At 67.6% G+C, this 57,671-nt stretch carries 41 protein-coding genes (2 of these 41 running past the window's edge); 24 read left to right on the forward strand and 17 right to left on the reverse strand.

From position 1 onward, the window contains the following. The 4 genes from secD to ACKN61_RS08455 form a co-directional block, all read left to right on the forward strand. Nucleotides 1–965: the 3' portion of a protein translocase subunit SecD gene (gene secD, locus ACKN61_RS08440; protein ID WP_408953102.1), read on the forward strand. The gene continues 898 nt to the left of window position 1, outside the view; the window shows 965 of its 1,863 coding nt (coding positions 899–1,863); the start codon falls outside the window, past its left edge; its stop codon occupies nt 963–965. A gap of 15 nt (nt 966–980) precedes the next feature. Further along, the gene (gene secF / locus ACKN61_RS08445) at nt 981–1,946 is read left to right on the forward strand and encodes a protein translocase subunit SecF (protein ID WP_031372945.1); all 966 of its coding nucleotides are present in this window, start codon (nt 981–983) and stop codon (nt 1,944–1,946) included. Between the two features lie 402 nt (nt 1,947–2,348). Beyond that, nucleotides 2,349–2,765 (forward strand): hypothetical protein, encoded by a 417-nt coding sequence (locus ACKN61_RS08450; protein ID WP_408953103.1) that lies wholly within the window; start codon nt 2,349–2,351, stop codon nt 2,763–2,765. Between the two features lie 238 nt (nt 2,766–3,003). Next, entirely contained in the window at nt 3,004–3,858 is an 855-nt protein-coding gene (locus ACKN61_RS08455) for a class I SAM-dependent methyltransferase (protein ID WP_408953104.1), read from the forward strand. A gap of 835 nt (nt 3,859–4,693) precedes the next feature. Here ACKN61_RS08455 and ACKN61_RS08460 read toward each other — a convergent pair. Next, a complete protein-coding gene (locus ACKN61_RS08460; protein WP_408953105.1) occupies nt 4,694–5,512 on the reverse strand; it encodes an inositol monophosphatase family protein in 819 nt (272 codons plus the stop codon). Nucleotides 5,513–5,607: 95 nt separating this feature from the next. Here ACKN61_RS08460 and ACKN61_RS08465 point away from each other — a divergent pair, with 95 nt between their 5' ends. The 3 genes from ACKN61_RS08465 (at nt 5,608) to ACKN61_RS08475 (ending at nt 9,736) form a co-directional block, all read left to right on the forward strand. Beyond that, nucleotides 5,608–6,486 (forward strand): RNA methyltransferase, encoded by an 879-nt coding sequence (locus ACKN61_RS08465; protein ID WP_408953106.1) that lies wholly within the window; start codon nt 5,608–5,610, stop codon nt 6,484–6,486. Nucleotides 6,487–6,716: 230 nt separating this feature from the next. Then, nucleotides 6,717–7,604, forward strand: a complete 888-nt coding sequence (locus ACKN61_RS08470) for a phosphate/phosphite/phosphonate ABC transporter substrate-binding protein (protein WP_408953779.1) — start codon at nt 6,717–6,719, stop codon at nt 7,602–7,604. Beyond that, nucleotides 7,601–9,736: a putative bifunctional diguanylate cyclase/phosphodiesterase gene (locus tag ACKN61_RS08475; RefSeq protein ID WP_408953107.1), complete on the forward strand. Its 2,136-nt coding sequence runs from the start codon at nt 7,601–7,603 to the stop codon at nt 9,734–9,736. The genes ACKN61_RS08470 and ACKN61_RS08475 overlap by 4 nt, the downstream gene beginning before the upstream one ends. A 160-nt stretch (nt 9,737–9,896) precedes the next feature. On the opposite strand, the gene ACKN61_RS08480 is transcribed toward ACKN61_RS08475, so the two are convergent. Together ACKN61_RS08480 and ACKN61_RS08485 are read right to left on the reverse strand one after the other, a co-directional pair. Further along, on the reverse strand, nt 9,897–10,592 hold the full coding sequence (locus ACKN61_RS08480) for an exopolysaccharide biosynthesis protein (RefSeq protein ID WP_408953108.1): 696 nt from the start codon (nt 10,590–10,592) through the stop codon (nt 9,897–9,899). After that, nucleotides 10,576–11,916, reverse strand: a complete 1,341-nt coding sequence (locus ACKN61_RS08485; protein WP_408953109.1) for a hemolysin family protein — start codon at nt 11,914–11,916, stop codon at nt 10,576–10,578. The genes ACKN61_RS08480 and ACKN61_RS08485 overlap by 17 nt, the downstream gene beginning before the upstream one ends. A gap of 348 nt (nt 11,917–12,264) precedes the next feature. Here ACKN61_RS08485 and ACKN61_RS08490 point away from each other — a divergent pair, with 348 nt between their 5' ends. Together ACKN61_RS08490 and ACKN61_RS08495 are read left to right on the forward strand one after the other, a co-directional pair. Then, a complete protein-coding gene (locus tag ACKN61_RS08490; RefSeq protein ID WP_408953110.1) occupies nt 12,265–12,891 on the forward strand; it encodes a DUF47 domain-containing protein in 627 nt (208 codons plus the stop codon). A 10-nt stretch (nt 12,892–12,901) separates the two neighbouring features. After that, nucleotides 12,902–14,029, forward strand: a complete 1,128-nt coding sequence (locus tag ACKN61_RS08495; RefSeq protein ID WP_408953111.1) for an anion permease — start codon at nt 12,902–12,904, stop codon at nt 14,027–14,029. Nucleotides 14,030–14,299: 270 nt separating this feature from the next. On the opposite strand, the gene ACKN61_RS08500 is transcribed toward ACKN61_RS08495, so the two are convergent. After that, nucleotides 14,300–14,707: a hypothetical protein gene (locus ACKN61_RS08500; RefSeq protein WP_031372955.1), complete on the reverse strand. Its 408-nt coding sequence runs from the start codon at nt 14,705–14,707 to the stop codon at nt 14,300–14,302. Between the two features lie 38 nt (nt 14,708–14,745). Between ACKN61_RS08500 and ACKN61_RS08505 the strand changes: the two genes are divergently transcribed. Further along, nucleotides 14,746–15,081, forward strand: a complete 336-nt coding sequence (locus ACKN61_RS08505; protein WP_223619300.1) for an MGMT family protein — start codon at nt 14,746–14,748, stop codon at nt 15,079–15,081. A gap of 92 nt (nt 15,082–15,173) precedes the next feature. Beyond that, complete coding sequence (locus tag ACKN61_RS08510; RefSeq protein ID WP_408953112.1) at nt 15,174–15,887, forward strand: rhomboid family intramembrane serine protease; 714 nt, start codon at nt 15,174–15,176, stop codon at nt 15,885–15,887. A gap of 17 nt (nt 15,888–15,904) precedes the next feature. Here ACKN61_RS08510 and ACKN61_RS08515 read toward each other — a convergent pair whose 3' ends face one another. The 3 genes from ACKN61_RS08515 to ACKN61_RS08525 are packed head-to-tail and all read right to left on the reverse strand — an operon-like array spanning nt 15,905 to nt 18,665. Next, on the reverse strand, nt 15,905–16,837 hold the full coding sequence (locus ACKN61_RS08515; protein ID WP_408953113.1) for a tetratricopeptide repeat protein: 933 nt from the start codon (nt 16,835–16,837) through the stop codon (nt 15,905–15,907). After that, complete coding sequence (locus tag ACKN61_RS08520) at nt 16,834–17,310, reverse strand: hypothetical protein (protein WP_408953114.1); 477 nt, start codon at nt 17,308–17,310, stop codon at nt 16,834–16,836. Before ACKN61_RS08520 ends, ACKN61_RS08515 begins: the two co-directional genes overlap by 4 nt. Continuing rightward, nucleotides 17,310–18,665 (reverse strand): AAA family ATPase, encoded by a 1,356-nt coding sequence (locus ACKN61_RS08525; RefSeq protein ID WP_408953115.1) that lies wholly within the window; start codon nt 18,663–18,665, stop codon nt 17,310–17,312. Before ACKN61_RS08525 ends, ACKN61_RS08520 begins: the two co-directional genes overlap by 1 nt. Before the next feature lie 248 nt (nt 18,666–18,913). Between ACKN61_RS08525 and ACKN61_RS08530 the strand changes: the two genes are divergently transcribed. Genes ACKN61_RS08530 through ACKN61_RS08545 form a run of 4 tightly spaced genes read left to right on the forward strand, consistent with a single transcriptional unit; the run spans nt 18,914 to nt 25,034 of the window. After that, nucleotides 18,914–20,056 carry an AAA family ATPase gene (locus ACKN61_RS08530; RefSeq protein ID WP_408953116.1) on the forward strand — a complete coding sequence of 381 codons (1,143 nt, stop codon included), beginning with the start codon at nt 18,914–18,916 and terminating at the stop codon, nt 20,054–20,056. After that, nucleotides 20,053–20,469, forward strand: coding sequence for a hypothetical protein (locus ACKN61_RS08535; RefSeq protein ID WP_408953117.1), 417 nt, complete (start codon nt 20,053–20,055; stop codon nt 20,467–20,469). Before ACKN61_RS08530 ends, ACKN61_RS08535 begins: the two co-directional genes overlap by 4 nt. A gap of 4 nt (nt 20,470–20,473) precedes the next feature. Beyond that, nucleotides 20,474–22,309 carry a hypothetical protein gene (locus ACKN61_RS08540; protein WP_408953118.1) on the forward strand — a complete coding sequence of 612 codons (1,836 nt, stop codon included), beginning with the start codon at nt 20,474–20,476 and terminating at the stop codon, nt 22,307–22,309. Further along, nucleotides 22,302–25,034 (forward strand): bpX6 domain-containing protein, encoded by a 2,733-nt coding sequence (locus ACKN61_RS08545; RefSeq protein WP_408953119.1) that lies wholly within the window; start codon nt 22,302–22,304, stop codon nt 25,032–25,034. The genes ACKN61_RS08540 and ACKN61_RS08545 overlap by 8 nt, the downstream gene beginning before the upstream one ends. Nucleotides 25,035–25,124: 90 nt before the next feature. Here the strand turns inward: ACKN61_RS08545 and ACKN61_RS08550 are convergent, their stop codons facing one another. Next, nucleotides 25,125–27,140, reverse strand: a complete 2,016-nt coding sequence (locus tag ACKN61_RS08550; RefSeq protein ID WP_408953120.1) for a M13 family metallopeptidase — start codon at nt 27,138–27,140, stop codon at nt 25,125–25,127. Between the two features lie 343 nt (nt 27,141–27,483). Between ACKN61_RS08550 and ACKN61_RS08555 the strand changes: the two genes are divergently transcribed. Next, complete coding sequence (locus ACKN61_RS08555; RefSeq protein ID WP_408953121.1) at nt 27,484–27,894, forward strand: hypothetical protein; 411 nt, start codon at nt 27,484–27,486, stop codon at nt 27,892–27,894. A gap of 159 nt (nt 27,895–28,053) precedes the next feature. Here ACKN61_RS08555 and ACKN61_RS08560 read toward each other — a convergent pair whose 3' ends face one another. After that, a complete protein-coding gene (locus ACKN61_RS08560) occupies nt 28,054–30,162 on the reverse strand; it encodes a M13 family metallopeptidase (RefSeq protein ID WP_408953122.1) in 2,109 nt (702 codons plus the stop codon). Nucleotides 30,163–30,519: 357 nt separating this feature from the next. On the opposite strand from ACKN61_RS08560, the gene ACKN61_RS08565 reads away from it, so the two are divergent. Both ACKN61_RS08565 and ACKN61_RS08570 read left to right on the forward strand, forming a co-directional pair. After that, entirely contained in the window at nt 30,520–31,893 is a 1,374-nt protein-coding gene (locus ACKN61_RS08565; RefSeq protein WP_408953123.1) for an MBL fold metallo-hydrolase RNA specificity domain-containing protein, read from the forward strand. Between the two features lie 248 nt (nt 31,894–32,141). Then, complete coding sequence (locus ACKN61_RS08570; RefSeq protein ID WP_408953124.1) at nt 32,142–34,472, forward strand: GEVED domain-containing protein; 2,331 nt, start codon at nt 32,142–32,144, stop codon at nt 34,470–34,472. 251 nt (nt 34,473–34,723) lie between these two features. Here the strand turns inward: ACKN61_RS08570 and ACKN61_RS08575 are convergent, their stop codons facing one another. The 4 genes from ACKN61_RS08575 to ACKN61_RS08590 all read right to left on the reverse strand — a co-directional run bounded on the left by ACKN61_RS08575 (nt 34,724) and on the right by ACKN61_RS08590 (nt 40,984). Then, nucleotides 34,724–37,111, reverse strand: coding sequence for a GEVED domain-containing protein (locus tag ACKN61_RS08575; protein ID WP_408953125.1), 2,388 nt, complete (start codon nt 37,109–37,111; stop codon nt 34,724–34,726). Between the two features lie 1,458 nt (nt 37,112–38,569). Continuing rightward, the gene (locus tag ACKN61_RS08580; protein ID WP_408953126.1) at nt 38,570–39,778 is read right to left on the reverse strand and encodes a low temperature requirement protein A; all 1,209 of its coding nucleotides are present in this window, start codon (nt 39,776–39,778) and stop codon (nt 38,570–38,572) included. A gap of 28 nt (nt 39,779–39,806) precedes the next feature. Then, the gene (locus tag ACKN61_RS08585) at nt 39,807–40,079 is read right to left on the reverse strand and encodes a hypothetical protein (protein ID WP_408953127.1); all 273 of its coding nucleotides are present in this window, start codon (nt 40,077–40,079) and stop codon (nt 39,807–39,809) included. A 131-nt stretch (nt 40,080–40,210) separates the two neighbouring features. Beyond that, nucleotides 40,211–40,984: an SDR family oxidoreductase gene (locus ACKN61_RS08590; protein WP_408953128.1), complete on the reverse strand. Its 774-nt coding sequence runs from the start codon at nt 40,982–40,984 to the stop codon at nt 40,211–40,213. A 110-nt stretch (nt 40,985–41,094) separates the two neighbouring features. Between ACKN61_RS08590 and ACKN61_RS08595 the strand changes: the two genes are divergently transcribed. From ACKN61_RS08595 to ACKN61_RS08615, 5 genes are all read left to right on the forward strand, one after another. After that, complete coding sequence (locus ACKN61_RS08595; protein ID WP_408953129.1) at nt 41,095–42,033, forward strand: helix-turn-helix domain-containing protein; 939 nt, start codon at nt 41,095–41,097, stop codon at nt 42,031–42,033. Nucleotides 42,034–42,194: 161 nt separating this feature from the next. Beyond that, the gene (locus ACKN61_RS08600) at nt 42,195–43,091 is read left to right on the forward strand and encodes an ABC transporter ATP-binding protein (protein WP_408953130.1); all 897 of its coding nucleotides are present in this window, start codon (nt 42,195–42,197) and stop codon (nt 43,089–43,091) included. Between the two features lie 13 nt (nt 43,092–43,104). After that, on the forward strand, nt 43,105–46,674 hold the full coding sequence (locus ACKN61_RS08605) for an ABC transporter permease/M1 family aminopeptidase (protein ID WP_408953131.1): 3,570 nt from the start codon (nt 43,105–43,107) through the stop codon (nt 46,672–46,674). Nucleotides 46,675–48,022: 1,348 nt separating this feature from the next. Next, nucleotides 48,023–49,348 (forward strand): DEAD/DEAH box helicase, encoded by a 1,326-nt coding sequence (locus tag ACKN61_RS08610; RefSeq protein ID WP_408953132.1) that lies wholly within the window; start codon nt 48,023–48,025, stop codon nt 49,346–49,348. 527 nt (nt 49,349–49,875) lie between these two features. Beyond that, nucleotides 49,876–50,346, forward strand: coding sequence for an avidin/streptavidin family protein (locus ACKN61_RS08615; protein ID WP_408953133.1), 471 nt, complete (start codon nt 49,876–49,878; stop codon nt 50,344–50,346). A gap of 136 nt (nt 50,347–50,482) precedes the next feature. Here the strand turns inward: ACKN61_RS08615 and ACKN61_RS08620 are convergent, their stop codons facing one another. From ACKN61_RS08620 to ACKN61_RS08635, 4 genes are all read right to left on the reverse strand, one after another. Further along, complete coding sequence (locus ACKN61_RS08620; RefSeq protein WP_408953134.1) at nt 50,483–52,096, reverse strand: CHASE2 domain-containing protein; 1,614 nt, start codon at nt 52,094–52,096, stop codon at nt 50,483–50,485. Between the two features lie 41 nt (nt 52,097–52,137). Further along, nucleotides 52,138–53,838, reverse strand: a complete 1,701-nt coding sequence (locus tag ACKN61_RS08625) for a FecR domain-containing protein (protein WP_408953135.1) — start codon at nt 53,836–53,838, stop codon at nt 52,138–52,140. 489 nt (nt 53,839–54,327) lie between these two features. Next, entirely contained in the window at nt 54,328–56,184 is a 1,857-nt protein-coding gene (locus tag ACKN61_RS08630) for a DUF885 domain-containing protein (RefSeq protein ID WP_408953136.1), read from the reverse strand. A 133-nt stretch (nt 56,185–56,317) separates the two neighbouring features. Beyond that, nucleotides 56,318–57,223, reverse strand: coding sequence for a TolB family protein (locus ACKN61_RS08635; protein WP_408953137.1), 906 nt, complete (start codon nt 57,221–57,223; stop codon nt 56,318–56,320). Between the two features lie 146 nt (nt 57,224–57,369). On the opposite strand from ACKN61_RS08635, the gene ACKN61_RS08640 reads away from it, so the two are divergent. Then, nucleotides 57,370–57,671 carry the 5' portion of a sensor histidine kinase gene (locus tag ACKN61_RS08640; protein WP_408953138.1) on the forward strand. Its footprint extends 775 nt past the window's final position, so only the first 302 of its 1,077 coding nucleotides appear in the window; its start codon is at nt 57,370–57,372; the stop codon falls past the right edge of the window.

Genomic DNA, 57,671 nt, shown 5'->3' on the forward strand with positions numbered 1-57,671 from the left:
ACGTGCCGCCGGACGCACGCGTCTATTACAACGAAGCCAAGCAACCGCTGCTGCTGTCCAAGCGTCTGCTGGTTTCGGGCGACCAACTGGTCAACGCGATTCCGAGCAACGACCAGCAGGGCCAGCCGAGCGTCAGCATCACGCTCAACGCCATCGGCGGCCAGCGCATGCTCAACCACACCCTGGAAAACGTCGGCAAGCGTCTCGGCATCGTTTACGTCGAACAGATCCCGATCACCCAGATCGTCGACGGCAAGGAAGTGCGTACCACCCGTTCGGAAGAGCGCGTGATCAGCTCCTCGACCATCCAGGGCGTGTTCGGCAAGGACTTCCAGACCACCGGCCTGAGCCGCGAGGAAGCCAACAGCCTGGCCCGCGACCTCAAGTCCGGCGCCCTGGCCGCGCCAATGACCTTCGTCGAAGAGCGCGTGGTCGGCCCGAGCCTCGGCGCCGAGAACGTCAAGCGCGGCACCACCGCGGTGATGTTCTCCTTCATCTTCGCGCTGAGCTTCTTCCTGATCTATTACCGCATGTTCGGCCTGATCACCTGCCTGGCCCTGCTGCTGAACCTGCTGATGGTGGTCGCGGTGATGTCGCTGCCCATCGTCGGCGCGACCATGAGCCTGCCCGGTTTCGCCGGCCTGGCGCTGTCGGTCGGCATGTCGGTCGACGCCAACGTGCTCATCAACGAACGAATCCGAGAAGAGCTGCGGGCGGGCATGCCGCCGCAAACGGCGATCGCCACCGGTTACGACAAGGCCTCGGGCACGATCTTCGACTCCAACATGACCGCGTTGCTGGCGGGCCTGGCGTTGTTGATGTTCGGTACCGGCCCGCTCAAGGGCTTCGCGATCACCATGATCGTCGGCATCCTGACCTCGGTGTTCACCGCCGTGACCGTGTCGCGCGGCATCGCCACGCTGATCTACGGCAAGCGCCGCAAGCTCAAGTCCATCGCGATCTGACGGGAGAACCCAGACATGAAGATTTTCCCGCTGACCCTGCTGCCCAACGATGCCAACATCAACTTCATGAAGTTGCGTTGGGTGTCGATCGCGGTCGCCGCCCTGATCATGTTCGTCGCCATCGGCGCCATGTTCACCCGCAACTTCAACTTCGCCCTGGACTTCACCGGCGGCAACCTGGTCGAGGTGCACCTGGACAAGGCGATACCGCTGGACCAGGTGCGCGAGAAGCTGGCCGTCGACGGTTACGACAGCGCCCAGGTCCAGACCTACGGCTCGGGCACCGAGTTGCTGATCCGCCTGCAGCCGCGCGAAGGCGACGCTTCCGCATCGGCCACCGCGCACGCCGCCGCCGCGGTGATGAAGGCGGTGTCGGGCGAAGGCAACAACGCCAAGATCCTGCGCAACGAGTTCGTCGGCCCGCAGGTCGGCAAGGAACTGGCCCTCAACGGCCTGTACGCGCTGATCTTCGTGATCGTCGGCTTCCTGATCTACATCGCGTTCCGCTTCGAATGGAAGTTCGCGGTCGCCGCGATCATCACCACCCTGCACGACGTGATCGTGGTCGCCGGCTGGTTCGCCATCAGCGGCCACGAGTTCGACCTGACCGTGCTGGCCGGCATCCTGTCGGTGATGGGCTACTCGATCAACGACACCATCGTGGTGTTCGACCGCGTCCGCGAGAACTTCCGCTCGATGCGCGCCGACCCGGAGACGATCCTCAACAAGTCGATCAACCAGACTTTGTCGCGTACCGTCATCACCTCGTTCGTCGCCTTCCTGACCGTGGTGGCCCTGTACATCTACGGCGGCGGTTCGCTGCGCGGCATGGCCGAATCGCAGATGCTCGGCATCATCATCGGCACCCTGTCGTCGATCTTCGTCGCCTGCCCGCTGTTGACCCTCGGCATCCTCAAGGTCAGCAAGCAGGACTTGCTGCCGAAGGCCAAGGACGAAGCGGCGCTGGCTCGCCGGCCGTAACGGTTCGGTTGTCCGGTTGGAACAAAGAGGCCGCGCATTGCGCGGCCTCTTTGTTTTCATTGAGTTTTCGTCTGCTGTTGGCTCGGAGCTCCAAGGCGGCGATCTGCCCGGTATTGATCTGCCGATGAGTTTCGACAACGCGGATATCTTGGGCCGGCGATGATGGGTCAATTGCTTCATCTGCCCCGGCTCAGTAAATTCTTGAGCACTCGGCTCTCCGGCGATAGCGTTCGACAAAAAAGGATTTCATGAAGTTATCGGCCGTCCAGATGGATTTTGCGACCTCGATCCATCCAAAGCAGGGTGAAGCATGGGGGTGCCATCGACAGGATGTTGTAGTCGTTGCCTCGATATGTACGAAGCTCGGCTTGAAGGGGGAATGAAATGTCCGATTGCTTGAAGATGCAGGTCCTGTTGGTCGATGGCTTCGAGTACAAGGCGGGCATCAAGAAGTTTCCGCTGTTGCTTCAGTTTTCTTCCGGCCAGGCGTTGGAGATGGCTAAGGAAATCGATGTCGCCGCGGTGCTGCTTGAGTCTTTGGAAAACGAGGATATTTACTTCGGGCACCAAAAATGTGTTTTAAGGTCGCCAAGAAAGGCTTTTGTTCTGAATGCCGGCGATGTGCACGAAGTGCATGTTGATGTGCTGGAGGGTTCGGATGAAGACGAAGTCGAAGATGACGAGCTTGCGCACCTGAAAGTAGTGATTGCGGGCGCTTACAGGCTGTGGGTCGAGGCGATTGCTTATCGCAAAGTCGATGTGGAGCGTTTCGAGCCGGTCGGGCTCAAGTTCGTTGGAGAAATTGAGGTCTTGCCTTGAGTTTTCGATGAGTTCGTGCGGCTCGTGCGGGCGAACGGCATCTATGCGGTTTCGTATATCAGGTTCAGGATTCGCGAAGGCCTTGGGCTCGTTGCCGTGCATTCCTATTTCATCGATCTCGTTCAGGGCGGAAAGTCGGTCGAAGACTGGATCGAAGCGTCGAAGAGATGGCGGTATTGGCCCATGGGCGATGCCGCAGTTCGTTATGGGTGATCGGTAGGGCCTTGTCCGGATGAGCATGGAAACCAACCAACAACAAATCAGCGACTGGAACGGTCCGGTCGGCGCGCGCTGGCTGACCTATAACGACTGGCTCGACGAGCGCACCGCGGCCTATGGGCAGGCGGCGTTCGCGGCAGCGGCGCCGAAGGCCGGCGAGGCGGTGCTGGACATCGGCTGCGGGGCCGGCGCGACTTCGTTCGAGCTCGCGCGCGCGGTCGGCTCCGGCGGGCGGGTGGTCGGGGTGGACGTGTCCGAGGCTCTGCTCGGGCGGGCGCGGGAGCGCGCGCTGGCCATGGCGTTGCCGGTGGAGTTTCGTCTTGCCGATGCCAGCCGTCCCTTGTTCGCACCGCACAGTTTCGACCTGCTGTATTCGCGCTTCGGGGTGATGTTCTTCGACGATCCGGTCGCTGCGTTCGCGGAGTTGCGCAAGGCGCTCAAGCCGGGCGGCCGGCTCGCGTTCGCCTGCTGGAAGGCGCCGGCGGAAAACGATTGGTACGTGCTGCCCTTGCGGGCGATCCGCGGCATCGTCGAGCAGGAGCTCGTCGACACCAACGCGCCGGGCCCGTTCGCGTTCAGCGATCCGCAGCGGGTCGTGCGCGTGCTCGGCGAGGCCGGTTTCGAGGCAGTGGAATTGCAGCCGTTCGAGGCGCCGTTCTATTACGGCCGCGGCGACACTCGCGAGGCGATGACCGATGACGCGCTGTCGCAGGTGTTCCGGGTCGGTCCGGTCGCGCGCTTGTTGGCGGCACAGAGCGACGAGGTGCGCGAGCGCGCGACGGTGGCGATCCGCGAGGCCTTGGCCGAGATCGCGACCGGGCAGGGCATCGCGGTCGGCGGCGCAACCTGGGTGGTGACGGCACGCGCGCCGTGATTCGGCGCACACCGATGAGGACGCTGGCTCAGGCGTAAGCAGTCCTGCTTTCGGCGAACCGGATCTGCCCGAATGCGTCTCGCCGATAACTCCAGCCGCGACCGCGTGACGCGCAGAGACTGCGCCGCCGACGTCGTTGATGAAGCCGTGATCTGTCGCAGGGTAGGAGTGGCGCAAGCCGCGACCGCGCTGCTTCGGTCTCGTGGCGCATCCGGCCGTAGCCCCGCTGTAGGAGCGGCGCAAGCCGCGACCGCAACCCCTCCAGATCAGCGCGTCGTTACCGCAAAGTCGCGGTCGCGGCTTGCGCCGCTCCTACCCGAAAGCGGAGTCGTTGCGGTTGCGGTTGCGGTAGCCGTAGAGAGCTTGGCGCAGCTGGGAACTCACGATGCAACCGGAGACCCGGAGGGCGGCACACAGGACGCGCGCCGTTTTTCGATAGGACAAGGATGTCCTATCGAAAAATCCCGGCGTCAGCTGCGTACTCGCAGGGGAGCTTCGTCAAGGAAGGTCTTTTCTTTGGTTAGCTTTGACCGCAGGGAATCCAGAGGGACTTTTGGGCCAGCAAAAGAAAGTAACCCGGCCGCGTTAGCGGACGGAAGCCTTGTTCTTGATGTTGCTTCGTACGCTCTGCGGCAAGAGTCGCAACAACCGCGAACTGCGCGGTCGCGACTTGCGTCGCTCCTACAGGGGAAGGGCGTCGCCTTTTGATTCGGGCGCAGCCTTTGTAGGTTTGCGAGTTGGCCTTCGACAGGCACGCCCTCGACGAGCCCGCCTGACAACGAACAACGCCGCGATCTCTCGCGGCGTTGTTCTTGTTGCGATAAGCAGGCCAGCCTCAGTCGAACGCGGCCGCGTAGCCAGTGTTGACGATGCGGTGCTGCAGGGCATCGGCGATCTTGAGGTTGCCGGCGATGATCTGGCGCGGGGCGAGGCCGCGGTTGTCCATCGGCCCGGTCGAGCGGCCCTTGAAGTCGGAGATCTTGCCGCCGGCTTCGCGCACCATCAGCGCGCCCGCGGCGATGTCCCAGGGCTTCACGCCGGCTTCGAAATAAGCGTCGGCGCGGCCGCAGGCGACGTAGGCCAGGTCGAGCGCGGCCGAACCGGTGCGGCGCACGTCTTCGGCATCGACGAGCAGGTTGTCCAGGCACTTGAGGTGGGCGCTGGTGCGCGCGCGTTCGCGCGGCGGGAAGCCGGTGATCAGCATCGCGCCGTTGAGGTCTTTGCGCTCGGCGATGCGCACGCGCTTCTCGTTGAGCTGGGTGCCGCTGCCGCGGCTGGTGGTGAACAGGTCGTTGCGCAGCGGGTCGAAGATCACGCCGTGGATCGGTTCGCCGTTTTCGCACAGGGCGATCGACACGCAGAAATGCGGGATGCCGTGCAGGTAGTTGCTGGTGCCGTCGAGCGGGTCGATGACCCAGGTGAAGCGGGCCTGGCCGATCGGGCCGCTTTCCTCGCCGAGGATGGCGTAGTCGGGGGTGGCGCGGCGGAATTCCTTGATGATTTCCGCTTCGGCGAGGCTGTCGACCTCGCTCGCGTAGTCCATGCGGTCCTTCTCGACGATGTTCAGCGCATCCAGCCGGTGCATGTGGCGGAGCAACACATTACCGGCGGCGCGGGCGGCCTTGACCATGAGGGTGACGGCGGGTTTCTGCATGGCGTACGGCCTCGAGCGTGTGAGGTGGGGCAGGACTGACGGGGGTAAAGAGCGGACCGGCGCTTTGGCCGGGGCGGGGAGTTTACCATCTGCGCATGAACCCCGATCTCCGCAATGAAGCGGCGCCCCCCGAGGCGCCCGATCCGATCAATTCCCCGGCAGGCTCCGCGGGCCATCCACAGCCGGACCCGGCCTGCGAGGGCCGCCCCGCAGCCACGGCGCCGGACCCGGCCGCCGCCCATACCCGCATCGTCCTGGTCGGCACCCAGCACCCCGGCAATATCGGCTCGGCGGCGCGGGCGATGAAGACCATGGGCCTGAGCCGGCTGATCCTGGTCGCCCCCGAGAAGGGCCTGGACCGCGACGCCTACGCGATGGCCGCCGGTGCCGACGACCTGCTCGAATCGGCGGTGATCGTGCCCGACCTGGCCACTGCCGTGGCCGACTGCCACCTGGTCCTGGGCTGCACCGCGCGCAGCCGCCGCATCGCCCTGGAAGAACTGGTGCCGCGCGACGCCGCGGCCAGGGTCGACACGCTGGCCCGCAGCGGCGGCGAAGTCGCCGTGGTGTTCGGCCGCGAGCGCACCGGCCTGGACAACGACGAGCTGCAGCTCTGCCATGCCGCCGTGCATATCCCGGCCAACCCCGACTACAGCTCCTTGAACCTCGGCGCCGCGGTGCAGGTGCTGAGCTACGAACTGCGCATGGCCGCCCTGGCCGCGGCCGAAGCCGGCGGCGGCGCGGAACGGCGCGACCCGCCGGCTTCGCACGCGCAGTTGGAGGGCTTCTTCAGCCAGCTCGGCGAGGCGCTGGATGCGATCGATTTCCACAAGGGCCGGGCGCCCGAATCGGCCATGCGCAAGCTGCGCCGGCTGTTCCTGCGCGCCGACCTGGACGAGCGCGAGGTACGCCTGCTGCGCGGCGTGCTGGCCGATGTCGAGCGCATGGCCATGCTGGCCGGGCAGCGCCGCTGAAGCCCGGTCGGGCCTGCCCGTGGCGGCATCTGTGACAGCGTCTGCGACAGCGATTCGGCGGCACGGACGAGGGGACCATCGGCGGCCGGCGCGACGAGGTATCGGTCGGCCCCGGGTTTCGATTACGCTGCGCTGGCAATCCGACCAGGTGAAGGCTGTTGATCGCTAGTACGCGGTTTCTCGGTTTGCTGTTCGGGCTCGTCCTGGCCGGGGCGCTGGCTCCCGTGGCCGTGTCGTCGGCCCACGAGACCGAAAACGGGCACAAGGACGGGGCCGATGCCCACGTCCTGGTGCTGGGCCGCATCAGCGACGACCCCAAGGCCCACTACGAGCAACTCAAGCCCTTGCTGGACTACGTGATCCCGCGCATGGCCGACGTCGGCATCCGCGAGGGCCGCATCCTGATGGCCAAGGACGCCCAGCAGATGGGCAGCTACATGCGCCGCGGCCGGGTCGATTGGGTCACCGAGACCGCCGGCACCGCGGTCCTGCTGCACCAGCGCGCCGATGCGCGCCTGATGCTGTTGACCGAACGCGACGGGGTCAGCCACTACCACAGCGTGTTCTTCGCCCGCCGCGACAGCGGCCTGCGCTCGCTCGACGACCTCAGCGGGCACAACGTCGCCTTCCAGCGTCCGTCCTCGACCAGCGCCTATTTCGTGCCGGCCGCGGCCTTGCTCGAACGCGGCCTGACCCTGGAGATTCTGCTGTCGCCGACCGACCGCATCAATCGCGGCGCGGTCGGCTATCTGTTCGCGCGCTCCGAGCTCAACATCTCGACCTGGGTGCACAAGCGCCTGGTCGATGCCGGGGTGATGAGCAACCTGGATTGGGACAACCCGCGCCGCGTTCCCGATGCCTTCCGCCGCGACCTGGTGGTGATAGGCCGCAGCGAGGAATACCCGCGCGCGCTCGAACTGGTGCGCGGCGATTTGAACCCGAAGGTCGCCGCCCGACTGCGCGAAGTGTTGTTGGACGCCGCCGGCGATCCCGATGCCGGCGAGGCGCTGTTGCGCTTCTTCAAGACCACCCGCTTCATGCCGATCGACCCGGCCTCGCAACGCGCGCTCGAACATATTTCCGACGGTGTCGCGCGCGTGCGCGCGGAGGTCGAATGAATCTGCGCGCCGGCCTGCAGGTCAAGTTCTTCGCGATCATGGCGGTGGCCTTCCTGGTCGTGGTGACCCTGATCCTGATGCTGCTCAACCGCCAGGAGCGCATGCAGAGCGAGGTGGTCGGCATCAGCCGCGAGGCGATGCGCGACACCATCGCCGAAAGCCTGAGCCGGCACGGCGAGGGCGAGGTCGCCCAACTCGCCGGTTCGTTGACCAATCCGCTGTACTACTTCGACCTGGACGCCGTCGGCGAGCTCGGGCGCGCGGCGATGATGAACCCCGGCGTGCGCTACGTCATCGTCTACGACAACGAAGGCAACATCGTCCACGACGGCAACGAAGAGATCCCCAGCTACGGCAAGCGCATGGACGATGCGATGGCGGCCAAGATCATCACCGCCCAGGCCTTGTTCACCCAGTGGAGCGAAACCACCCTCGACGTGTCCGCGCCGATCAAGGTCGGCCAGCAACGCCTCGGCGGGGTGCGCGTGGGCTACGACCTCAAGGCCATGCGCGCCTACCAGGACACCGCCCTGGACAAGGTGCGCCAGCGCCTGGAAGACCTCGGCCGCCGCCAGTTGTTCTGGGTCGGCGTGCTCAGCGTCGGCCTGCTCGCGCTCGGCGGCCTGATGCTGTGGCTGATTCAGCGTTGGCTGGTGAACCCGATCCGCGAACTCGCCGACGCCGCCCACACCATCGAGAACGGCCAGTTCGACAGCGCGCCGCCGGCCGCCCACAGCAACGACGAGGTCGGCGACCTGATGCAGGCCTTCGGCCGCATGAGCCAGAGCCTGGCCCGGCACGACCGCGACATCCGCCGCATGGCCTATACCGACGCCCTGACCGGCCTGGCCAACCGGCTCGCCTTCCGCGAAGTGTTGGACCAGCGCCTGCTGCACCTGCGCGGCGACAGCGGGCAACTGGGCTTGTTGTTCGCCGACATCGACGACTTCAAGCGCGTCAACGACACCCTCGGCCACGACGCCGGCGACGAGGTGCTGTTGCAGTTCGCCAACCGCATCCAGGAAACCGTGCAGCGCATCGGCGGCGAACGCGCCTTGCTGGCCCGCTTCGGCGGCGACGAGTTCGTGATCCTGGTCGAGGGCAGCCGCGAGCGCAACGGCGAGGCCCGCACCGTCGCGACCCATCTGGCCGAGGTGCTGGTCGGCGAACTCGGCCAGCCGATCGTGGTCCACGACCGCCAAGTGTTCCTGGGCACCTCGATCGGCGTGACCCTGTATCCCGAAGACGCGTCCGGCGCGACCGCGCTGATGAAGAACGGCGACATCGCCATGTACCAGGCCAAGGTCGCCGGCAAGAACTGCTACCGCTTCTACAGCCGGGCGATGGACCAGGCGGTGGAGCGCCGCGTGCATCTGGAGCACGAACTGCGCGGCGCCTGGGATCGCGGCGAGTTGAGTCTGGTCTATCAACCGGTGTTCCGTCTCGCCGACGGCGCCATGGTCGGCGCCGAAGCCTTGCTGCGTTGGAAGCATCCCGAGCAAGGGCTGATCGCGCCGTCGGTGTTCATCGACGTGGCCGAGCAGAGCGGGCTGATCGAGACGCTCGGCCCGCAGGTGCTGCGCGCGGCCTGCGAGGATGCGATCGCCTGGCATCGCGCGCGGCCCGGCGCCGAGCCGCTGTTCGTATCGGTCAACGTTTCGCCGCGCCAGTTGCGCAGCGGCGACCTGCCGAACGTGGTCGCGGCCTGCCTGCAGGAAACCGGTTTGCCGGCCGCGCATCTGCACCTGGAACTCACCGAGACGGCGGTGATCGGCGACGAGATCCATGCCAGCAGCCTGCTGGCGCGCCTGCGCGCCAGCGGGGTCAAGGTCTGGCTCGACGATTTCGGCACCGGCTTCTCCGGCCTGAGCCATCTGCGCCGGGTGCCGGTCGACGGGGTCAAGATCGACCGCAGTTTCATCGCCGACGTGTTGCGCGACCCGGACGACCTGGCGCTGACCACGGCGATCATCGCCATGGCGCATTCGCTCGGCATCACCGTGGTCGCCGAGGGCGTGGAGAAGGAAGGCCAGTACGCGGTGTTGCGCGAGCGCGGCTGCGATCTCGCTCAGGGCTATTGGCTCGGCCACCCGGTCAATACCGAGGAATTCCTGGCGCTGTTGATGGGTTGAGGCGGCGCGACCGGCGAACGTCGATCATGACTGCCGTCCTCCAGAGCCAGGCAACCCAGGGCAGGGGTGGCGCAAGCCGCGACCCCGGCGCCGCGGCGCTATCGGTCACCCGCGCTATGCCGCCCGACACCCATCGCGGCGCTTCGACGCAAGCTGCTCTTCAGCCGATCTTGTCTTGCGCCAGGGCGATCCACTCGGCCAAGGCTTGGGCCAGGCTGCCGGACAAAATGCCGAACACCGCCACCGCGATCGAGCCGGCGACCCAGGCCACGCCCATCAGCTTGCCGTCGCGTTCGAGCAGCGCGAACGCGAACAACAGCAGCAGGGCGCCGAACAGGAAGTTGGTCAGCGGGATCGGCAGCGACAACAGAATGCCGAGCAGCACCAGCAGCAAGCCGGTGAAGGCGTTGGCGGCGCGGTGATCGAGCATGGCCGGCGCGCGCGGGCTGACGATCCGCTCCAGGCGGCTCAGCCACGGCGCCAGCAGATTGCGGAACTTGCCCATCGCCTTGCGGTGCGGGCCGCGGCGGGCGATGAAGCCCGGCAGCCACGGTTTGCGCAGGCCGATCAGCAACTGCAGCCCCACCAGCACCACCAACGGCCCACTGATCGCACCGCCGACGCCCGGGATCGGGATGAAGGCGGGCAGGGTGGACACGAACAGCAGCATGCCGAAGGAACGGTTGCCGAGCCCGGCGATCACGTCGCCGAACTTGACCACTTCCTCCGGATCGCCGGCGACTATGGCATCGAGCAGGGCGCGCGTGCCCGTCTCGTGCGGCTTGTGACCGCGTCGCCGGCCCCGCGACGGCTGGTCGTCTTCGCCGTCGGGGCCCTTGTCAGCCGCTGCTGTCATCGTCGCTGGACTCCGGCGGTTTCGGCAGGTGGCGGTGCAACAGCAGTTTGTCGATGCGCGGCCCGTCGAGGTCGATCACCTCGACCCGCCAACCCAGCCAGCTGAAGTGCTCGCCGACGTGCGGGATGCGGCCGAAGTGGGCGATCACCATGCCGGCGGCGGTGTGGAAATCGTGCTCGTCCTCGTCGGGCAGGCGCCCGCCGCCGATCACCTCGCGCAGTTCTTCCACCGGCAAGGCGCCGTCGATCAGATACGAGCCGTCCTCGCGTTGCACCACCGGGCCGGGTTGGTCGTCGGATTCGGCGGTCTGGATGCGGCCGATCACCGCGCCCATCAGGTCGTTGACCGTGACCAGGCCGGTGACGTCGCCGTATTCGTCGACCACCAGGGCCAGCGACTGCTGTTCCTCGCGGAAGATCTCCAGCAGCTTGAGGGCGTGGGTCGACTCGGACACGAACAAGGCCTCGGTCAGCTGGCCGAACAGGTCCGGCAGGCTGCCGACGCCGAGGTTGCGCAGCAGGGTCTTGGCTTCGAGCACGCCCATCACGTCCTGGTCGCTGCCGCGGTAGACCGGGAAACGCGAGAACGGCGATTCGCGCATGGCCGCCAGGTTGTCCTCGATGCTCGCGCCGGCGTCTAGCCAGGCGATGCGGGTGCGCGGCGTCATCAGGCTTTCGGCGGTGCGATCGCCCAGGCTGAGCACGCGGTTCATCATCTTGCGCTCGTCGGCGTCGATCACGCCCTGCTCGTGGCTTTCGCTGACCAGCAGGCGGATCTCTTCTTCGCTGATTTCGCTGCGGGCGTCGTCCTTGATGCCGAGCAGGCGCAGCACCAGGCGGTTGATGGCGCCGAGCGCGGCGACCACCGGCTTGGCGAAGCGGGCCAGTCCGGCCAGGACGATCGCTACGGAACTGGCGATCTTTTCCGGATTGGTCAGCGCCAGCCGCTTGGGGATCAGCTCGCCGAAGATCACGCTGGAAGCGGTGATCAGAGTGACCGCGGTGCCGATGCCGATGCTGCGCGCGTACTCGGCCGCGCCCGGAAGCACGCCGCTGAGCCAGCCGGCGATCGCCAGGCCGATCGACTCGCCGCCGAAGGTGCCGGTGAGCACGCCGATCGCGGTGATGCCGACCTGCACGGTCGAGAGCAGGTGGTCGGGGCGCTCGGCCAGTTGCAGGGCGACGCGGGCGCCGCGGCTGGGGTGCGCCGGGTCTTCGGCCATCTGCTTCAGACGCAGCTTGCGCGAGGTCATCAGCGCCATCTCCGACAACGCGAAGAAGGCGTTGACGACGATCAGGGCCATGACGATCAGTAGTTCCAGCATCGGCAATGCCTCCGGTGGCCGGTGGGTTCACGGAAGGAGCGCGCTGCGCGATGGGAGGGGGCCGTCGAGGCGCGGCCGGGCGGCGGTTTTGGGTCGTCGTCCATGGAAGAGGTTTGGGGGAGCGTACTGTAAGGAACTGGGGGCCGATCTTAGCAGGCCTTCACGACCGCCCCTCGTGAAAGGCCGGGCGGGCGGGACGGCAGGATCGGTGCGCGTTTCCAGGTCTTGGGGGCGCCCCGGGCGGCCGTCAAGGTGGGCGCGGCGACCTCAAACCGTCATAATCGCGCCCGCAAACCCTTCGGCCCGGCGCGGCCGGCACGTATCGGCCCAGCCCAGAGGCACCCCAGCATGTTTTCCCTGCAGACCATTTTCGGCCAAGGCAACCAGTTCTACACCCTGCTGGAGGAGGCCGCCGTCGCCGCCCACGACAGCACCAAGGCCCTGCACGCCATGCTCAAGGACGCCGACCGCCAGCCGGCGCTGGATGCGTTCAAGCTGGCCCGCCAGCGCGAGCGCGAGACCTCCGACAAGATCAGCCAGGAGTTGGTCGACAGCTTCATCACCCCGATCGAACGCGAGGACATCGAGTCGCTGAGCTCGGCCCTGTACAAGATCCCCAAGCAGGTCGAGAAGTTCGCCGACCGCTATTCGCTGGCGACCCGCCACCTGGAGCACATCGATTTCGCGCCGCGCGCGGCGATGCTCGAACAGGCCGCGGGGGTGGTGGTGAAGATGGTCCACCAGCTGCGCCAGCTCAAGCTGGAGCCGATGAAGGCCCTCAACGACCAGCTGCGCGCGCTCGAGAACGAGGCCGACCGGCTGATGCTCGAGCTGTACCGCGACATTTATTCCGGCCAGCTCGACAACCTGCAGATGTTCCTGCTCAAGGAGTTCTTCGAGATCCTGGAAAAGGCGATCGACCGCTGCCGCGAGGCCGGCGTGGTCGCCTACCAGATCGTCCTGAAAAACTCCTGAGGCGCGCGCGATGCTGACGCTCGTCCTGGTGGTGATAGTCGCGGCTCTGATCTTCGAGTACGTCAATGGCTTTCACGACACCGCCAATTCCATCGCCACCGTGGTCGCGACCAAGGTGCTGTCGCCGATGCAGGCGGTGATCCTGGCCGCGTCGACCAACCTGATCGGCGCCCTGTGGGGCACCGCGGTCGCCAAGACCATCGCCTCGGGCCTGATCGACGCCGGCGTGGTCGAGGTCGGCTCGCAGCTGATCCTGTGCGCGCTGCTCGGCGGCATCATCTGGAACCTGATCACCTGGTGGCTGGGCCTGCCGTCCTCGTCCTCGCACGCGCTGATCGGCGGGTTGTGCGGCGCGGCCATCGCGGCGGCCTCGAACAACTGGCATGCGGTGGTCTGGTCGCACCCGGCCGAGCCGGTCTGGAAGAGCGCAGGCGTGCTGTGGAAGGTGATCGTGCCGATGTTCACCTCGCCGGTGCTGGGCTTCACCGCCGGCTTCCTGGTGATGGGCGTGCTGTTCGCGATCATCTCGTTCATGGCGCGCAGCGGCGGCGTGCTGGCGCGGATCGCGCGGCCGCGCTGGGTCAACAGTTTCTTCGGCAAGGCGCAGCTGGTCAGCGCCGCCGGCATGGGCTTCGCCCACGGCATGAACGATGCGCAGAAGACCATGGGCATCATCGCCCTGGCGCTGATGAGCGCGCAGCAGGCCGGTACGCTCGACAATCTGCCGGCGTGGCTGGCCTTCCTGCACCCTTCGCCGGATGCGATCGCCCATAACGACATCGACACCTGGATCAAGCTGACCTGCGCGGTGGTGATGGCCGCCGGTACCGCCGCCGGCGGCTGGCGCATCATCAAGACCCTCGGCCACAAGCTGGTCAAGCTGCACCCGATCCACGGCTTCGCCGCCGAGACCAGCGCCGCGTCGGTGATCATGTTCGCGTCCTCGCTGGGCATCCCGGTGTCGACCACCCACAACATCTCCGCCGCGATCATGGGCGTGGGCACGGCCAAGCGTTTCAACTCGATCAAGTGGACCGTGGTCGAGAAGATGATCTGGGCCTGGATCCTGACCATCCCGGCCGCCGGCGGCATCGCCTATGCGCTGTTCGAGACGATGCGATTCTTCGGTTGGATTTGAGCCGATCATCCGCGAATCGATGAAACAAAAAAGGCCCGCAGCGATGCGGGCCTTTTTGTTGCTGGGTTTGTCGGTCGCGAATGTTTTGCGGGCGGCGTTGTCGCCTTAACGCGGTCGCGGCTTGTGACCGTAGGAAATCCCTGTGGGACGCCGCTCCTGCTCATCGCGACGGCGCACCGTTTCGATGCGCCGCACCGGCGCTGTCGTTTCTGCGCTTCCCGTGGTCGCGGCTTACGCCGCTCCTACAGAAGGGGCGGCGCTGGCGACGCCTTACAGCAGATCGCCGTCCGCCGACAGCACGCGTTCCATGCGGTCGCCGACGCCGCCGATCTCCATCACCAGGCGCTGCAGCTCGGCGGCGTCCAGGGTTTCGGCGGGGCGGTTCTCGCACAGTTGCAGATAGGGCACGCCGTCGAGGTCGCCGATGGCGAGGTAGCCGACGTGGCTCTCCCAGTTGAAGGCCAGCGCGCGGCGCGCGTCCAGACCGGTGGTCGGAGCGATCGCGGTGCTCACGCGCACGAACGGACGGCCGTCGTCGTCTTCCAGTTCGGACAGGAAGATCGCTTGGTGGCGCGTGCCCTGTTCGAGCGAGAGCTCGATGCAGATCACGTTTTCGTCGTGGACGGTGAGGTGGAACCCGGCTCGGGTCAGATGGGTACGGATCTGTTCGAAATGCATGGGCGACTCCTGCGCGTTGCAGGGCATATGCTACCGCGATGGACAGCGAAACTGCCGCAAAACGCATCCGGGCCGCGATCCGCGCCATCCCCAAGGGCGAAGTCGCCGGCTACGGCGAGGTCGCGCGCCGCGCCGGGCTGCCCGGACGGGCCCGCCTGGTGGCGCGCCTGCTCAGCGAGAACGACGACGCCAAACTGCCCTGGCACCGGGTGTTGCGTTCGGACGGACGCATCGCGCTGCCGGAGGGTTCGGCCGGTTATCGCGAGCAGTGCCAGCGCCTGCGCGCCGAAGGCGTGGCGGTGGTGAACGGGCGCGTGCGCGGTCAGCGCGCCGCGCCGACCCTGGATTCGCAGATCTGGGGCCCGGCCGACTGAACGCAGCCTGCGCGCGGGCCGCGCCTCGACGCGATGCTCACGGTGCGACGCCGAGGCAGCGGCTACCATAGCGCCCGATTCGAGGAGCCGCGATGTTTTCCAGTATCCCGCCGGTCGTCAGGAAACTGCTGATCGCCAATGTCGTCGTATTCGTTCTGCAAGCGCTGTTGAGCCAAGGCGATGCGACGCGCAGTTGGGTGCTGTGGTGCGAGTTGTGGCCGTGGTTGCCCGCGCATATCCCGGCCGCCGGCAACTTCATGCCGTGGCAGTTGCTGACCTCGGGCTTCATGCACGGCGGCATCGGCCACCTCGTGTTCAACATGCTCGCGCTGGTGATGTTCGGCGCTTCGCTCGAATACGAATGGGGCGCCAGGCGTTTCGCCATTTATTACTTCACCTGCCTGATCGGTTCGGCGTTGTTGCAGTTGCTGATCGCCTCGATCGCCGCGCGCCAGGGCGACGTCTATGTGACCCTGGGCGCTTCGGGTGCGGTGTACGGCCTGTTGCTGGCCTACGGCATGCTGTTCCCGAACCGGCCCGTGACCTTGTTGCCGTTCCCGATCGTGCTCAAGGCGCGCACCCTGGTGATCATCTACGCGGTCGCCGCGGTGTTCTACGGCGTGTTCGCCCAGGGCACCGGCGTCGCTCATTTCGCCCACCTCGGCGGCATGCTGGTCGGCTGGCTGACGATCCTGTATTGGCGCAAGCGCCCACCGGGCGGCGGCAACGGCGGCCGCCGCCGCGACCCGCGCCTGGAAGCCTTACGCGAACGCAGGCGCACGACCAAGTTGCGCGTGGTCAAGTAACGCCGAACAGCGCCCGCTCAGAACCCCGGACGCAGCTTGACCTGTTCCAGTTCGCGCTTGATCGAGCGCCAGAACAGGCTCGGTGCGATCCAGGTGTAGGCGCAGAACCCCAGCCACAGGTAGGACAGCGGTCCGGCCCAGTGCGACAGGCCATGCTCGGGCAGGGCGATCAGGGCGATGCGGTAGAGCAGGAAGATGCCGAGCAGCAGCACCACCGCGCGGGTGCGCGAACCGGCGCTGATGTAGCTCTGGAACCGCCACCACAGCCCGAGCAGCCAACTGCGGCGCGCTTTCACCGCCGCCATCAAGGTCAGGGCTTCGCCGTCCATCGGGTCGATCTGCAGCGCCCAGGCGGCGTGGTCGCGGGCGCTGTCGGTGCGGCCGGCGGCGAGTTCGCAATGGCCGAGCACGCAAAGGGCCTCGACGTGTTCGGGATGCGCGGCCAGCACCTCGCGCGCCAGGGCCTCGGCCTTGCGGCGTTCGCCGCGGCGCAGTTCCAGCGAGGCCAGCAAGGCCTGGTAGTCGACATCGGCCGGCTCCAGCTCGCAGGCGCGGCGCGCTTCTTCCAGGGCCTGCGCATCGCGGCCCCAGGCGCTGTAGAGGCGTGCGAAGGCATCGGCGATCGAGGCCGAGTCCGGGTCGAGTTCGCGCGCCGAGTGCAGATGGGTTTCGGCGTCGCGGAAACGCCGGCCCGCGGTCGCCACGATCGCCGCGGCCAGATGCGCGAACGGCGACTCGGGTTCGAGTTCGAGCGCGCGCGCGGCTTCCAGCGCGGCCGCATGCAGGCGCTTGCGCTTGACCAGGCACAGAGCCAGGAAGGCGTGCGCGCCGGCCTGATCGGGGTCTTCGCCGAGCAGACGCAGCAACACGTCGATGGCTTCGTCGATCTGGCCGTGGGCGTAGTAACGCTCGGCCATCTGCAACCAGTAACCGTGGCTGGCGTCGTTCATTGCAGGATCACCGACAACAAGGCGGGCAGTTGCACGGCGCCGAGCGCGCCGCGCCCGACCACGGCCAGCAGGATCATCAACGGCAGGCCGTTGCGCGCCTGGCCGCCGTAGTACTCCCAGATCTCGAAGCAGCGTTGCTGCATCAAGTACACGGCATAGGCCATGCCGAGCTTGAGCAACAGGATGCTCAGAAACGCGTAGCGCAACTGCGCGCCCTGCAGCCAACCGTTCTGCTCGCACAGCAGCAGAGCGAACAGCAGCAGCGGGCTGCCGACCGCGCTCAGGCCGATGCACAGCCATTCGCGCCAGCGCGTCGGGCTGCCGATCGCCAGCGAATTGAAGCCGAACCAGAGCAGGCCGAAGCCGCTGCCGGCCAGCATCACGCTGAGCAAGGGCCAGACCGGATCGACCGCGTAGCGCGACAGGCCGGACGGCAAGGGCTCGTCGGGCAAACGATAGACCGAGGCCGCCATCAGCCGCCTCCGTGGCGCTTGAGGAACTCCAGCACCTCGTCGTACTGGCCGCCCTGGTTGGCGTAACGGGCGTGATTGCGCGCCGTGGTCAGCCATTCCAGGGTGGTCGAACGGGTGTCTTTCAAGGCCGCGCGCAGGTGGCTCATGGTCAGCGGTATTTCCCGGCCCTGGTCGATCGAGGCCTCGATGGCCTCGTCGATCGCGGTCTCGACCAGGTTGCGCAGGTCGGCGCCGGAATAACCCGAGCTCAAGCGCGCGATCTCGGCGCCGTCGATGTCGTCGCCGAGCGGGCGCTCGCGCAGCAACAGCTCGAGGATGGCGCGCCGCGCCGGCTCGTCCGGCGGCGGCACGAACAGCACCCGGTCGAAGCGGCCGGGGCGGCGGAACGCGGCGTCGACCGCCCACGGCACGTTGGTCGCGCCGAGGATCAGCACGCCCTGGTTGTTCTGGCCGAAGCCGTCGAGTTCGGTCAGGAACTGGCTGACCAGCTTGGCCGAGGTGGCCTCGCGCGAGTACTGGCGCTTGCCGCCGATGGCCTCGATCTCGTCGAAGAACACCACCGCCGGGGCGGTGCGCCGCGCGGTCTCGAAGATCGCATGCAGCTTGCGCTCGGACTCGCCGATATACATGTCCAGTACGTCGGTGATGGCCACGTTGTAGAAACGCGCCCCGCATTCGCCCGCGGTGGCGCGGGCGAGCAGGGTCTTGCCGCAGCCGGGCGGCCCGTACAGCAGGATGCCGCCGCCGGAGCGGCGCTTGAAGCGCTCGAACAGCGAGGGCTTGAGGAAGGGGGTGATGATGCGGCGGCGGATCTGGTGCTTGACCTCGTCCAGGCCGCCGACGTCGGCGAAACCGATCCGCGCCTCCGGCGGCTGCAGCAGCCGCGACACGTCGTCGGCATCGGTGTCGTCGTTGGCGATGCTGGTCTGCAGGCTGCCCGATTGCATGCGCCGCGCATTGGCCAGCGAGATCACCTTGCCGGCCAGCTCGGTCGCCAGGGCGGCGTCTTCGAGCGCCGGGTTGAGGGCGATGGCCTGCTGGTACAAGCTGCGCGCGTCTTCGCGGCGGCCTTCGCCGAGCAGCAGGCGCGAACGCGCGAACAGCGAGGCCGCCGAATTCTCCGGCGCGATCCGCACCACGCGTTCATCGTGGCGGTGCTCCAGCAGCAAGCGCAGCGCGGCGTCGCGCTGGGTCGGGTCGGCCAGCAGGGCGTCGCCGCCGAGTTCGATCGCACGGATCAATGCGTCCGGGTCGGCTTCGTTCAGGCAGGCGTTCACGACCAGCATGCCGAGCGCCGGGTTGTGCGGGCTGGCGGCCAGCGCGGCGAGCAGATCGTCGAGGGAGGTATCGGGCATGACGGCATCCTGGCCGGGTGTGGCGGCGTATAGCGTAAAGAAAAACCGCGCAGGATAGGTCCGCGATCGCAACCGTACCGTGGCGCCGGTTGCGGTTCGACGAGCGCTGCGCCTACAGTGCGAACTGTGGCGCAGGTCCGTTTCCGGGCCGCGAACCACGCCCCGTCAGCAAGCCCGCCGCCGCAGGACCGCGCGCCGCCAGCGCGCCGTCCGCCGATGGCGACGCCAAGGATCCAGGCCGTCCGTCGATGACTTTTTCGCCCGAACCTTCCGCCGCAGAGCAGGCCGCGGCCCGCGTCCGCGATGCCGTGCATTCCGCCACCACCGGCCTGGTCGAACGCGAGCAACTCGCCGAGCTGATCGTGCTCGCCGCGGTCGCCCAGGAACATCTGTTGATCATCGGCCCGCCCGGCACCGCCAAGAGCGCGGTGGTGCGGCGCGTCGCCGCCGCGCTCGGCGGCCGTTACTTCGAATATCTGCTCGGGCGCTTCACCGAGCCGGCCGAATTGTTCGGCCCGGTCGACCTGCGCCGGCTGCGCGAGGGCGTGGTCGAGACCGACGTCACCGGCATGCTGCCCGAAGCCGAGGTCGCCTTCCTCGACGAGGTCTTCCTCGGTTCGACCGCGATCCTCAATACCTTGCTCGGCGTGCTCAACGAGCGCCGCTTCCGTCGCGGCCACACCCAGATCGACTGCCCGCTGCGGGTCTGCGTGGGCGCGGCCAATGCCTTGCCCGATGACGAATCGCTGGCCGCGTTCGCCGACCGTTTCCTGCTGCACCTGTTCGTCGAGCCGGTGCCGGACCACCAACTCGAAGCCCTGCTCGAAGGCGGTTGGCAGTCCGAGCGCGCCGCGGTCGAGCATCGCACCGAACTGGCCGACATCGACCTGTTGAGCCGGCGCGTGCCGCAGGTGAGCATGGGCCTTGCGCGCGGCCTGCTGGCCGATGCGATCCGCAAATTGCGCAGTGCCGGCCTGAGTCTGTCGGACCGGCGCATCGTCAAGGTCCAGCGTCTGATCGCCGCCGCGACCGTGCTCGCCGGCCGCGACACCGCCACCGCCGCCGACCTGTGGCCGCTGTTCTACGTGATGCCGACCCGCGAGGCGCAGGCGGCGGCCCAGGACGCCTTGCGCGATTCGCTGTCGGCGGCGGCCAATCCGACCCTGCGCGCCGCGGTCGAGCACGCGGTGTTGCAGCCGGTGTCGCGCGCCGCACGTCTGATCGAAGCAGCACGCAGCTGCCTGCACGGCGCGGCCGACGCACCGGCCGCGACGACGATAGCGGAAGCCCTGCTGCGCGAGATCGACGCCAACTTCGATCCGCATTCGATTCCGCCCGAACTCGCCGCCGAGCGCGCGCGGCTGGTCGAACGGGTCGCCGCGCCGACATGAAATGGCGCTGGCGCGCAGAGGCCGACCCGCCCGCGCCGCAAGGCGCGATCGGGATCGGCGCGGCGGCGCAGGGCCTGCTCGATGCGCTCGCGCGCGTCGACGCGCGCATGCGCGAGGCGCTGATGCTGACCGCGAACGCCGATGCCGTCGTCGTCACCGGCGCCGCCGAATCGCTGCCGTGGAGCGACGGCGTGGCCTATATCGCGCCGCGCCAGGAAGCGCCGGCGCTGTGGCTGCCGACCACGCAGCGCCCGGACCTGCCGCTGGACTTGCTGCTGCGCGCGATCGCGCGCCGGCATCGGCAGTCGCCGCTACTGCTGTGGCCCGAGCCGATGCAGATCGTGCCGTTGCACCGGGCGCTGCCGGCGAGCGACGCGCTGATCGCGCAGATCCGCGCGCACTGGCGGAGCTGAGCCGATGCGGGTACCCGAGGCGCTCAAACCCTGGCGGCCGTGGCTGGACTGGTTCGATGCCGAGATCGTCGACCTGCTCGGCGATCTGCTGCTGCGCCTGCATCCGATGCTCGGTGCGTTCCGGATGCGCGCGCAGCGCGGCGTGGCCGAGCCCGAGGGCATCGACGATCTGCGCCGGCGCGGCCATTACGAGCGCCTGTTGCTCAGCGAGTGGGCGCTGGCCGACGAGGTGCCGGAAGAATTCGACCGCCGCGCCGCCGGCGGCGAGCATCTGTTCCTGTCGCCGAAACTGGTCGCGCGCGAAGCCGATGCGCTGACCGTGGCGGTGTTCGACACCGGCCCGGGCCAGCTCGGCGCGGCGCGCCTGGTGCATGTGGCGATGTGGATCCTGCTGGCCGAACGCGCGCAGGCGGCGAAGGCGCGCTTCGCCTGGGGCGTGCTCGGCGCGCCCGGCGTGCTGCATCCGGCCGACACGCCCGAACGTCTCAAGCAATTGCTGCAGGCGCGCAGCCTGACGCCGGGCGGCCCCGCTTCCGACAGCGCGGGCAACGCACAGGCTGTGCGCGACCATCACGAACGCGAGTGGCGGCGTGCGCTGGACGAAGCCGATCCGAGCCCGGGCGAGCGCTGGTCGATCGGCGCGCATGCGGCCGGCTATGGGCTGGGGCATCGCGTCGACGTTTCGCGCGCGGCCGAACAGCAGCTCGCGGTGACCATCGCCTCGCGCCAGGCGCGGCGCGAACTGCGCCTGGCCTTGCCGCCGCCCGAGCGTTCCAGCGCCTTGCTGCGCGGCGAGTTCGAGCGCGTCGAGGTTTCGCGCCTGACCGAAGTCACTAGAGGCGCGCGCGGCCAGGGCAAGTTGTCGCTGAAGCAGCCGCCGTTGATCTCCTGGGGCGCGCGCCACATCGCCGTGCCGCTTGCCGGCGAAAACGCCGCCCATGTCTATCGTTTGCCGTCGAGCGAGGCGACGCGGTTGCAGCCGCCGAAGACCACGCGCTGGCGCAAGGGCAAGTCGCTGGTCGCCGCGACCCTGACCGAGCGACACTTCGCCGGGGTGATCCCACACGCGGAATGGCTGGAAGGCTGGCAGTTCGATGGCATGGGCAGGCTGCCGTTGGTGCCGCCGGGCGATCTCGATGTCACTACCGGCAAGGCGCGCTTGCTGCCTTGCGTGTGGTTCAACCGGGGCTCCGGCTATCGGCATTTGTTGCTGCTGTCCAGCCAGCGAAAATTATTGTCGTGGAAGCGTGTGGGGCTCGAGCACAAAGCTTATGAAGTCATAGCCGATCAGGTGCTTGCAATCGCGCGTAGTGACGTCGAGCGGATGGTCTATCTGCGCCAAGACGAGGGCCATCTGCATCTGCATGCGATTCACCGCAGCCAGGTTCTGGAGCGTGTCGCGCTCCTGGGCCCAGTCAATGCGGCCTTCCTCAGCGGTACCTGTCTTGTGGACCGCTGGCAGGGCGGTTACTGCGTCGAGCAGATCGTCGGCGGGCATGGCGGCGAACGCTCGAGCATCTGGCGGGTATTCGCGCGCATCGCCGATCACCCGCCGAGCGACTACGAAATCGTGCTGGCGGGCGACTGGAAAGTGGTCGGGCTGAGCCAGCCCGACGGCGACGACATCGGTTTGATCGCCTTGCGTCCGGACCGCAAGGCGCTGATGCGCATCGGCGCCCAGGGGCGTTCGGTGCTGTACGAATCGCCGAGTCCGATCAGTACGGTCAGCGTCGCCGTCGACGCCGACCTGATCGCCTTGGTCGACCTGCAAGGCCGTTTGGTGGTGTTGCGCGACGGCGCGCGAAAGATGCTCGTCTACACAGGGGGAGACGATGGCTGAAACCAATAGCAATGCGGGGGCGCAGGCCGATACGGCCGTGCGCCATCCGGTCTGGCGTGGCTGGCAACCGGTCGCCGGGTTGTGGTTCGGCGCCGACTGGCTGGCGCCGGAACGGCGCGCCGAACGCATTCTGCAGGCCTGGACGATGGGCTGTCGCGCCTGGCGTTTCGACGACGGCGACGTGCTCTGCTTCGAGCAGGCGCGGCCGATGCAATGCAGCGAAGCGGCCGGCGTGCCTTTGTGCCGCATCGGTGCGCATGGCCTGTACGCAGGGCCGTTGACCGCCGACGAACTCGCCGCGCTGGCGCCGGCCGACGTGCAACTGGTGGTCGGCGGGCGCTTGCAGCCGCTGCACTTCGCCCAGGCCCAGGCGCTGGACCCTTCGCTGGTCATCGACATCGACGACTACGCCCTGCACGACACCTACGATGGCCGCTTCAGCCTGCGCGCGCCGCGCCACGACCGGCTCGCCGGCAAGCGCGTGCGCGAGGTGCTGGGCGACAGTATTCCGCCGCCGAGCAAGGAGCAGGCCGAGTTCCTGCGCCGTGCGCGCGGGGGGATGGGCACCGAGGCGCCGCCGAGCTTGCGCGAACGCGTCACCGGCACCCGCGACGGCATGGCCGATTGGCTGTTGCGACGTTTTCCGGGCTTGTCGGGCGAGCCGGGGCCGGCGCGCAGCGGTCACGCCGCGCAGACGCGCAACGGCGCCGCCGGCACCTTGCGCGCACGCGCCGCGCCGCGCGCGCCGCAGGCCTGGCGTTCGGCCCTGGTGCGTTTCGCGATGGCGAGCCGCGCTTCGAAACTGATCGGCATGCGCCAGGGCGCCTACCTGCGCCGGATGATGGCGCAATTCGAAAAGGGCGACCTCGGCGAGGCGCTGCGCAATGCCTTGCCGATCGACGGCCGCGGCGATTCGCTGGGCCAGGCCTTCGGCACGCCGGGCCGGCGCGGCGACCTCAGCCTCGGCGGCGATCGTCATGCATCGACCGACATCAATCTCGGCGACTACGAGCGCGAGCACCTGCGCAAACTCTATCGCCAGGCCTTCGACAAACTCGACCGCCAGGGCCAGATCGACGAAGCCGTGTTCGTACTCGCCGAACTGCTCAACGCCCGGCACGAAGCACTGGATTACCTCGTGCGCCACCAGCGCCATTCGCAAGCGGCCGAGCTCGCGCTGAGTTGGGACATGCCGGCGGAAACCATCATCCGCTTGCTGATGCTGTCCGGCGACAGCGAGCGCGCGATCCTGGTCGCGCGTCGCGACAATGCCTTCGCTGCGGCGATCGCGATGTTGGAAAAAGACCACCCGGAGCACGCAGGCAGGCTGCGCCGCGAATGGGGCCAGGCGCTGGTCGAGCGAGGGCAGTGGCTGGCCGCGGTCGATGCGGTCTGGCCGGAGCCGGAACTGCGCGAGCAGGCCGGACGCTGGTTGCTCGCAGCCGAGGCCGCCGGCGACGAATTGTCGGCGCGCGCTTTGGTGCAGCGCGCGACGCTGTTGCCCGACACGATCGAACACTATGCCGAGCGCATCGCGACCCTGGCCGACCCGGCGTCGCCGCCGTTGCCGCGCGCGGCCCTGGCCGAAGCGCTGCTCGCCGCCAAGGGCAACGGCAAGGCCCTGCGCATGCTCGCCACCCGCGTGTTGCCGGCGCTCGCGGCCGATCGCGCTGCGTGCGCGAACGCGCTCGACCGCCAGCAGTTGGAGCGCCTGCTGAAATTGTCCGGCGACCCGTGGCTGCGCGCCGATCTGCCGCCCTGGGGCGTGCCGGCGGTGGCCGGGCGCAAGCTGTGGGAGAGCCAGGGCGAGCAGCGCTGGCAGGCGCCCGCGGCCGGGTTGCATGCCGCGCACGATATCGTCGCGATCGGCGAGGGCCGCTATCTCGCCGCGCTCGGCGAAGCCGGCGTCGCGGTGATCGACCGTCACGGCCGCAGCGTCCGTCGTTATGCGGTGCCGGCCTACAAGCTGGCGATCGCCGACAGCCTGCAGGTGGCATTGGCGATCGCGCCGCGCGAGGCGGTGTCGCGCATCGCACGGCTGGATCTGGCCCATCACGAGATCGCCGATCTCGGGGTGATGCCGATCCAGTTCGCCGCCGACCGTTACGACGGCATCGCCTGGTCGCTGGTGTCGAACGACCGCCTGTTGGTGGTCGACGCGGCGCGGCCGTCGCTCGACGTGTTGTGGAGCGTCAGCGAGCCCAACAGCCGGGTGATCGCGGCGGAGTACTTCGCCGCCGACGAGTTGTTCCTGATCCAGGACGCGCGCGGCGCGAGTTGCTGGCATTACCGCTTGCCGCGGCGCGCGCTGCGTTCGCGCGACACCGTGCCCGAGAGCCTGGAACAACGCCTTCGGCTGCACCCGATCACCGGCGCGCAATTGCTCGATGTTTCGGCCGACGAGGACGGCATGTTGTTGGCCTACTCGTGGTCGAACTATCGGCGCAGCGTGCAGTTGTCCGCGCATGCACTCGGCAGGCTGCGCGACTGCAGCATCAAGTCGCTCGCCAACGGTTTCCTGGTCGGCCTGTACGGCGAGGAAGCGATGCGCTTCCACTTGGTCCGCTTCAACGACGCGGCCTCGCTGGCCGCGATCGACTGGCCTTACGGCGCGGCGGTGTCGGTGCGCGAGCAGGACGGCCGCCTGCTGATGTATGACGACCAGGGCCGGGTGCTGGATATCGACACCCAGCGCACGCAAGTGCACGGGTTGTCCTTGCTCTGAGTTTGCGCGGCCACGGCAGGCAACGAAAAAGCCCGGCTTGCGCCGGGCTTTTCCTTATCGCTTATCGCAGTTCGCTGGGTGCCGCCTCGATCAGGGAAACACCTTGATCTGTTGGTCGGGCTTGCGCTGCATCGCGGTGCCGGCCTTGCAGCCGAAGGTCTCGCCGAACGCGGCCAGGTTCGACAGCGGCACGTTGGTGCGCCACTGGCCGGGGGCATGGATGCCCGCGGCCGAGCGCTGCGCGGCGACTTCCGGGCTCAGCTGCTGCGCCCACAGACCGGCCCAGGCGCGGAAGAAGGCCTGGTTGGCGTCCTTGCTCGCCGCCGGCGACGCGGCGCGGAACGCCGACCACGCCAGTTCGACGCCGGCCTGGTCGGCGATGGCGACTTCGCGGACCTGATTGCCGTTGACCTTGACCCCGCTCAGGCCCGGATAGGATTCGGCGCTGTACTGCGCGGCGACGCGGCCGGCGAGCGAGTCCCAGGCCGAGACTTCGGCCGGGGTCCACCAGTCGCGCACTTCCTGCTTGGCGTTGACGTAGCGGCCGCGGCTGTCGAAGCCGTGGGTCAGTTCGGCGCCGACCAGGGCGCCGTAGGAGCCGTACTGCGCGGCTTCGGGCTTGCTCATGTCGAGCACCGGCGCCTGCAACATCGCCGCGGTCACGATCAGGCGGTTCTGGGCGATGTCGTAGGCCAGCGACGGCTCCTGCGGCAGCACGTCCCAGCGACGGTCGGCGTTGCCGCGGCCGATCCGCTTCATTTCCTCGCGGTGGCGCCAGGTCGAAGCGATCAGCATGTTGCTGCCGAAGCTGCCGCGGCCCATCGGCTGAACGGTGTAGTCGAGATCGCGCTTGGGCGTGCCGACTTCGATCTTGAGCTTGCCGAGCTTGGCGCGCGCTTCGTGCTTGACCGCCTCGCTGAAACGGGTGTCGGCGTCGATCGCCTTGCCCACGGCATCGCGCAGTTGCCCGGCGATCTGTTCGGCGCGCGCGTCGGTCGCGGCCGGCAAGTAACGCGCGGCGTATTCGTGGCCGACCATCGGGCCGGCGGCGAGGGTGATCGCGTCGAGCACGGCCTGCTGACGGGGCGCCGGCGCGGCGTGGCCGCGCAGCACGCGGCCGCGGAACTCGAACTCGGCGTCGCGGAACGGCTTGGCCAGGTACGGCGCCATCGAATCGCCGACACGCCAGCGCAGATAGGTCTTCCACTGGTCGGGCTTGAGGCTGCCGAGCAGCTTGTCGAGTTCGGCGAACAATTGCGGGTTGGCCAACGAGACGCTGTCGTCGCTGACGCCCTGGGCCTTGAGGAAGTCGGCCAGCTGCAGGTTCTTGTACTGCTTGGCCAGGGTCGCGACCGCGACCGGGGCGTAGTTGGCGCGCGGGTCGCGCAGGTCCGGCAGCGACTTGGAGGCGCGGGCGATGCGGGTTTCCAGGTCGATCACGAACAGCGACTCGGCCGCCAGCTTGTCCTTGGACGTGCCGGTCAGGGTCAGGATCTTCTGCACGTAGTTGTTGTAGTGGCCGAGCAACTGACGGGTATCGGCGTCGGTGCGGGTGTAATAGGCCGGGTCGGGCAGGCCGAGGCCGCCCTGGCTGAAGTAGCCGATGTGGCGTTCCAGGTCCTGCAGGTCGATGTCGGCGCCGAAGTTGAAGGTCACCGGGATGCCGACCTGGTGCAGCGCGGCGATCGAGGCCGGGATTTCCTTGGCCTTCTTGATCGCGTTGATGCGGCCCAGCAGCGGGGCGATCGGCTGCGAACCGTCGCGCTCGACGGCGGCTTCGTCCAGGCCACTGGCCCAGAAGTCGCCGAGCAGCTTCTGCACGTTGCCCTGCGGCGCGGTCATGGCGCTGTTGAGCAGTTCCAATTGCTGCTTGCGGGCATTGGCGGCCAGGGTTTCCAGCGAGGACACCGAACCGGCGCCGGACAAGGGGTTGCTGCGCAGCCAGTCGCCGTTGGCGCTGGCATAGAAGTCGCTGCACGCCGATGCGGCGGCGGGCGCCTTGGGCTTGGCAGCGGCCTTCTTCTTGGCGGCATCGGCGGTCGGCGAGGCCAGGCCGGCAATCAGGCTGAGGGCGAGGGCGCAGGCAAGCGGGCGTAGGGTCGACATCGCGTATTCCATCCTGGGGATGCGGGAGTTTAACAACTGCGCCGGTGACGGCGATGAACGGGTTTGGCGGTTGGGGCACGGGCCGAGGCAGGGCCGCCCAGGGGCGATACTGGCCGCAGGCCGGGAGAGGGTACGCCCACTCTCACCCACCCGTGCCTCGGCCCCAGCGCCTGGCGCTCGCGAACGCGCGAGCCAGTGGCTCGCAAGCATCGCTCGCTTACCCCGGCCCTCGGCTCCGCACTCCCTTCGGTCGCCGCGAGCGGGCACTTGAGGAAGACAGGCGGCCGATCGAATTAGACTGGGCGATGCCTTGCGTCTATCCGGATGTCCATACCCGTACGTCATGCCCATGACCCCAGACTACAAAACCGGCGAGCAGGCGCTCGACGCGGCCATCCGGGCTTATTCGTGGATGGATTTCCATGTGGTCGCTTACGACGAAGTTAGCCTGATCGTCCGCGGCACCCTGGACGTGAGCTACGGCTACCAACTGCAGATCGAGTTCGGCGATGTGGGCTATCTCGATTGCCCGATGAGCTGGCGCACCGGTACCGACACGCAGGTGTTCTCGAAAGTCGATCCGGCCACGTTGACGGACGATGCGCGCGAGCGCTTCTTCGACGGCAACGGCGGCGAGGTATTCCGCTTCGCGGTCGAAGGTGTCCATCGCCCGTGGTTCGCCCACGTCGTCGCGGCGCGGATGCGGTTTTTCGCCGCCGCGCACGGCGAGTATCTGAGCTGGAGCGACGCCTGAGCGATCGCGCGCGGATACGCCGCGGCGATGGCCTGCCGGCGTAGACGAAACGCCTCGCGTAGCCGCAAAACAACAAAAACAAAAAACGAAGGCCCGGGAATTCCCGGGCCTTCGTCAGGCGATTCGCGTTGGCGCGGGACTAGGCTCGCGCCGCGATCCTCACCAGATCACCACCTGCTTGTCGCCCTCGCGGACCATCGGCTGGCCCGGCTTGCACGAGAACGCGGCGGCGAAGGCCGGCAGGTTCGACGGCGCGCCGATCGCGCGGAAGTTGGCCAGGGCGTGCTCGTCGGTCTGCAGACGCACCTTCATTTCTTCGGCGGTGAAATTGCGGCGCCACACCGTCGCCCAGTTGAGGAAGAAGCGCTGGTCGCGGGTGAACCCGTCGGTCTTCGGGTCCGGGGTGTCGCCGGCGGCCTTCTTCATCGCGTCGTAGGCCGTGGCCAGGCCCCCGAGGTCGGCGATGTTCTCGCCGAGGGTGTGCTTGCCGTTGACGTGCTGGCCCGGGGCGGCTTCATAGGCGTTGAACTGCTGGATCAGCTTGTCGGTCAGGCCCGAGAAGGCCTTGGCGTCGCTCGGCGCCCACCACACTTCCATGTTGCCGGTCGGTCCGAAACGCGAACCCTGGTCGTCGTAGCCGTGGGTCATTTCGTGGCCGATCACCGCGCCGATGCCGCCGTAGTTGGTGGCGTCGTCGGCCTTCGGATCGAAGAACGGCGGCTGCAGGATAGCGGCCGGGAACACGATCTCGTTCTGCAGCGGGTTGTAGTAGGCGTTGACCATCTGCGGCGGCATGCCCCATTCGGTCTTGTCGACGGGCTTGCCGATCTTGCCCAGGTTCCACTTGTAGTTGAACTCGTTGGCGGCCTTGACGTTGGCGTAGTAGCTGTCGCGGCTGGTGGCCAGGCCGTTCCAGTCGCGCCACTTGTCCGGGTAGCCGATCTTGGGCGTGAAGCTGGCCCACTTCTCGATCGCCTTCTTCTTGGTGTCGGCGCTCATCCAGGCCAGGTTCTCGATGCGCACCTTGAGGGCTTCGCTGAGGTTCTTGACCAGGGTCTGCATGCGCTCCTTGGATTCCGGAGTGAAGGCGACCTTGACGTACATCTGGCCCAGCGCTTCGCCGGCCTGGCCTTCGATGGTGTCGAGCACGCGCTTGCCGCGCTCCTTCAGTTCCTTCTGGCCGCGCAGGGTCTTGCTGTAGAAGTTGAAGTTTTCTTCGACGAAAGCGTCCGACAGGTACGGCGAGGCACCGTCGATGGCATGGAAGCGCAGATAGGCCTTCCACTGGTCGGCCGGGACTTCGCCGATCATCTTGCTGACTTCCTGGTGGAAGGCCGGCACGGCGAGCGAGAACATCTTCGGCAGGGCGACGCCCTGCGACTCGAAGAACTTGGTCCAGGAGAAATTCGGGGTCAGCTTGTCGGCATCGGCCGGGCTGACCGGGTTGTAGTACAGCGAGACGTCGCGCGACAGGGCTTCGCGCGACTTCGAGGCCTTGGCCAGGCGGGTCTCGAACGAGATCACGTCCTTGGCCTGCTTGGCGGCGTCGGCCGCCGGCGTGCCGCCGAGCTCGAGCACCTTGGCGATGTGGGCCTCGTATGCGGCGAGCTTGTCCTTGTGCTTGGCGTCGGAGTAGTACGGCGTGTCCGGCAGGCCCAGGCCGCCTTGCGAGGCGTAGGCGATGTTGTTGGCCGAATCCTTGAAGTCGGCTTCGGCGCCGAAGCCGAACAGCGGATTGTCGCCGGTGGCTGCGCTGGTGCGCAGGTAGTCGGCGATCTTCTCCGCGCTGTCGAGCGCGTCGATCTTGGCCAGGTCGCCCTTCAGCGGCTCCAGGCCCTGGGCATTGATCTTGGCCGCGTCCATGCCGGTCGACCACAGGTCGCCGACGATCTTCTCCACGCCGGTGGCCTTGGTGTCGGCCGCCGCTTGTTCGGCGATCTGGCGCTGCACCGCGGTGGAACGCTCGTCGAGCATCTCGAACGCGCCCCACGAGGTGCGGTCGCCCGGGATGGCGTTGGCGGCGAGCCACTTGCCGTTGACGTATCCGCCGAAGTCGGTGCAGGCGTCCTTGGTGGTGTCCAGGTCGGCGACGACGAAGCGGTTGACCGGCGGCAGCTTGCTCTCGTCGAGCGTCAGCGCACTGGTTTCGGCGGGCTTGTCGGCGGCGGCCGGCGCGGCCGGGGCAGGGGTTTCCTGCTTGCCGCAGGCGGCCACGACCGTGGCGATGGCGAGGGACAACAGCAGGACTTGCGGTTTTTTGAAGGTCACAGCGGACTCCAGCCGGAGAGGCGTTGGCGAGATACGAATCGGGAGTGTGGCGGATTTCGGACCGGCGCTGCTCGGTCTTTCCCGGATCACGGGCGGACGATAGTCCCGTTCCCGGGCCGGGAAGGGTGTCGAAGGTCATGTGGGGTGGCGCGAATTCGTTCAGTTTTGCCCGGTTTGTGCGGCCGCTGCGCCGATTCCAGCGGTTCGCGCCCAAGACGGCGACCCACGGCGACCCGCGGCGATCGGCTGCGATCCCCGCCGTTCCGCCGGGTGCGGTGTTTGCACGAAGCGCAGGCAGGGACCGTCGCAGGGGCCATGCTAGCGTTCGCCTTTGTCGATAGATGCGGAGTGCATTGCATGCGAGTCCATTTCCACGGCGCGGCCGGCGAAGTCACCGGTTCCCTGCACGAGGTCGAGGCCGGCGGCCATCGCATCTTGCTCGACTGCGGCATGATCCAGGGCAGCCCCGAAGCCGAACAGCGCAACTTCGACCCTTTCGCTTTCGACGTCGCCGCGCTGGACGCGCTGGTGATCAGCCACGCCCACATCGACCACATCGGTCGGGTGCCGCTGCTGGTGCGGCGCGGTTTTCGCGGGCCGATCCATGCCCAGGCCGCGACCGCCGACTTGATGCGCATCATGCTGCTGGATTCGGCCTCGATCGCGGAAAGCGAAGCCGAGCGAAGCAACCGCCGGCGTGCGCAGGGTCAAGCCGAAGCCATGCCGCTGTACACGCGCGAAGACGTCGAGGCGACCATGCAGCGGGTCGAGTCGTTGCCTTACGACAGCCCGCGCACGATCCTGCCGGGCGTCGAGATCGTGTTCCGCGAGGCCGGCCATATCCTCGGTTCGTCCGCGGTCGAATTGCGCGCCGAAGGCAGAACGCTGGTGTTTTCCGGCGACATCGGGCCGAAGGGCACGCCGATCCTGCGCGACCCGGCGCCGATCGCGCAGGCCGATCTGGTGCTGATGGAATCGACCTATGGCGACCGCCTGCACAAGGACCGCGCCGAAACCATCCTCGAACTCGGCCGCATTCTCGAACAGGCCTGGAGCGACGGCGGCAACGTGCTGATCCCGGCGTTCGCGGTCGGCCGCAGCCAGGAACTGCTGTACTGGTTCGCCAAGTACTGGGACGAGTGGAACCTGTCGCGCTGGCAGATCTTTCTCGACAGCCCGATGGCGGCCAAGGTGGTCGGGGTCTACGACCGCCACGCCGACCTGTTCGACGAAGACGCGTTGCAAGTGTGGAAGGAGAAACCCACCCCGTTCCAGTTGCCGAACCTGCGCCTGACCGCGAGCGCCGAAGAATCGATGGCGATCAACCGCATCGAGCGCGGCGCCATCGTCATCGCCGGTTCCGGCATGGCCAACGCCGGCCGCATCCTGCATCACTTCAAGCACAACCTCGGCAAGCCGCAGACCCATGTGGTGTTCGTCGGCTACCAGGCCGAAGGCACGATCGGCCGGCGCCTGGTCGACGGCGCGCAATGGGTGCGCATCCATGGCAAGGATGTCCGCGCCAATGCCCAGCGCCACACCATCGGTGGGCTGTCGGCGCATACCGACCAGAAGGGTTTGATCGAGTGGTACGGCCAGATCGGCGGCCGTCCGCAACTGGCCCTGGTCCACGGCGAAGACAAGGCGCGCGAAGCGCTGGCCGGCGAGATCGGCGAGCGCTACGGCATCGAGGTCAAGCTGGCGCGGCCCGGGATGACCCTAGAGGTTTGATCGTCGCTTGCGGCACGCCCGGCCGGCTGCGACCGGCCTGCCGGGCCGCAGCTTTCGCGGCGTCCCTATTCAGTCCGTTCAGGCGAGGCCTGAGCCGACTGCCAAATCTGCCTGGCAACCCTGACTTGCGCTTTGACATGCAGCCTGCATGCGCTTAGTTTCCATGGGATTGTGCTTGATGTTCCATTAGGACGTGCCGCTCGCCGAGCGGGCACAGCTGTCGGGCACGGATGGGAGTAGGGGGAGCGATGGGGAACCGTTTGCGCGTGCGCAATCCGGGCCAGGCGAGCTCGAATCCGGGATTCCGGCATGCCGGGAGCCGCATCGCCTGCCTTCGAGCCGCCCTGGCGGCTGCCATCGTCGGTGCCGCGGCGACCGCACCGGCGCTGGCTTCGGAACAGAACCCCGATGTCGATGCGGCGACGGGCACCCAGACGACCTATATCTCCGGACTGGTGCTGACCGCCGCCACCGGCGGCGGCGTGCCCGGGACGTCGTCTACCTCGATCACCGCAGGCGGACAGTCTTTCGGCGGTAATCCCCCCACCGCCTACGATCCACGCATCGACCTGGTTTCCGAGACCTTCAATTTCCTTACCCCGGGCACCCTGGTCATTGTGGCTGCAGGCGGGCAACAGGCCATGGGTACGCTGACCTTTAGCTTCAGCCGTCCGGTGGTGAATCCGCGTTTCCATTTCGCCCGCCTCGGCGGCACCGGCGCCGGCGCTGGTTTTTCCTCGACCTTCATGACCGCGCCCGCGGGCTCGACCTGGACCGTGATCGGCGGTTTGTTGACCACCACGCTCGCCAATACGCGTTTGCGCGGTTCGTCCAATGCACCCACGGTCGCTTGCGGCGACCCGGCGACCACCTCGGGTTGCGGCACCGCGCAACTCAACGGCACGTTCACCTCCATCCCGCTCGGTATCGGCATCGGCAACCCCACTGCGGCTACGCCCGGCGATCTGGGCGCGGACGGCTACGGCGTCACCATCACCGTCGACGAAGATTTCAGCGACGCGCCGACCAGTTACGGCATGGCCGGCCACGTCAATTCGGGCCTTACCCTCGGCGCCAGCCTGACGGTCGACCCGACCCTGCCGTTGACGATTCCCAACGGCACCGCCTATATCACTCCGGCACCCGCGACCAGCCCGCGCGCCAGCACCAACGCCGCCGGCGACACCGACAACGCCTTCGCCTCCTTGCCGATCGTGGGCGTCGGCACCTACAGCCTGTCGGTGCCGGTGGCCGGCTTCCAGAGCGTCGCCGGCGCTACGCCGCAGTTGTGCGGCTGGATCGATTTCAACCGCAACGGCACGTTCGAAACCGGCGAGCGCGCCTGCGCCGGCGTCACCGGCAACGGCAACGTGGCCTTGAACTGGACGATTCCCACCGGCGCGACCTATGTCGCCGGCGAAAGCTATGCGCGCCTGCGCCTGGGTTACACGACTTCGCAAGTTCAGAACGCGACCGGCCTGGCCGACAGCGGCGAGGTCGAGGACTACCCGATCACCCTGCTGCCGCGCGTGCGCCTGACCAAAGCCTTGGTGCCGACTTCGGATCCGGGCCTGTTCAATCTCTCGGTCGTGCCGCCGTCGGCGACTGCAGTACAGACCAACACCGGCGCTGTGTCGAACGTCGGCAACGGCGGCACCACCGACTGGGTGCCGGTGCCGTTCGGCACGCTCGTCACCGTCAGCGAGACCGCCGGCACTAGCACCAGCCTGAGCAACTACACCTCCAGCATCGCCTGTACCGACCGCTCCGGCGCCGCGGTCACGCTCGGCGCCGCCGGGACCACCCGCACCTTCTCCAGCATGGTCAGTGCACCGGTCGGGCCGCCGACCACGCCGAATACCGCCAACGCCAACCTCAGCGAGATCAGTTGCACCGCGACCAATGCGCGGCTGCCCACCTTGCAGGTGGTCAAGGTCACCCAGAACGGCGTCGGCACGTTTTCGTTCAGCGGTACCAACGGCATCGCCAATCACGACATCACCACCGTCACCGCCGGCACTGGCGTGGCCGGCCCGGTGCAGTTGCTGACCGCCGCGAGCACCGCGACCACGGTCAGCGAAGCGCCGCTGCCGGCCGGTTATCTGCTCGGCGGCATTTCCTGCAGCGGACTCGGCGCAGGCGGCAACGCAACCGTCGACCTGCCGAACCGCAGTGTGAGCCTCGACGCCGCCGCGACCGTAGCGGGCAGCGCCATCGTCTGCACCTTCACCAACATCGCCCAGGTCGCCGACCTCGCGATCACCAAGACCAACACGCCCTTGGCCGGCGACAACGACCAGGCCAACGACACCGTGGTGCGCGGCGCGACCACGCAATACAGCTTGCGCGTCACCAACAACGGGCCGGTCTCGGTCACGGGCGCCATCGTTCAGGACACGCCGGTGGGTGGCTTGAACTGCCCGGCAGGCAACGTGGTGAGCTGCAGCAGTGCCACCGCCGGCGCGTGCCCGGCCGCTCCGAGTCCGATCCTGATGAGCGATCTGACGGCCGGTGTGGCGCTGGGCACCTTACCGCTGGGCGCGGTGGTAACGCTCAGCTTCTCGTGCACGGTGTTGTAGACCGGGCGGCGCAACGGGCGATGCGCTGAGCTATGTAGTCGGACTGCGTGAGCGGCCCGCATGGCGGGTCCGGCCAGACACGGTCATGAGGTTCGCGCAGCGAGCGCGCTGCGCGATAACGATAGCGAAAGCTGGAGCCGGCGAATCCGCCGCTGCTGACGATCGCAGAGCCGATCGCGCGTGCTGGCCCTGCGACCGCAAATCCAGCGGGGAAATCTAGTGGGCGGGGCGGAAGTGGTTCCGCCACGCCGTCATAGCACGGTGCACGAAAACGTCAGAGTCGCGACCGTGCCGACCGACAGCGTGCCCAGCGGTACGCCCGCGGTCAGGTCGCTCATCAGGATCGGGCTCGGTGCGCCCGGGCAGGCGCCGGCGGGCACGCTGCTGCAGCTCACCACGTTGCCGCTCGGGCAGTTCAAGCCGGCGCCAGGGGTGTCGCGCACCACCGCACCGGTCACCGACACTGGGCCGTTATTGGTGACACGCAAGCTGTATTGCGTGCTTGCACCGCGCACCAGGGTGTCGTTGGCCTGGTCGCTGTCGCCGGCCAGCGGTGTGTTGGTCTTGGTGATGGCCAAGTCCGCGACCTGGGCGATGTTGGTGAAGGTGCAGACGATGGCGCTGCCGGCTACGGTCGCGGCGGTGTCGAGGCTCACACTGCGGTTCGGCAGGTCGACGGTTGCGTTGCCGCCTGCGCCGAGTCCGCTGCAGGAAATGCCGCCGAGCAGATAACCGGCCGGCAGCGGCGCTTCGCTGACCGTGGTCGCGGTGCTCGCGGCGGTCAGCAACTGCACCGGGCCGGCCACGCCAGTGCCGGCGGTGACGGTGGTGATGTCGTGATTGGCGATGCCGTTGGTACCGCTGAACGAAAACGTGCCGACGCCGTTCTGGGTGACCTTGACCACCTGCAAGGTGGGCAGCCGCGCATTGGTCGCGGTGCAACTGATCTCGCTGAGGTTGGCGTTGGCGGTGTTCGGCGTGGTCGGCGGCCCGACCGGTGCGCTGACCATGCTGGAGAAGGTGCGGGTGGTCCCGGAGGCGCCGAGCGTGACCGCAGCGCCGGAGCGGTCGGTGCAAGCGATGCTGGAGGTGTAGTTGCTCAGGCTGGTGCCGGTGCCGGCGGTCTCGCTGACGGTGACGAGCGTGCCGAACGGCACCGGCACCCAATCGGTGGTGCCGCCGTTGCCGACGTTGGACACGGTGCCGCTGTTGGTCTGCACAGCGGTCGGCGACGCCGGCGCCACCGAGAGGTTGAACACGCCGGTATCTGCCGCCGGGCTCAGCACCTTATTGAGGCGCACACGCGGCAGCAGGGTGATCGGGTAATCCTCGACCTCGCCGCTGTCGGCCAGGCCAGTCGCGTTCTGAACTTGCGAAGTCGTGTAACCCAGGCGCAGGCGCGCATAGCTTTCGCCGGCGACATAGGTCGCGCCGGTGGGAATCGTCCAGTTCAAGGCCACGTTGCCGTTGCCGGTGACGCCGGCGCAGGCGCGCTCGCCGGTTTCGAACGTGCCGTTGCGGTTGAAATCGATCCAGCCGCACAACTGCGGCGTAGCGCCGGCGACGCTCTGGAAGCCGGCCACCGGCACCGACAGGCTGTAAGTGCCGACGCCCACGGTCGGCAAGGAGGCGAAGGCATTGTCGGTGTCGCCGGCGGCGTTGGTGCTGGCGCGCGGGCTGGTCGCCGGCGGCGTGGCGATGTAGGCGGTGCCGTTGGGAATCGTCAACGGCAGGGTCGGGTCGATCGTCAGGCTGGCGCCGAGGGTAAGGCCCGAATTGACGTGGCCGGCCATGCCGTAGCTGGTCGGCGCATCGCTGAAATCTTCGTCGACGGTGATGTTCACGCCATAGGCGTCCGGCGACACGGTGCCGGTGAGCGCCGTCGGGTTGCCGAGGCCGATGTTGAGTACGGCCGAAGTGAAGGTGCCGTTGAGCTGGGCGGTGCCGCAGCCCGAGGTCGAGGCAGGATCGGCGCAGGCCACCGAGGGCGCGGCCGACGAAGCGCGCAGGCGCGTGTTGCCCAGGGTCGTCGACAACGCCCCGCCGATGACGGTCCAGGTCGCGCCGCCGGTGGCGGTGAGGAAGGTCGTGCTGTTGAGCGCGCTGCCGCCGGTGCCGCCGAGGCGGGCGAAGTGGAAGCGGGGGTTCACCACCGGACGGCTGAAGTTGAAGGTCAGCGTGCCAGCGGCTTCCTGTCCGCCGCCCACCACGTTGACCGTGGTGCCCGAGGGCGAGGGCGTCATGAAATTGAAGGTGTTCGAACCGAGATTGATGCGCGGGTCGTAGGCGGTCGGCGGATTGCCGTCGAACGTGGCTGCGCCGACGTTGGTGGACGTCGTGCCCGGCGTGCCGCCGCCGGACACCGCCGTCACCGTCAGCAGCGAGGCATAGCTCGCGCGGTTGAAGGCGGTGTCGATGGCGTCGTTCTGTTCCGACGCCGACACCGGCAGGGCGCTGCCCAGGACCAGCAGGGCCGACAGCCAAGCCAGTGCGCGTGGAACGAAGCGGGGGCGCGGCGCGTCGATAGCCGGGCGCCCGAGCGGAGAAAAGGTCGCGCCATCCTGGCCGGCAGCGAAAACGATGGCATAAGCGTGCTCGCCGAGCCGCGGGTGCGGCACGGTGTTTTGCTGACTTCGCATACGGTCCCCTGGATGGTCATCGCTGGAGAACCGGCACTCGAGTCGATCGGGCACCGGTCCTCGCCATATGTGTGACTCAAGTCACACTGGCCGGCGCAAATTATCCGTACGCGGCGACGAAGTCAAAGCTTTTGTATGGTCTTTGCCTAAAACGTCCGCATCGCGCGAGCGTGGCCGGAATCGCGGACGTTCGACGTAGAGCGGCCGCATGGAGAGCGGCGACCGTAGCGTCTCGACCTTGCGACGCTACCGGTCGGAGCCCCTGTGCGGCGTGAGCCGCGGCCACGGGACGCGCAGAACCGAGCGCGCCGGTGCCACGCATCGAAGCGGGGTGTTTACGCGAGGGTGGGAGCGGCGTCCTACTGGATTTCCTTCGGTCACAAGTCGCGACCGCGCCATCTCGACCTCGCGGCGTTACGCGCCGCGGCCTCCTGTAGGAGCGGCGTAAGCCGCGACCGCGCAACTGCGTTTCTTGCCGCAGAGCGGTGAAGCAACATCTAAAGCTTCCGTCCGCTAACGCGGCCGGGTTACTTTCTTTTGCTAAGCCCAAAAGAAAGCTAACCAAAGAAAAGGGCTCTCCTTGCAAGGGCACAGGCCACGAGTGCGATGCTGTCGCCGGGATTTTTCGATAGGACATCCTTGTCCTATCGAAAAACGGCGCACGTCCTGTGCGCCGCCCTACGGGTCTCCAGGTGTTCTCGCAAGTTCGGCACTACGCCAAGCTCATTACAGCAACGGCAACGGCAACAGCAACGGTTGCCGTGCTCTTAGGGTAGGAGCGGCGCAAGCCGCGACCGCGAATCTACAGGTGCCGGCGCCGGCGATCGTGGCTGCGTGGTCGCGGCCGCTCCTACCCTTTGAACCGTCGTCGCTGCAGGCAACGGTTGCCGTGCGCCATCTCATACTCGCGAAGGCAATCGAAGACCCGGAGGGCGGCCTGCATGGATGCAGGCCGTTTTTCATCGGGACAGGGATGTCCCGTATGAAAAATCCCCGCGGATGCACCGTTCGTGCGGGCCTGTGATTCAAAACAAAGCATTTTTCTTTGGTTACCTTTCTTTTGTTGCTTTAGACAAAAGAAAGTAACCCGCCGCTTTAGTGGCGGAAGCTTTTGGCGTTTGATCTAGTTCTTGATCTTGCAGGAGCGATGCGCTGCAAACCCGCTACAGCGCGGTCGCGGCTTGTGACCGAAGGAAATCCAGTAGGACGCCGCTCCTACCCTCGCGAAAGTGCGCCGCTTCGATGCGTGGCATCGGCGCTGTCGGTTCTGCGCGTCCCGCGGTCGCGGCTCGCGCCGCTCCTACCCCGCGCGAAAATACGCCGCTTCGATGTGTGGTATTCGGCGTTGTTGGTCCTGCGCGTCCCGGGGTCGCGGCTCACGCCGCTCCTACAACGGATGGATTCCTCCACCCAGTCACAACCCGCTGCGTACGCCGAGGCACCGAGACGTTCTGCCGATCAATGCACCGCCGGAGCCGCCGGCAACGGCCCTCGCCGCAAGGCGATGGTTTCCCAGGCGGCGACGATCATCAGGACGGCGCTGGTCGCCGCCCCCAACAGCAGCGGCGACAGATGCAGCGGCGCGCTCGCGAAGGCCAAGGCGGCGAGCAGAAGCAGGCCGACGCAATGCGAGAACGGCGGGAAGCGACGGGTGTTGGTGACCCACTTGAACAAGGCGCAACCCAGCAGGTACAGCGCCGGACCGCCGATGATCGCGGCGATGCCGGCGCCGTCGGCGTGGTCGGGATGGACCAGCACCAGTTCGTCGGCGACCGCGCACACCACGATGCCGCCGACGATCAGCAGGTGCAGGTAGGTGTAGGCGTTGCGCGCCTGGCGGGCCTGCCGGGTCTGGTCGGTCTGCTGCAGCATGCGGTGGGTCGCGCGCTCGGCGCCGGTGTCGAAATAGATCCACCACATCGCCACACTGCCGAGGAAGGCGATGCAGAACGCGGCCACCGCGGTCGGGTTCCAGTCGAGCTTGGCGAAGGTGGCACCGGTAATCAGGATGGATTCGCCCAGGGCGATGATGATGAACAAGCCGCAGCGCTCGGACAGATGCGCGCCTTCGACGTCCCAGTCCGACAGCGAGGAACGGCCCAGGCCGGGCACGCGGAAGTAGGCGAGGGGGCCGAGGTATTCGATCGCCACCGCGACCAGCCACCAGCCGACCCGCGACTCCGGCTCGGCCAGGCCGCCCAGCACCCAGAACACCGCCGATACCGACAGCCAAATCAAAATGCGCACGAAGTTGCGGAAATTGCCCGGGCTGCGCCCGCCGCGCAGCGCCCACAGCATGAACGCCGTGCGCCCGACCTGCATCGCCGCGAACACCAGGCCATAGACGAGGCCGCGTTCGGCGAAGGCCTGCGGCAGCGACGACGACAACAGCAGGCCGCCGAACATCAGCGCGAAGATCATCAGCCGCACCGGCACCTTATCCGGGTCGAGCCAATTGGTGACCCAGGAGGTGAAGATCCACAGCCACCACACGCCCAGGAACAGCAGGGCGGTGCGCAGCGCGCCGACCGCATTGAGGTTTTCGAGCAGCGTATGCGACAGCTGGGTGATCGCGAATACGAATACCAGGTCGAAGAACAATTCGCTGAAGCCGACCTTGGCGTGGCCTTCGCGGATGCGCAGCAGGGTGGTGCGGGCGGGAGTCATGGCGGCGTCTGCGGTTCGGTCGTACAGCTTAGCCGCGCGACAGCTTCCACCAAAGCAACAGCGCGACCACCGCCGGCCCGGCGAACACCACCAGGAAGATCGGTAGCTCCTCGGCCACGCTGTAACCCGCGCGCGCCACGCCGACCCACAGGTTGATCGCCGCGCCGATCAACCACAGCGGCAGGAACACCTTCAGCGCGGTCAGCATGGGCCCGGGCCCGGCGCCGCCGATCAGCCGCGCGGCGAACAGGCACAGCGCCAACAGCACCAGGCCGCCGAGTATCACCATCACCGTATGCATTGCGTTTCCCCTGTGAGTACCGCTGTTGCCGTCCTGCCGCCGCAGCCCGCGGGCGCAGGCGCACGGCACGGCGTCGTCGGCCATGGTTGGCGGCGGCGCGTGCAGGCGATGTGCACGCGCCGCCGCATCGCTCAGCGGGTGGTGTAGCCGCCATTGGCGAAGATGGTTTGGCCGGTGATCCACCAGCCGTCGGTGACCAGGAATTTCACCAGCGGGGCGATATCGCGGATCTCGGTCAGGCCGCTTTGGGTGCGGCTGCTCAGCGCCGCCGCGGTGGCGTGGTAGGCCGCCGATTCCTTGGACTCGGCCGGGTAGAAGAACGGCGTGTCCATCGGTCCCGGGCCGATCGCGTTGACCGAGATGCCGCGTTCGCCGAACTCCTTGAAGGCGGCGCGGGTGAAGTGCTCGATCGGCGCCTTGCTGCCCGGGTACACCGCGTAGAACGGCGTGTACGCGGCCAGCAGCGAGCTGACGATGGTGCAGACGTTGCCGTCGTCGGCGAGTTGCTTGCCGGCCTGCTGGATGAAGAAGAACGCGGCCTTGGAATTGACCGCGAACATGCGGTCGTACTCGGTCTCGGTCACCTCGATCAGCGGCTTCTTGATGACCATGCCGGTGGTATTGACGGCGATGTCGATCTTGCCGAAGCGCGCCTTGGCCGCGTCGAACAGCTTTTCGACCTCGTCGGGCCGGGTCAGGTCGCCCTGGTGGGCGAAGGCGTCGGCGCCGGCGCTGCGCAAGGCGGCGACGGTGTCCTCGGCGGCGGTGCGGGTGGCGTCGCTGTTGTAGTGGACGGCGATGCCGGCGGCGCCGCCCAGGGCGAGCTCGCGCGAGATCAGGCCGCCGAGGTTCTTGGCGCCGCCGCCGATGACGACGGCCTTGCCGTGGAGGGAACGATCGGGCATGGGGAGGGACTCCGTTGGGCTGAAGGAGCGGGGCGGGGGCCGCCGCGGACGTTGACGCGAATGTGATCGGAATCATGTTTAGCTCGCCCCACGTCCGTTGCGCTTCCACGATGTCCGAGCCGCTTTCAATTTCTCCGCCGACCGTGGCGGCCGATGCCTCCGCTCGCGGCGAGTCCGCGCTGGGCGCGGCCGCGGTGCGCGACTGGCTCGGCGCGCGCCGGCTCTCGTTCAATCGCGAGCTGACCCTGGCGCCGGGCCTGGAATTCGCCTTCGCCTCGGAGAGCATCGCCGAGCCGACGCAATGGCGCCTGCAGCACGACCGCCATACCCTGATCGTCCATCTCGACGGTTCGATGCGGCGCCTGGACACGCGGATCGAAGGCGTCGGGCGTTTGCGCCTGCCGCCCGCGGCCGGCGATCTGTGGCTGATCCCGGCCGGCCGCCGCTATCAGGGCGAGGCGCTAGGCGGCGAGATCGCCTACGCCGAGCTCACCATCGATCCGGCCCGCTTCGGCCCCTGCCGCGATGGCGCCGCCGACCTCGCCGCGCGCATGAAGCAGCGCGATCCCTTCGTGCACGGCCTGGCCGCGCGCCTGGCCGCGCTCTGCGACCAGGGCGACGACCTGGCGGCGATGCTGCGCGAAGCCTTGGGCCAGACCTTGGGCCTGCATTTGTTGCGCGAGTACGGCCGCAGGCCCGCCGTAGCGGCCGCGACCGCGCCGCGCCTGCAACCGGCGCAACGGCAGCGGATCGAGGACTACATCCAGGCGCAGTTGGACCAGCCGATCCGGCTGTCCGCACTCGCGGCGATCGCCGGACTCAGCGTGCACCGGCTGCTGGTCGCGTTCCGCGCCGCCTTCGGCGCGACCCCGATCCAGTACGTGCTCGGCGAACGTCTGCGCCGGGTCTGCCTGCGCCTGCGCGACAGCGACGAGGACATCGCCACCATCGCGTTGGAGACCGGTTTCGCCAGCCACAGCCATCTGTCGATGGCGTTCAAGAAGCGCTACGGCCTGGCGCCGCGCGACTATCGCCTGCAGTCCCGCTAGGCCGGCGCGCCCGCGGGCCGCGCCACCGTTCGCCGCCCCTGCCATCGGTCATGACGACGAAACGCCCATGGGTGTAAGCGCCGCGGCCGCTAGCATCGATCCTGTCAGGAAAGGCCCGGCGATCCGCGCCGCGCCGTCTTCCCTCCGCACGGGACCCATCGATGCTCACCATTCGCGACCTCACCAAGACCTATGCCAACGGCGTACGCGCGCTGGACGGCATCTCGCTGGATATCCCGCGCGGCATGTTCGGCCTGCTCGGCCCGAACGGCGCCGGCAAGTCCTCGCTGATGCGCACCCTGGCGACCCTGCAGGAGGCCGACGCCGGCAGCGCCACGCTCGAAGGCGCCGACGGCCGCCCGATCGACGTGTTGCGCGACAAGGACACGGTGCGGCGGCAATTGGGCTATCTGCCGCAGGACTTCGGGGTCTATCCGAAGGTCAGCGCCGAGGACCTGCTCGAACATTTCGCCGTGCTCAAGGGCCTGACCCAGCGCAAACAACGGCGCGAGGTGGTCGACGGCCTGCTGCATCAGGTCAACCTGTGGAACGCGCGCAAGCAGAAGCTCGGCACCTTTTCCGGCGGCATGCGCCAGCGTTTCGGCATCGCCCAGGCCCTGCTCGGCGACCCGCGCCTGGTGATCGTCGACGAGCCGACCGCCGGCCTCGACCCCGAAGAGCGCAATCGTTTCCTCAATCTGTTGGCCGAGATCGGCGAGAACGTCGCGGTGATCCTGTCGACCCACATCGTCGAGGACGTGACCGACCTCTGCCCGACCATGGCGATCGTGAACAAGGGCAAGGTCTTGCTGACCGGCGAGCCGAACGCGGCGATCGCCGCCGTGGCCAACCAGGTGTGGCGCAAGCAGGTGACCAAGGCCACCTTGGCCAGCTACGAAACGCGCTACACGGTGTTGTCGACGCGCCTGGTCGCCGGCCAGCCGGTGATCCACGTGTTCAGCCAGGACCGCCCGGAGGAGGGCTTCGAGCCTGTCGCACCGGACCTGGAAGACGTGTACTTCCAGCGCCTGCGCCAGCACTCGCGCGTCGCGGCTTGAGCGGGGCGCCCAGATGATCGCCGAATTCTTCCGTTTCGAGTTGCGCCAACAGCTGCGCGCGCCGCTGTTGTGGCTTATTTCTCTGCTGTTCGGGCTGCTGGCCTTCGCGATGACCAGCTCCGATGCGGTGCAGATCGGCGGTGCCATCGGCAACGTCAACCGCAATGCGCCGTCCACCGTGATCATGGCGCTGAGCTATTTCAGCCTGCTCGGCCTGTTCGCCATCGCCAGCTTCATCGCCGGCGCGCTGCTGCGCGATTTCGAGCTCGGCACCGCCGACCTGTTTTTCTCCAGCCCGATGCGCAAGCGCGACTTCCTGATCGGCCGTTTCTCCGCCGCCCTGGTCGCCTGCCTGCTGGTGTTCGCGATGGTCGTCGCCGGCCTGATCATCGCGCCGCTGATGCCGTGGATCGACCCGGAGCGGCTCGGGCCGTTCTCGCTGATGCCGTATTTATGGGGCCTGTGCGTGGTGGTGCTGCCGAACCTGTTGTTCATCGGCGCGCTGCTGGCCTTGCTCGCGGTGACCGCGCGCAACCTGCTGGTGGTCTACCTCGGGGTGATCGCGTTCTTCATCCTGTACCGCCTCGGCCGGGGCCTGGCCACCGACCTCGATAACGAGTGGCTGGCGGTGATGATGGATCCGTTCGGGATCACCGCGTTGCGCCGTACCCTGCGTTACTGGTCTTCCAACGAACTCAATACCGCGATCCCGAGCCTCGACCGTTTCCTGCTGGCCAATCGCCTGGTCTGGAGCAGCATCGGTCTGGCGCTGGCGGCGACCGCCTTCGCCCTGTTCAAACCGCAGCGTACCGCCACCGGCAAGGGCTGGTTCCGGCGCAAAAAGCGCTCCGTGCCGGTGGCGACGACGCCGTCGACCGTGGTCGCGCCGCGCGTGCAGCCCACCTTCGGTACCGGCACCGCCGTCGCCCAGTTCCTGCATGCTTTGCGCTTCGACACCGTCGGCGTGCTCAAGAGCGTGCCGTTCCTGATCATGCTGGCGTTCGCGGTCGCCAACCTGCTCGGCAGTGCCGGCGCCATGCGCAGTCTGTTCGGCACCGAAACCTATCCGACCACCTCGGTGATGATCGGCGCGCTGCAGGACACTTTCGGCTTCATGGTCGTGTTCATCGTGATGTTCTACGCCGGCGAGCTGGTGTTCAAGGAACGCGGGGTCAAGCTGGCCGAGGTCACCGATGCCATGCCGGTGCCGAACTGGGTGCCGCTGTTGAGCAAGGTTGCGACCCTGGTGTTGGTGGTGCTGATCTTCCAGGCCATCGGCAGCCTCGGCGCGATCGGCTACCAGCTCGCCAAGGGCTATCACGAGCTCGAACCGCTGCTGTACGCCAAGGCCTTGTTGCTCGATTCGATACCCTTCGTGCTGATGGGCGGCCTGGCCCTGGTGCTGCAGGTCCTGACCAACAACAAGTTCATCGGCTACGGCGCCCTGATCCTGGTGGTGGTGCTGCAATCCGTCTTCGGCCTGCTGCACTTCGAGCACAACCTGTACAACTTCAGCCGCGCCTCCGAAGCGCCGTACTCGGACATGAACGGTTACGGCCAATTCCTCGGCGCACGCCTGTGGTTCCAGGCGTACTGGGGCTTGTTCGTCGCGGCCTTGCTGACCCTCGCCGCGGCGTTCTGGGTGCGCGGCGTGTCGCCGAGCCTGCGCGATCGCCTCGCCCTGGCGCGCAGCCGCTTGCGCGGCGCGCCCGGCATCGTCCTGGCCGCGTTCGCCCTGGCCTGGGTCGGCGCCGGCAGCTATATCTTCTGGAACACCAACCTGCTCAACCGCTACGTGCCCTCGGACGTGGCGATGGACGAGCAGGTGCGCTACGAGAAGGACTATCGCAAGTACAAGGGCCTGGCCCAGCCGCGCATCCTCGCCGTCGAGGTCGACGTCGACCTGCATCCGGAAACCTTGAGCGTGTCCAGCAAGGGCCGCTACCGCATCGTCAACCCGCATGCGCAGCCGATCAGCGAGTTCCACATCACCGTCGATCCCGAGCAGCGCATCACCGCCCTGGAGTTCGGCGGCGCCAAGCTGAGCCACGACGACGAGCGCCTGGGTTATCGCATCTACAAGCTCGATCGGCCGATGCAGCCCGGCGAACAGCGCGAACTGCGTTTCGCCCAGGCGTATGCGCAGCGCGGTTTCGGCAACGAGCCCGACAACAAGGCCATCGTCGCCAACGGCAGCTTCTTCAACTCCGCGACCTTCCCGCACTTCGGCTATAACGAGAACCGCCAGCTCGCCGACCGCAACGAGCGCCGCAAGCGCGGCGTCGCCGAGGTGCAGCGCATGGCCAAGCTCGAAGATAAGGCGGCGCGCGGCAACCACTACATCGGCGGCGATGCCGACTGGATCGACTTCAAGACCACGGTCTGCACCGCGCCCGACCAAATCGCGCTGGCCCCGGGTTATCTCAAGCGCGAATACCGCCGCGACGGGCGCCGTTGCTTCGACTATGCGATGGACCAGCCGATGCTGCCGTTTTACGCCTATCTGTCGGCGAAGTGGCAGGTCAAGCGCGCCGAGCACGGCGGCATCCCGGTCGAGGTCTATTACGACCCGAAACACGCCTACAACGTCGACCGCATGATCGACGGCGTCAAACAATCGCTGGACTACTTCCAGGCCCAATTCACCCCCTACCAGCATCGCCAGGTGCGCATCATCGAATTCCCCGGCTATGCCCGTTTCGCCCAGAGCTTCGCCAACACGATTCCGTTCTCCGAATCGATCGGCTTCATTGCCGACCTGCGCGACACCAGCGCGATCGATTACGTGTTCTACGTGACCGCGCACGAAGTCGCGCACCAGTGGTGGGCGCACCAGGTGATCGGCGCCGACCTGCAGGGTTCGACGATGCTGTCGGAATCGCTGTCGCAGTACTCGGCGCTGATGGTGATGGAGAAGGCCTACGGCCGCGCCAAGATGCGCCGTTTCCTCAAGTACGAACTGGACAACTACCTGTCCGAGCGCAGCGCCGAGCGGGTCGAGGAACTGCCCTTGTACCGGGTCGAGAACCAGCCCTACGTGCACTACCGCAAGGGCTCGCTGGTGTTCTACCGCCTGCGCGAAGACCTGGGCGAGGCGGCGGTCAACCGCGCCCTGAAACGCTTCCTGCAGGACAAGGGCTTCCAGCAACCGCCGTACACCACTTCGGCGGAACTGCTCGACTACCTGCGCGCCGAAGCCAAGCCCGAGCAGCAGGCGCTGATCACCGACCTGTTCGAGAAGATCACCTTCTACGACAACCGCGTGGTGAGCGCGAGCACGAACAAGCGCGCCGACGGCAAGTACGAAGTGACCATGCAATTGCACGCCGGCAAGGTCTATGTCGACGGCAAAGGCAAGGAAAGTCCGGCCCGGCTCGACGACTGGATCGAGATCGGCGTGTTCGCGCGCGGGCCCTCGGGCGAGGAAGCCGACGAGAGACCGCTGCTGCTGGAGCGTCGCCGGGTCACCGAGGGGGAATCGACGATCAAGGTGGTGGTCGACGAAGCGCCGTATGAGGTGGGGTTCGATCCTTACAACAAGTTGATCGATCGGGTGTCGGCGGACAATCGTCAGCGGTTGTAGGCGGTGGGCGAGGGCCACGGCCGTTGTTGTTGACGCGGCTGTTGCAGTTGCAGTTGCAGTTGCCCTTGCCCTTGCCCTTGCCCTAGTTGTTGCTGTGCGCCGATTCGCACTAGCGAAGGCAATAGAAGACCCGGAGGGCGGCCTGCATGGATGCAGGCCGTTTTTCATCGGGACAGGGATGTCCCGTATGAAAAATCCCTGCGTCGGCATCGAGCGCGCGGGCCCTTGATTCAAAGAAAAGCATTTTTCTTTGGTTACCTTTGACCGAAGGGAATCCAGACGGACTTTTGTTGCTTTAGACAAAAGAAAGTTACCCGCCGCTTTAGTGGCGGAAGCTTTTATCGTTTGGTCTTGCTTCCATTAAAGCCACAGGCAAGTGCGAAGTACCCCTGTAGGAGCGACGTAAGTTGCGACCACGCTCTGCCGGCCTCCGGCACAACCCTTCAAGAAAGAGCAGAGCTTCCGTCCGCTACGCGGTCGGGTTACTTTCTTTTGCTAAGCCCAAAAGAAATGTAACCAAAGAAAAGGGCTCTCCTTGCAAGGGCACAGGCCACGAGTGCGATGCCCGCGCCGGGATTTTCCGATAAGACGTCCCTGTCTTATCGGAAAACGCCGCACGTCCTGTGCGGCGCCCTCCGGGTCTCCACTTGACCGGCAGAGCGACAAAGCAGATCAAAATCTCGGCAACGGCAACGGCAACGGCAACGGCAACGGCAAGGGCAAGGGGCGTCGTGCTCTTGGGTAGGAGCGGCGCAAGCCGCGACCGCGTTGCCGCGGTCTCGCGGCGCCCCGATCACCGAATAGGGTGGGGACCCTCAGCCAGGAAACGGCCGCCAAGATGCAACTTCAGGTGTCGATCCGGGCTGAACGCAACTCAAAATGGACGCGGCCCGCGGCCCCAAGCACTCCGAACCCCGCAGACGGCCCAGGCCTTCCCATGCCGAGCCCGACCCGGCCCCAACCGCCGCGACGACCCCAAACCCAACCAGGACAGGGCCTCCGGCCCCACCGTATGACCGCCCGCTGACACCCACCGTGGAACCCAGCTGGCGGTTTCACGGGGTTTCGAGTAGAGTTCGCCCCGTTCAGCGCACGGCTGCCTCCCCGCAAGGGTACGTTTCCCAGGTTGCCTGTCGCCCCGCACCGAGTTCTCGGATTCGCCGGCGCGACTTTTTATCCCGCACGTCTTTCGTAGCGCAGACACGGCCCGGAGCATCCGGCGCCGTCAAATCAGATACTCGCAGCGCGGTTCAAGGGAACGCTGGGGTCATCACGCGATCGTCTCGATCGTGCGCCCGTTTCGACGGGCGCCGGGCGAGGCCGCATCGCGAACCACTGGAGTTCCAACATGACGTTTGAATCGCTTGGGCTTGCGCCCGCGTTGCTGCGCGCGCTGTCCGAACAGAACTACACCACGCCGACCCCGATCCAGAGCGAAGCCATTCCGCTCGCATTGGCCGGCCACGACCTGCTCGGCGGCGCTCAGACCGGTACCGGCAAGACGGCGGCCTTCGGCCTGCCGCTGCTGCACCGCCTCGCCACCACCCAGGGCAACACCCAGCGCAAGCCGCGCGTGCTGATCCTCGCGCCGACGCGCGAACTGGCGCTGCAGGTCAGCGACAGCCTGCGCGGTTACGCCAAGTACCTGCGCCTCAACATCCACGCCATCTTCGGCGGCGCCGGCATGGGCCCGCAGCTCGATGCGCTGCGCCGCGGCGTCGACGTGCTCGTCGCCACCCCGGGCCGCCTGATCGACCACCTCGAGCGCGGCAGCGCCAAGCTCGACGGCGTCGAGATGCTGATCATGGACGAAGCCGACCGCATGCTCGACATGGGCTTCCTGCCGGCGATCAAGCGCATCCTCGGCCGCCTGCCGCAGTCGCGCCAGACCCTGCTGTTCTCGGCCACGTTCGAAACCCAGATCAAGCAGCTTGCGCTGGAGTTCATGCGCAATCCGCAGCAGGTGCAGATCGCCGCCAACAGCCTGGTCGCCGAAGCCATCACCCACCGCGTGCATCCGGTCGACGGCGGCCGCAAGCGCGATCTGCTGATCGACATCCTGGCCAAGCGTCCGAACGATCAGGTGATCGTGTTCGGCCGCACCAAGCACGGTTGCAACCGCCTGGCCGAGCAGTTGGAAGAAGCCGGCCTCAAGTCGGTCGCGATCCACGGCAACAAGAGCCAGGCCCAGCGCCAGAAAGCCCTGCGCGACTTCAAGGCGAACAAGGCCCGCGTGCTGGTCGCCACCGACGTCGCCGCGCGCGGTCTCGACATCCCGAGCCTGCCGCTGGTGATCAACTTCGACCTGCCGATGGTCGCCGAAGACTACGTGCACCGCATCGGCCGCACCGGCCGCAACGGTGCGACGGGCGAAGCGCTGTCGTTGGTCTCGCCGGACGAAGGCGGCCTGCTGCGCCAGATCCAGCGCATCCTCAAGGACGACATCGAGATGGTGACGGTGCCCGGCTACGAGCCGTCGCGTCCGATCCGCATGGGTTCGGATGCGCCGGGCGCGCGCAGTCCGGGCGGCAACCGCGGCAACAATGGACCGCGCAAGCCGGCGCATCGTCCGCACGGCAAGCCGGCCCCGCGTCACGCGCATGCCGGTCCGAAGCAGCACCGCGGCGGCGCAGGCGCGCAGCCGGGCCAGCGTCGCGACCGCAACGCCGGTTGATCGATCCGCTTGGCGGTTCGTCATCGATGAATCGAAAGGGCCGGCATTGCCGGCCCTTTTCGTTGTGGGCGATGGGGAAGCCTCGCCGCAGTGCGCTGGCACCGATACGCGCGCCGTCGATCCGCGACGCGCATCACGTTGTCCGACTGATTCGCGCGTGGATACGCGCGATGAGTTTCGTTGTTCAGCCTCGCCGCGACGAAGCGTGTGCGCAGTCGCGGTTCGAGCGGTATGCGCGTTAGCGAGCGTAGTAGCAGCCCGCTAGTGGTTCGCGTTCGATGCGAGCGAAGCGGGCGTGCGATCGCGGTGGTCCGCCGGCCGTCTGGTTCGGCCGGGTCCAGGCAGCGGACACTTCGCCGGACATCGCGTCGAACACTTCGCACGGCGACGGCCGCCTGAGGGCGCCGCGATCGCGTACGCGAAGGCTTCGACGCCATCGCACTCGACGATCGGCTCGGTATTCGTCGCTGCGATTCGACATCGCTTGAAAAGCGCGGCGCTCTCGCCGCCTTACGACAGGAGGCAACATGGAACGTGCAGGAGCAGTTCTCGTTCTTCTCGGCTTGTTCGCGGTCAGCGGCAGCGTGTCGGCGAAGAAGCCGCAGAAGGAAGCGGCCGACGCGGCGGCGCTGGTGCGTTGCGGCAACCCGGTGGGCTCGTGGCGCAACCAGATGGGCTCGGAAATGAGGATCACCTCGTTCAACCCGAGCACCGGCGCGATCCAGGGCCAGTACCGCACCAACGGCGGCGCGCCCGGTTTCTATCCGCTGGTCGGTTGGGTCAATTCGGCGCCGCCGGCGCCGGGCGCGAACAATGCGGTCACCATCGCCTTCAGCGTGCGCTGGGGCCAGATCGGCAGCATCACCGCGTGGACCGGTACGTGCACCGATTCGGCCGCGGGCGCGGGCTTGCGCACGCTGTGGCATCTGTCGCGGCCGAACTCGCAGTTCGACTGGGACCACATCCTCGCCGGCGCCGACACCTTTACTTCGATGTAGTGGCGGCTCGCCGAAGATCGTCGGTGTGGAAGGCAGGAGCAAATCCCCCCAGCCCCCTCCCAAAGAGGGGGCGTGAGGGTTGTGTCTGTTGTCATTGCGATGACGACGGGCGTCGTCGGCTCGGATCCGACGCCGCTCAGACTTCGCCGAACCGGGTCGCTTCGCGGCGGTCGCGGCCGTTTTCCTTGGCGCGGTACAGCGCCGAATCGGCGCCGTCGAACAAGGTGCGCACGTGGGTGTGGACGCCCGGTACGCAGGTGTACAGGCCGATGCTGAGGCTGACGCGCTGGTCGGCATGGCCTTCGCCGTAACGCGCGTCGAGCTTGCGCATGTCTTCCAGGATCCCGTCGGCGACGCGGGCGGCGCCTTCGACGTGGGTATCGGGCAGGATCACCGCGAATTCGTCGCCGCCGAAACGCGCGGCCAGGTCGCGCGGACGGCGCGCATGCGAGCCGATGATCTCGGCGATCTGGCGCAACAGCTTGTCGCCGGCGCGGTGGCCTTCGGAGTCGTTGTAGGCCTTGAAGAAGTCGACGTCGACCAGGGCCAGCGACAGCGGCGCGCGGGTGCGCCGGGCGCTCGCCAGTTCGCGTTGCAGCACATGATCGAAACGGCGGCGGTTGCCCAGCCGGGTCAGGGTGTCGAGATTGGCCTCGCGGCGCCAGTGGCGCAGGTGGGCGATCATCCACAGCAGATAGGCCAGCGCGATCATCGCGATGGTGGTCGCCGGCGCGAACCAGACATTGCCCAGGCGCAGCAGCGCGACGCTGCCGAACGCGGTCAGCAAGGCGGCCACGCCGGTTACCAGCAGCGGGCGCTGGAAGCGCGGATGCAGCATCAACAGCACCACCGCGAACAGCATGACCGCGGCGAGCAATGCCTGCCAGAGCGGCAGCATCGGCACGATGGTGCGATCGTGCAGCAGCATTTCGATGACGTTGGCCTGGTACTCGGCGCCGTCCATGCGCACCACGTCGGACATCGGCGTGAGATAGCTCGGGGCGAGGCCGCTGGCGGTCACGCCGACCACGACCCAGCGGCCGCGCAGCAGTTCGGCCGGCACTTCGCCGTCGAGCACGTCCGAGTACGAGACCTGGCCGAAGGTGCCCGGCGGCCCGGCGAAGCGGATGCGCACGCGGTGGTCGCGGGTTTGTTGATACGGCGAGCCGCGTTCGGACGCGGGGCGGCGCAGGCCGGGCAGGGGATGCGGCACGCTGTTCGGTTCCAGCCCGATCAGGGCCAGGCCGAGCGCCGACCAGCGCGATTCGCCCAGGCCGGCCTGCAGGTACATCTCGCGCGTGGTGCCTTCGGAGTCGAGCTCGATGTCGGTGTGGCCGAGCGTGGTCGCGGCGGTCGCGATCAACGGGGTCGGCAGCACTTCCACCAGCGGCCCGTTCTGGCGCAGCGGCGCGGTGGTCACCGGCAGGGCGACGCGGCCGACGCGGCGCATCGAGGCGGCCAGCGCGGCGTCGTGGCCGTCGCCGGTGCGGTCGGGTTCGGCCAGCACCAGGTCGAGGGCGACGCCGCGCACGCCGGCGTAGCCCAGGCGGTCGAGCATCTGCGCGTGGATGTCGCGCGGCCACGGCCACTGCCCGAGTTCGTTGAGGCTGCGATCGTCGATGGCGACGATGACGACGTCGTCGTCGGGCGCATAGCCCCAGTTCGACAGGTGCAGGTCGTAGAACACGTCGTCCAGGCGCGAGGCCGCGCCGGTGACGGTCAACAGCGCGGCCAGGCCGGCGGCGAGCAAGGCCGCGCCGCCTCGTAACAGCCTGGACCGGGCCGTTGGGGTCATAACGTCAGCAACAGCAACAAGGCGCCGGCGGCGCCCGCGCCATAGCAGACGCGGCAGGGCAGGCGGATTTGCTGCGGCGGGCCGTACGGCGCGGCGTAGCCGTCGTCCTCGATGGTCTGCACGCGGACGTGCCAGGTGCCGCCGCCGGGACGCTTGAGTTCGATCTGCGGCACGTCCACCACCTCGTCGAGCAGCAGCTTGGAGAAGTCCCGTTCGCGCGCGATCTGCACGCGATAGCGTTGGCCCGGTTCGCCCTTCTGCCAGCGCAGGGTCAGCATACCCTTCGCCGCCTGCGGCGCTTCCAGACCGGGGTCGACTGGCGCATCGCTGATTTCAAACGGCAAGACGTTGCCGTAGCGGCCGGCGTGGCCCTTGCCGTCGCGCGAAGCCACGCGCCAGTAGTACTTGCCGGGCGCGAGCGACTCGGACGGGCGGAAACGCTGGCCGGCGACTTCGGTGTCGATCAGCGGCTGGCCGAAGTGCTCGTCGGCGGCGACTTGCAGGCGGGTGCGCTCGGCGCCTTCGGCGCGGGTCCACTCGAAGCGCGGACGAGGCAGGTTGAGGCGTTGCCCGTCGAGCGGGCTGATCGTCAGCGGCGGCGCCGGCTGATCGTTGACGGTGAAGACCTGGCTGCTGTCGCGGCCGCCCAGGCCGTTGGCGGCGACGGCGCGCACCTGCACGCGCTGGCGGCCGGCCGGCAGATCGTCGATGCGCTGGCGGGTGTCGCTGGTGCGGGCCTCGAACAACAGCACTTCGGGGGCGTCGTCGCGCACCACTTCGACGCGATATGCGACCGCGCCTTCGACCGGCGACCAGGCGATGGTCGCGGGCAGTTGTTCGGGCGGGGCGGCGTTCAAGGCCGGCGCCGGCAGCAACTGGATCGGCGCCGACGGCGCGGCGCCGGCAGCGGCGACCGTGCCGTAGCCCGGGCGCACCATCACTTCGGCGCCTCGATTGCCGACCGCGACCTTGCCTTCCAGCACTTCGGTCGCGTCGGGCGCGCCCTCGTCGCCGGCGCTGACGCGGAAGTGGGTGCCGCGCACGCTGGAGGTCGCCGAGGGCGTGTCGATGATGTAGCGCGAGGCCGGACCCTTGGCCGGGATCACCCGGTTCAAGGTGCGGCCGCGCTGCAGGCGCATGCGCGTATCGACCATGCCGGTGCTGCCGTAGCTGCTGAGTTCGTCGAAGGAGATGCGGCTGTTGTCCTGGATCATCAGGCGCGAGCCGTCGGCGAACTCGAGCGTGGCGCTGGCGCCGGGGCCGGTCTCGACGCGGCTGCCGATGCCGATGCGCATGCCTTCGACGACCAGTGCGGCGGCGGCCTTCTCGGAAGTCAGCAGATTGACCGCGCCGCGCACGGCGATGACGCGCGCCTTGGCCGGTTCGATGCGCAGCCAGCCGACCGGGAACAACATGCGCGTGCCCGGCGGCAGGTGATAGGGGTCGGCAATGCGGTTGTGTTCCTGCAAGCGGCGCCAGTTGATGCCGTTCTTGAGGTGTTTGGCGCCGAGGTCCCAGAGGGTGTCGCCGGGACGCACGCGATAGCTCCAGTCCTGCGCCTGGGCCAGGCCGGTGCCGGCGAACAGCAGCACGACCGACAGAGCGGCGAAACGAAAGCGGGTGAAAGCCAAGGCGGCAAGGCTGCGCGACGCGGCACGCGCGGCGGCGAAGGATTGGGGCGCTGGAATGTGGGACATCCGTATTCCGAGGCTGGGTGGGACAGCGGGCACCGTGGACGGCGAGGCACAACAACCGCTAATTATGCGGTGTCAGTCACACTTTTTCTGCTGTCGACCGGTTCGACCGCCGCTTCCGGTCCGACCGGAGAGCCGGCCCGGGCCGCCCTGCATCGGTGCATCCGGCTGGCCGCTCGGGGCCTGGACGAAGCCGGCGGGGCATGCGGGAGAAGCCCGCAGGGGCTGGGCTCATGGGGCGGGACAGGGGTTCGGCAGGCGGTGCGATCCAGGTGGGCCGGTCCTCATCCTGCCCGAAAGGCGGCCCAGGGGGGAAGCCGGGAATGGGCCGCGCAGATGAACAGAAACCCAGTGAGTCAGAAAGCACATTAGTGCGAGGCGGCGCCGTTGCCCGCGCGGCTCTGGCTGCCGGCGATGCCGGCCTCCCGTCGTGGCAGGAGGCCGTGCCGCGGGTCCGGCAGCTCCGGACCCGCTTCGCTCACCCTTGCTGGTTCAACCTTGTTTCGATTGGATCCAGCGATCGATCTTGCGGTCGAGCACGTCCAGCGGCACCGAGCCGTCCTTCAGCACTTCGGCGTGGAACTCGCGGATGTCGAAGCGCGTGCCGAGCCGGCTTTGCGCGCGCTTACGCAGTTCCATGATCTTGAGCTCGCCGATCTTGTAGGCCAGAGCCTGGCCGGGAATGGCCATGTAGCGTTCGGCTTCGGCGGTGGACTGGGTTTCGCTCTCGGCCGAGTTGTCTAGCATGTAGGCGATCACCTGCTCGCGGGTCCAGCCCTTGCTGTGCAGGCCGGTGTCGACGACCAGGCGGATCGCGCGCCACAACTCGTTCTGCAGATAACCGAAGTAGTCGTAAGGCGTGGCGTACACGCCGAGTTCCTTGCCGAGCGATTCGGCGTACAGGCCCCAGCCTTCGCTGAAGGCGGTTTCGCCGCCGAAGCGGCGGAACTTCGGCAGGCCGGTCAGTTCCTGCTGCAAGGCGAGCTGGAAGTGATGGCCGGGGATCGCTTCGTGCAGGTACAGGTCTTCGGCATCCCAGGTCTTGCGGGTCGGCAGGTCGTAGGTGTTGACGTAGAAGATGCCCGGGCGCGTGCCGTCCTCGCTCGGACGCATATAGGAACCGCCGGCGGCGGACTGGGCGCGGAAGGCCTCGACCGGACGGATCTCGAACGGCGCCTTCGGCGTCAGCGAGAACAGCTGCGGCACCTTCTTGTCGATGCGCGCTTCCAGGCCGCGGTAATGCGCGAGCAGGGCCGGCTCGTCCTTGAAGGTGAAACGCGGATCGGTCTGCATGAACTTGAAGAAGTCCTGCAGCGAACCCTGGAACTTCACCTCGCTGCGGATCTTGCCGATCTCGCTGTGGATGCGCGCGACTTCGTCCAGGCCGATCTGATGGATTTCGGCCGGGGTCATCGTGGTGGTGGTGGAACGGCGCGCATTGAACGCGTACCAGGCCTCGCCGCCGGGCAGGGCGCCGAGCCCGGCGCTGTCGCGCGCATGCGGCAGGTAATCGTTGGCGATGTACTCGCGCAGGCGCCGGTAGGCCGGCATCAGCTCGGTCTGGATCATCTGCCGGTAGTCCGCGCTCAGGCGCGTCTTGTCGGCTTCGGAGATGCCGGCCGGCCAGTCCGTCACCGGCTTCCAGAACAAGGTCGCGGTGGGGTCGTCCTTGATCAGCGCATCCAACTGCGGCAGCACCTTGGTCATCAGCGCCTTCGGCTGCACCACGCCGCGCTTGACGCCTTCGCGGCTGTTGGCGATGAGCTGGTCGAACACCGCCGGCACCTTCGCCGCGCGCTTGCGCCAGTTGTCGTAGTCGGCGGCGGTCTTGAACGGCTGCGAGCCGGTGCCGGAACCGAGCTGGGCGATGCTGGCGGCGAAGTTGTAGAACTGGTTGACCGGCTGCAGCCAGGACGGATGCCGGTCCGATTCCAGGTTGATCTTCATTTCGCGCACGAAGATCTCGTAGCTCAGCAAGTCCTGGTCGGACAGCCCCTGCGAGCCGACCGATTCGATGGTCTTGAGCCAGCGTTCGGAGAATTCGTGCGACTGCTTGCGGAATTCGGCGCTGAGGAAGTTCGGCAGTTGGTCGTTGTAGCGCGGGTCGCCCTGGGCGGTGGCGCGCATGGGATTGAGCTTGAGATTCTCTTCCCAGTACTGCTCGTACAGGCGGTTGAGTTTCTCGCCCTTGGTCTGCACGGTCACCTTGCGCGGCGTGGATGCGGCCGGATCGGTGGCTGCGGCGGCTGCGGCGGCCGGCAGGGCGAGGCACAGCGCCGCGGCCAGCGCGGTGGACAAAGCGAGGCGGACCGGGCGCGGGCCCGGACGGCGGAACGGAAGCGGGGTCATGTCTTGGCCGATGCGGACGGACGGACCCGCAGGCTCTCGCGCATGCCCGGCGGGGGCATGAGCCGAAGGTCATGCGCGAGCGCGATGGCGCTCGCACAGCCTGGCTTGCGCCCCGCCGGCTGCGGCCGCGCTTTCAATCCTCCAGATCGGGCAAACGCAGGCGGGTGTAATAGAAATCGCTGGGGCGGCCGATGTCGCGCGCATAGAACAGCAGGCCGCGGTCCCACAGCACGGTCGGATGGAATTCGTCCCAGGCGGTGTTGACGCAGGGGCCTAGATTCTTCGCGGTGCCGAAGCGGCCGTCCTTGAGACGGGCCGCGTGCAGGTCGCCGTAGCCGTAGCCCAGGTCGGGCAGCGGGTCGTTGGGGAAATCCAGGCGGGTGAACAACAGGATGCGGCCGTCGGGAGAGATCTCCGGATTGAACTCCCAGCGCTCGGCGGTGTTGACGCCGCCTTCGACCTTGCGCGCCGGCGCGTACTCGCCGTTGCGCAGGCGCTCGCTGCGGTAGATGTCGAACTCGCCGTCGCGATCGCTGGCGAAATACACGTTGCCGTGCCGATCGGTGCTGGGATAAAGCTCGTCGCCGGCGCTGTTGACCGCAGCGCCGAGATGGCGCGGTTCGCCCCAGCCGCGCAGGCCGCGCTTGGCGATCCACAGATCCATCTTCGCCGCCTGGCCGTCGGGGCGGGGCCGTTCCGAGGAGAACACCAGATAGCGCCCGTCCGGCGACAGCGCCGGGTCCATGTCGCTGTGCACGCCGGAGAACGGCGCGACCTGCGGCGCGCTCCAGCCCGAGGGCCGCCATTGCGAAGTCATGATGGTCGCGCGCTCGCGCGTGCCCGGCCACCAGCCCTTGCTGGTCGACCAATAGGCGCGCAGGCGGCTCGGGGTGAAGCTCAGGCGCCATTCCCATTGCGGCGTCGAGATGACGCCGTCGGCGAATTTCCGTACCGGCGGGCAGGTGTCGGCGGCCGCGGCCGGCAGGGCGACGGTAGCGAGAGCGGCGAGGGCGATCGAAAGACGCGAAAGACGGCGCATGGCGGCGATTCACGAAAGGGAGGTGGCCGCAGCCTGCGCGGGCACGATGGCGTTCGGAGTCGCGCCGGGACGAATCGGCCGGATCGCGGGACGAACCGGGCGCCGGCGATTGCAAGCGCCGCGGCGCGGGTCCAGCATCGACCTCCATGCGCAATCGACTGCCGCTGCTGGTGTTGTTGGTGCTGGGCTGGTGGACCCTCAACGGCTTCGTCTGGGTCGGTCAGGTCGTGACCATGCACCAAGCCGCCGGGCAACCGGCCGATTGGCCGAACACCCTGCGCCAGCACCTCGCCAGCGCCTGGCTGTGGGTGCCGATCACCCTGGGGCTGTTCGCCTGGGTCGGGCGTCATCCGATCGAACGCGGCCGGGCGATGGCGGCGCTGGCGATGCAAGGCCTCGCGGTCGTCGTGGTGATCCTGCTGCGCGCCGCGGCGGTGGCCGCGCTCAA

It is taken from the genome of Lysobacter sp. Hz25 (assembly GCF_046097045.1).
Lineage (GTDB): Bacteria > Pseudomonadota > Gammaproteobacteria > Xanthomonadales > Xanthomonadaceae > Lysobacter > Lysobacter antibioticus_B.

Excerpts from the sequence above, each read along its gene's own strand:
- secF (WP_031372945.1), top strand. The coding sequence starts at position 981 with ATGAAGATTTTCCCGCTGACCCTGCTGCCCAACGATGCCAACATCAAC.
- ACKN61_RS08450 (WP_408953103.1), top strand. The coding sequence starts at position 2,349 with ATGCAGGTCCTGTTGGTCGATGGCTTCGAGTACAAGGCGGGCATCAAG.
- ACKN61_RS08455 (WP_408953104.1), top strand. The coding sequence starts at position 3,004 with ATGGAAACCAACCAACAACAAATCAGCGACTGGAACGGTCCGGTCGGC.
- ACKN61_RS08460 (WP_408953105.1), bottom strand. The coding sequence starts at position 5,512 with ATGCAGAAACCCGCCGTCACCCTCATGGTCAAGGCCGCCCGCGCCGCC.
- ACKN61_RS08465 (WP_408953106.1), top strand. The coding sequence starts at position 5,608 with ATGAACCCCGATCTCCGCAATGAAGCGGCGCCCCCCGAGGCGCCCGAT.
- ACKN61_RS08475 (WP_408953107.1), top strand. The coding sequence starts at position 7,601 with ATGAATCTGCGCGCCGGCCTGCAGGTCAAGTTCTTCGCGATCATGGCG.
- ACKN61_RS08480 (WP_408953108.1), bottom strand. The coding sequence starts at position 10,592 with ATGACAGCAGCGGCTGACAAGGGCCCCGACGGCGAAGACGACCAGCCG.
- ACKN61_RS08485 (WP_408953109.1), bottom strand. The coding sequence starts at position 11,916 with ATGCTGGAACTACTGATCGTCATGGCCCTGATCGTCGTCAACGCCTTC.
- ACKN61_RS08490 (WP_408953110.1), top strand. The coding sequence starts at position 12,265 with ATGTTTTCCCTGCAGACCATTTTCGGCCAAGGCAACCAGTTCTACACC.
- ACKN61_RS08495 (WP_408953111.1), top strand. The coding sequence starts at position 12,902 with ATGCTGACGCTCGTCCTGGTGGTGATAGTCGCGGCTCTGATCTTCGAG.
- ACKN61_RS08500 (WP_031372955.1), bottom strand. The coding sequence starts at position 14,707 with ATGCATTTCGAACAGATCCGTACCCATCTGACCCGAGCCGGGTTCCAC.
- ACKN61_RS08505 (WP_223619300.1), top strand. The coding sequence starts at position 14,746 with ATGGACAGCGAAACTGCCGCAAAACGCATCCGGGCCGCGATCCGCGCC.
- ACKN61_RS08510 (WP_408953112.1), top strand. The coding sequence starts at position 15,174 with ATGTTTTCCAGTATCCCGCCGGTCGTCAGGAAACTGCTGATCGCCAAT.
- ACKN61_RS08515 (WP_408953113.1), bottom strand. The coding sequence starts at position 16,837 with ATGAACGACGCCAGCCACGGTTACTGGTTGCAGATGGCCGAGCGTTAC.
- ACKN61_RS08520 (WP_408953114.1), bottom strand. The coding sequence starts at position 17,310 with ATGGCGGCCTCGGTCTATCGTTTGCCCGACGAGCCCTTGCCGTCCGGC.
- ACKN61_RS08525 (WP_408953115.1), bottom strand. The coding sequence starts at position 18,665 with ATGCCCGATACCTCCCTCGACGATCTGCTCGCCGCGCTGGCCGCCAGC.
- ACKN61_RS08530 (WP_408953116.1), top strand. The coding sequence starts at position 18,914 with ATGACTTTTTCGCCCGAACCTTCCGCCGCAGAGCAGGCCGCGGCCCGC.
- ACKN61_RS08535 (WP_408953117.1), top strand. The coding sequence starts at position 20,053 with ATGAAATGGCGCTGGCGCGCAGAGGCCGACCCGCCCGCGCCGCAAGGC.
- ACKN61_RS08540 (WP_408953118.1), top strand. The coding sequence starts at position 20,474 with ATGCGGGTACCCGAGGCGCTCAAACCCTGGCGGCCGTGGCTGGACTGG.
- ACKN61_RS08545 (WP_408953119.1), top strand. The coding sequence starts at position 22,302 with ATGGCTGAAACCAATAGCAATGCGGGGGCGCAGGCCGATACGGCCGTG.
- ACKN61_RS08550 (WP_408953120.1), bottom strand. The coding sequence starts at position 27,140 with ATGTCGACCCTACGCCCGCTTGCCTGCGCCCTCGCCCTCAGCCTGATT.
- ACKN61_RS08555 (WP_408953121.1), top strand. The coding sequence starts at position 27,484 with ATGCCCATGACCCCAGACTACAAAACCGGCGAGCAGGCGCTCGACGCG.
- ACKN61_RS08565 (WP_408953123.1), top strand. The coding sequence starts at position 30,520 with ATGCGAGTCCATTTCCACGGCGCGGCCGGCGAAGTCACCGGTTCCCTG.
- ACKN61_RS08570 (WP_408953124.1), top strand. The coding sequence starts at position 32,142 with ATGGGGAACCGTTTGCGCGTGCGCAATCCGGGCCAGGCGAGCTCGAAT.
- ACKN61_RS08575 (WP_408953125.1), bottom strand. The coding sequence starts at position 37,111 with ATGCGAAGTCAGCAAAACACCGTGCCGCACCCGCGGCTCGGCGAGCAC.
- ACKN61_RS08580 (WP_408953126.1), bottom strand. The coding sequence starts at position 39,778 with ATGACTCCCGCCCGCACCACCCTGCTGCGCATCCGCGAAGGCCACGCC.
- ACKN61_RS08585 (WP_408953127.1), bottom strand. The coding sequence starts at position 40,079 with ATGCATACGGTGATGGTGATACTCGGCGGCCTGGTGCTGTTGGCGCTG.
- ACKN61_RS08590 (WP_408953128.1), bottom strand. The coding sequence starts at position 40,984 with ATGCCCGATCGTTCCCTCCACGGCAAGGCCGTCGTCATCGGCGGCGGC.
- ACKN61_RS08595 (WP_408953129.1), top strand. The coding sequence starts at position 41,095 with ATGTCCGAGCCGCTTTCAATTTCTCCGCCGACCGTGGCGGCCGATGCC.
- ACKN61_RS08600 (WP_408953130.1), top strand. The coding sequence starts at position 42,195 with ATGCTCACCATTCGCGACCTCACCAAGACCTATGCCAACGGCGTACGC.
- ACKN61_RS08605 (WP_408953131.1), top strand. The coding sequence starts at position 43,105 with ATGATCGCCGAATTCTTCCGTTTCGAGTTGCGCCAACAGCTGCGCGCG.
- ACKN61_RS08610 (WP_408953132.1), top strand. The coding sequence starts at position 48,023 with ATGACGTTTGAATCGCTTGGGCTTGCGCCCGCGTTGCTGCGCGCGCTG.
- ACKN61_RS08615 (WP_408953133.1), top strand. The coding sequence starts at position 49,876 with ATGGAACGTGCAGGAGCAGTTCTCGTTCTTCTCGGCTTGTTCGCGGTC.
- ACKN61_RS08625 (WP_408953135.1), bottom strand. The coding sequence starts at position 53,838 with ATGTCCCACATTCCAGCGCCCCAATCCTTCGCCGCCGCGCGTGCCGCG.
- ACKN61_RS08630 (WP_408953136.1), bottom strand. The coding sequence starts at position 56,184 with ATGACCCCGCTTCCGTTCCGCCGTCCGGGCCCGCGCCCGGTCCGCCTC.
- ACKN61_RS08635 (WP_408953137.1), bottom strand. The coding sequence starts at position 57,223 with ATGCGCCGTCTTTCGCGTCTTTCGATCGCCCTCGCCGCTCTCGCTACC.